The sequence below is a fragment of the Butyrivibrio sp. VCD2006 genome (genome assembly GCF_000423925.1).
Lineage (GTDB): Bacteria > Bacillota > Clostridia > Lachnospirales > Lachnospiraceae > Butyrivibrio.
In genome coordinates this window covers 1-57,671 of the sequence record NZ_KE384109.1, presented here as the reverse complement: position 1 = coordinate 57,671, position 57,671 = coordinate 1, and the positions used below count along the sequence as shown (strand labels likewise).

The 57,671-nt window shown below is 42.2% G+C and carries 41 protein-coding genes (1 of these 41 running past the window's edge); 12 read left to right on the top strand and 29 right to left on the bottom strand.

What is annotated here, in order from left to right; translation table 11 throughout:
- A protein-coding gene (rsmH, locus tag G586_RS0120195; protein WP_026529150.1) for a 16S rRNA (cytosine(1402)-N(4))-methyltransferase RsmH crosses the window boundary here: on the top strand, positions 1-337 show its 3' end. 707 nt of this gene lie to the left of the window's left edge; the window shows 337 of its 1,044 coding nt (coding positions 708-1,044); its start codon lies beyond the left edge, outside the window; its stop codon occupies positions 335-337.
- Positions 338-376: 39 nt separating this feature from the next.
- On the opposite strand, the gene G586_RS25875 is transcribed toward rsmH, so the two are convergent.
- On the bottom strand, positions 377-832 hold the full coding sequence (locus tag G586_RS25875; RefSeq protein ID WP_081674500.1) for a DUF2752 domain-containing protein: 456 nt from the start codon (positions 830-832) through the stop codon (positions 377-379).
- 12 nt (positions 833-844) lie between these two features.
- The gene (locus G586_RS27160) at positions 845-1,255 is read right to left on the bottom strand and encodes a hypothetical protein (RefSeq protein WP_242832073.1); all 411 of its coding nucleotides are present in this window, start codon (positions 1,253-1,255) and stop codon (positions 845-847) included.
- 485 nt (positions 1,256-1,740) lie between these two features.
- Between G586_RS27160 and G586_RS0120180 the strand changes: the two genes are divergently transcribed.
- Together G586_RS0120180 and G586_RS0120175 are read left to right on the top strand one after the other, a co-directional pair.
- Positions 1,741-2,952 (top strand): GGDEF domain-containing protein, encoded by a 1,212-nt coding sequence (locus tag G586_RS0120180; protein WP_026529148.1) that lies wholly within the window; start codon positions 1,741-1,743, stop codon positions 2,950-2,952.
- Positions 2,953-3,094: 142 nt separating this feature from the next.
- Positions 3,095-3,466, top strand: a complete 372-nt coding sequence (locus tag G586_RS0120175) for a hypothetical protein (protein ID WP_155834309.1) — start codon at positions 3,095-3,097, stop codon at positions 3,464-3,466.
- A gap of 270 nt (positions 3,467-3,736) precedes the next feature.
- On the opposite strand, the gene tnpA is transcribed toward G586_RS0120175, so the two are convergent.
- The 7 genes from tnpA to G586_RS0120135 all read right to left on the bottom strand — a co-directional run bounded on the left by tnpA (position 3,737) and on the right by G586_RS0120135 (position 14,189).
- Positions 3,737-4,192 carry an IS200/IS605 family transposase gene (gene tnpA / locus G586_RS0120170; RefSeq protein WP_026529146.1) on the bottom strand — a complete coding sequence of 152 codons (456 nt, stop codon included), beginning with the start codon at positions 4,190-4,192 and terminating at the stop codon, positions 3,737-3,739.
- A gap of 199 nt (positions 4,193-4,391) precedes the next feature.
- Entirely contained in the window at positions 4,392-4,733 is a 342-nt protein-coding gene (locus tag G586_RS0120165) for a DUF1622 domain-containing protein (RefSeq protein ID WP_026529145.1), read from the bottom strand.
- 195 nt (positions 4,734-4,928) lie between these two features.
- Positions 4,929-5,558, bottom strand: a complete 630-nt coding sequence (locus tag G586_RS24235) for a YunG family protein (RefSeq protein ID WP_242832072.1) — start codon at positions 5,556-5,558, stop codon at positions 4,929-4,931.
- A gap of 864 nt (positions 5,559-6,422) precedes the next feature.
- On the bottom strand, positions 6,423-8,468 hold the full coding sequence (locus G586_RS25440; protein ID WP_051204977.1) for a leucine-rich repeat protein: 2,046 nt from the start codon (positions 8,466-8,468) through the stop codon (positions 6,423-6,425).
- Between the two features lie 67 nt (positions 8,469-8,535).
- Entirely contained in the window at positions 8,536-10,566 is a 2,031-nt protein-coding gene (locus G586_RS27310; RefSeq protein WP_051204976.1) for a leucine-rich repeat protein, read from the bottom strand.
- Between the two features lie 61 nt (positions 10,567-10,627).
- A complete protein-coding gene (locus G586_RS27150) occupies positions 10,628-12,646 on the bottom strand; it encodes a leucine-rich repeat protein (RefSeq protein WP_026529144.1) in 2,019 nt (672 codons plus the stop codon).
- A 133-nt stretch (positions 12,647-12,779) separates the two neighbouring features.
- Positions 12,780-14,189 carry a GGDEF domain-containing protein gene (locus G586_RS0120135; RefSeq protein ID WP_026529143.1) on the bottom strand — a complete coding sequence of 470 codons (1,410 nt, stop codon included), beginning with the start codon at positions 14,187-14,189 and terminating at the stop codon, positions 12,780-12,782.
- A 234-nt stretch (positions 14,190-14,423) separates the two neighbouring features.
- Here G586_RS0120135 and G586_RS0120130 point away from each other — a divergent pair, with 234 nt between their 5' ends.
- Entirely contained in the window at positions 14,424-15,917 is a 1,494-nt protein-coding gene (locus tag G586_RS0120130; protein ID WP_026529142.1) for an ArnT family glycosyltransferase, read from the top strand.
- Between the two features lie 45 nt (positions 15,918-15,962).
- On the opposite strand, the gene G586_RS0120125 is transcribed toward G586_RS0120130, so the two are convergent.
- Positions 15,963-17,084 (bottom strand): DUF362 domain-containing protein, encoded by a 1,122-nt coding sequence (locus G586_RS0120125; RefSeq protein WP_026529141.1) that lies wholly within the window; start codon positions 17,082-17,084, stop codon positions 15,963-15,965.
- 307 nt (positions 17,085-17,391) lie between these two features.
- Here G586_RS0120125 and G586_RS25425 point away from each other — a divergent pair, with 307 nt between their 5' ends.
- The gene (locus G586_RS25425; protein ID WP_051204974.1) at positions 17,392-18,435 is read left to right on the top strand and encodes an Ltp family lipoprotein; all 1,044 of its coding nucleotides are present in this window, start codon (positions 17,392-17,394) and stop codon (positions 18,433-18,435) included.
- An 85-nt stretch (positions 18,436-18,520) separates the two neighbouring features.
- Here G586_RS25425 and G586_RS0120115 read toward each other — a convergent pair whose 3' ends face one another.
- Together G586_RS0120115 and G586_RS0120110 are read right to left on the bottom strand one after the other, a co-directional pair.
- A complete protein-coding gene (locus G586_RS0120115; RefSeq protein WP_196811661.1) occupies positions 18,521-19,555 on the bottom strand; it encodes a response regulator in 1,035 nt (344 codons plus the stop codon).
- Positions 19,556-19,635: 80 nt separating this feature from the next.
- Complete coding sequence (locus G586_RS0120110; RefSeq protein ID WP_026529139.1) at positions 19,636-20,637, bottom strand: hypothetical protein; 1,002 nt, start codon at positions 20,635-20,637, stop codon at positions 19,636-19,638.
- A 765-nt stretch (positions 20,638-21,402) separates the two neighbouring features.
- Here G586_RS0120110 and G586_RS0120105 point away from each other — a divergent pair.
- Complete coding sequence (locus G586_RS0120105) at positions 21,403-23,547, top strand: CocE/NonD family hydrolase (RefSeq protein WP_026529138.1); 2,145 nt, start codon at positions 21,403-21,405, stop codon at positions 23,545-23,547.
- Between the two features lie 107 nt (positions 23,548-23,654).
- On the opposite strand, the gene G586_RS0120100 is transcribed toward G586_RS0120105, so the two are convergent.
- Together G586_RS0120100 and G586_RS25420 are read right to left on the bottom strand one after the other, a co-directional pair.
- A complete protein-coding gene (locus tag G586_RS0120100; RefSeq protein WP_026529137.1) occupies positions 23,655-24,809 on the bottom strand; it encodes a glycosyl hydrolase family 8 in 1,155 nt (384 codons plus the stop codon).
- A 265-nt stretch (positions 24,810-25,074) separates the two neighbouring features.
- Positions 25,075-27,996, bottom strand: a complete 2,922-nt coding sequence (locus G586_RS25420; RefSeq protein WP_051204973.1) for an Ig-like domain-containing protein — start codon at positions 27,994-27,996, stop codon at positions 25,075-25,077.
- A 238-nt stretch (positions 27,997-28,234) separates the two neighbouring features.
- Between G586_RS25420 and G586_RS0120090 the strand changes: the two genes are divergently transcribed.
- Positions 28,235-28,747: a hypothetical protein gene (locus G586_RS0120090; protein ID WP_026529136.1), complete on the top strand. Its 513-nt coding sequence runs from the start codon at positions 28,235-28,237 to the stop codon at positions 28,745-28,747.
- A gap of 91 nt (positions 28,748-28,838) precedes the next feature.
- Here G586_RS0120090 and G586_RS24195 read toward each other — a convergent pair whose 3' ends face one another.
- From G586_RS24195 to G586_RS0120055, 7 genes are all read right to left on the bottom strand, one after another.
- The gene (locus G586_RS24195; RefSeq protein ID WP_051204972.1) at positions 28,839-29,348 is read right to left on the bottom strand and encodes an AAA family ATPase; all 510 of its coding nucleotides are present in this window, start codon (positions 29,346-29,348) and stop codon (positions 28,839-28,841) included.
- 409 nt (positions 29,349-29,757) lie between these two features.
- Complete coding sequence (locus G586_RS0120080; protein ID WP_026529135.1) at positions 29,758-34,287, bottom strand: leucine-rich repeat protein; 4,530 nt, start codon at positions 34,285-34,287, stop codon at positions 29,758-29,760.
- Between the two features lie 314 nt (positions 34,288-34,601).
- Positions 34,602-35,846, bottom strand: coding sequence for a leucine-rich repeat protein (locus tag G586_RS0120075; RefSeq protein WP_026529134.1), 1,245 nt, complete (start codon positions 35,844-35,846; stop codon positions 34,602-34,604).
- 289 nt (positions 35,847-36,135) lie between these two features.
- Positions 36,136-37,149, bottom strand: a complete 1,014-nt coding sequence (locus tag G586_RS0120070; protein ID WP_026529133.1) for a PD-(D/E)XK nuclease family transposase — start codon at positions 37,147-37,149, stop codon at positions 36,136-36,138.
- Between the two features lie 301 nt (positions 37,150-37,450).
- Positions 37,451-37,774, bottom strand: coding sequence for a hypothetical protein (locus G586_RS0120065; protein ID WP_026529132.1), 324 nt, complete (start codon positions 37,772-37,774; stop codon positions 37,451-37,453).
- Positions 37,775-37,832: 58 nt separating this feature from the next.
- Positions 37,833-38,042, bottom strand: coding sequence for a hypothetical protein (locus G586_RS0120060; RefSeq protein WP_026529131.1), 210 nt, complete (start codon positions 38,040-38,042; stop codon positions 37,833-37,835).
- A complete protein-coding gene (locus G586_RS0120055) occupies positions 38,023-38,241 on the bottom strand; it encodes a helix-turn-helix domain-containing protein (RefSeq protein ID WP_026529130.1) in 219 nt (72 codons plus the stop codon). Before G586_RS0120055 ends, G586_RS0120060 begins: the two co-directional genes overlap by 20 nt.
- Before the next feature lie 216 nt (positions 38,242-38,457).
- Here G586_RS0120055 and G586_RS0120050 point away from each other — a divergent pair, with 216 nt between their 5' ends.
- Positions 38,458-39,963, top strand: coding sequence for a hypothetical protein (locus G586_RS0120050; protein WP_026529129.1), 1,506 nt, complete (start codon positions 38,458-38,460; stop codon positions 39,961-39,963).
- Positions 39,964-39,979: 16 nt separating this feature from the next.
- Here G586_RS0120050 and G586_RS24190 read toward each other — a convergent pair whose 3' ends face one another.
- Positions 39,980-40,735 carry a hypothetical protein gene (locus G586_RS24190; RefSeq protein ID WP_051204971.1) on the bottom strand — a complete coding sequence of 252 codons (756 nt, stop codon included), beginning with the start codon at positions 40,733-40,735 and terminating at the stop codon, positions 39,980-39,982.
- Entirely contained in the window at positions 40,725-41,303 is a 579-nt protein-coding gene (locus tag G586_RS0120040; protein WP_026529128.1) for a helix-turn-helix domain-containing protein, read from the bottom strand. The genes G586_RS24190 and G586_RS0120040 overlap by 11 nt, the downstream gene beginning before the upstream one ends.
- A gap of 188 nt (positions 41,304-41,491) precedes the next feature.
- On the opposite strand from G586_RS0120040, the gene G586_RS0120030 reads away from it, so the two are divergent.
- Positions 41,492-42,061 (top strand): TetR/AcrR family transcriptional regulator, encoded by a 570-nt coding sequence (locus G586_RS0120030; protein ID WP_026529127.1) that lies wholly within the window; start codon positions 41,492-41,494, stop codon positions 42,059-42,061.
- 91 nt (positions 42,062-42,152) lie between these two features.
- On the opposite strand, the gene G586_RS0120025 is transcribed toward G586_RS0120030, so the two are convergent.
- Positions 42,153-43,649: a condensation domain-containing protein gene (locus tag G586_RS0120025; RefSeq protein WP_255346269.1), complete on the bottom strand. Its 1,497-nt coding sequence runs from the start codon at positions 43,647-43,649 to the stop codon at positions 42,153-42,155.
- A gap of 1,413 nt (positions 43,650-45,062) precedes the next feature.
- Entirely contained in the window at positions 45,063-45,341 is a 279-nt protein-coding gene (locus G586_RS0120015; protein WP_026529125.1) for a hypothetical protein, read from the bottom strand.
- Between the two features lie 109 nt (positions 45,342-45,450).
- Between G586_RS0120015 and G586_RS0120010 the strand changes: the two genes are divergently transcribed.
- Entirely contained in the window at positions 45,451-46,770 is a 1,320-nt protein-coding gene (locus tag G586_RS0120010) for an MFS transporter (RefSeq protein ID WP_026529124.1), read from the top strand.
- 236 nt (positions 46,771-47,006) lie between these two features.
- Positions 47,007-50,945 carry a glycoside hydrolase family 2 TIM barrel-domain containing protein gene (locus G586_RS24185; RefSeq protein WP_051204970.1) on the top strand — a complete coding sequence of 1,313 codons (3,939 nt, stop codon included), beginning with the start codon at positions 47,007-47,009 and terminating at the stop codon, positions 50,943-50,945.
- 200 nt (positions 50,946-51,145) lie between these two features.
- Here G586_RS24185 and G586_RS0120000 read toward each other — a convergent pair whose 3' ends face one another.
- From G586_RS0120000 to G586_RS25415, 4 genes are all read right to left on the bottom strand, one after another.
- Positions 51,146-51,970: a hypothetical protein gene (locus G586_RS0120000; RefSeq protein WP_026529123.1), complete on the bottom strand. Its 825-nt coding sequence runs from the start codon at positions 51,968-51,970 to the stop codon at positions 51,146-51,148.
- Positions 51,964-52,662, bottom strand: a complete 699-nt coding sequence (locus G586_RS0119995; RefSeq protein WP_026529122.1) for an ABC transporter ATP-binding protein — start codon at positions 52,660-52,662, stop codon at positions 51,964-51,966. Before G586_RS0119995 ends, G586_RS0120000 begins: the two co-directional genes overlap by 7 nt.
- A gap of 4 nt (positions 52,663-52,666) precedes the next feature.
- Positions 52,667-53,029, bottom strand: a complete 363-nt coding sequence (locus tag G586_RS0119990; protein ID WP_026529121.1) for a GntR family transcriptional regulator — start codon at positions 53,027-53,029, stop codon at positions 52,667-52,669.
- Between the two features lie 198 nt (positions 53,030-53,227).
- Entirely contained in the window at positions 53,228-57,160 is a 3,933-nt protein-coding gene (locus G586_RS25415; protein ID WP_081674497.1) for an Ig-like domain-containing protein, read from the bottom strand.
- Between the two features lie 288 nt (positions 57,161-57,448).
- On the opposite strand from G586_RS25415, the gene G586_RS24175 reads away from it, so the two are divergent.
- A partial coding sequence (locus tag G586_RS24175; RefSeq protein WP_196811660.1) for a transposase zinc-binding domain-containing protein occupies positions 57,449-57,671 on the top strand: 223 nt, incomplete at its 3' end.

Below are 57,671 nucleotides of genomic sequence, written 5' to 3'. Positions count from 1 at the left end.
TGCCCTTTGGAAGCTTCCAAAGGATGAGAAAGCTGACGCTGTGAAAAAGAGCTGCGCCCGCGTTTTTCAGGCGCTCCGCATAGATGTTAACAGTGAATTTGAGGTATTGTATACCTTCCTTGAAAAGCTGCCGAATATCCTAAATCCAGGCGGCCGTGTCGCTATCCTGACCTTCCACTCTGGCGAGGACAGACTTGTGAAAAAGTCCTTCAAGGAATTTAAAAAAGCAGGAATTTACAGTGAGATCGCATCGGATGTAACACGCCCTTCCGCTGAGGAATGCCGCGTCAATCCCAGAAGCAAATCGACTAAGCTTCGCTGGGCGATCAGGGCATGAACTACCCTCACCGACTCTGCGTCGGAAGGGAGGTTCTCGCTAATTATTCATAATACCAAAAAGCCTGCTATAGCTCGGATTTATGTGAGCCAGAAGATTTTTTTCAGTATAGACCATGGGCTCTGCGCCCGGGAATTTGTATATGATTCTGTAGATATAATAGGCGATGGTTACGAGTGCCAGAATTGCGAGCACGATTTTGTAGCCCTTCATACTACGCCCCCGGACGTACCGGTTAAATGCGGCCATCACAAGAAATGCTCCCCACAAAATAAAGGTAGCATTGTACTCAAATGCGCGCATTGGGTGCAGGGTCACAAACGAAAAGAAAACCCGGGTCAAGCCACATCCGGGGCAGGGAAGCCCCGTAATAAGCTCGACCGGGCAGAAGCTGTGAAATAAAAGACTCATCCCGCACCATGCAGATAATATTATGATTATCGCAATTCTGTTTTCCTTTATATCCTTAAACAGGCGGCTTAATGCATCTCTCATTTTTCCAAAATATTACGTATTCAAAGTACTTGCAATTTCAATAAGTGCGGCTCCGACCAGTGAATATATGATAATACTCAAAACAATACCGATAACCATCCATATAAGCTGTGCCTTAGCCCAGTTGGATTTTGACTTCTGAGTATTGTTACCGAAAGCCCATACAAAAAGCATGATCAGGCCAACACATGGAATGCACAAAAGTAACATTGTCAGGAACCATTCTCCTACTGATGTTACCGTTTCACCGCCATTCTGCATCTGAATGTAAGTGTTTGCTGTTGGCGGGACCTGCTGTTGCATGTATGGCTGCTGTTGCATGTATGGCTGCTGTTGCATATTAGGCTGCTGATCCGGTTGCTGAGTCGGTGGTTGCTGCTGATCCGGATTCTGATCCTGATTCATGTTGTTAAATTCGTCCATTGTTTTTCCCCTCCTTAACATAAGAAACTCATAGTTTATAGTATGATATAGGTGTCAAAAGTCAAAAATGCGTACATGCTTGCATGTTAAGCATTTTGACTTTATGACCCGAACAAATATGAGGAATTAGCAATTTACGCAGTAAATTAGCGGTTTCCGAATATTTGTAGAATTGCAAGAGTTTCGAAGAAACGGAGCAATTCGTATATCATATGGTGTCAAAATTTACTTTTGACACCTACATCATAGTATAATTATACATGAAGAACTACATCCGATATATTAAAAAACAATAAAATAATATTGCAAAAACATTTATCATAAAAAAGCTGCCATCTTACACATTATTATTAAAAAAATCTAAACTGCACGAATTCACGTAAATCTTGGCTCTCTTAGTTGTATAATTACATCAGATGCCAAATATCTTAAGAACCTAGAATATTTAACATTCTCAAGATATCCGGCGCCATGAGGATACTATTATGCAGACAATACCGCTTGAATATCAGCTAAAACCCTTTATTTTGCTGATTCTCATAGTTAATTTCATTTCATTGAATATTGTCTATGCCAAGATCAATGAAAATATCGCGAATAAACGAGAGGTTATATCCTTCAAAGGTATGCTCATTTCTTTTATGGTTTATACCCTTGTTGACCTTAGGCTACTTATAGGTGATGCATTCTACACGGCATTTCACCCACTATTTGTGCGCTTTGTAGTGTCAGTGGGCTTTTCCACCATGTCCTTTGCATGCTTTTTCTGGTTCCTGCATGTATATGCGTCACTGCACACGCCTGCCACGGCCTGGAAAATGAAATCCATCACAGTGTGGAGTGTGCTGATTCATCTACCTCTCGCCATCATTCTTATACTTCTGTTTACCCCGCTTTATGTCAATGTATATGAAATCACTGACTCTGCTCCGCTTTTCAAACCTCTACTGCTTTTTATCCTGCTTCTTGATTATGTATATCTCATTGCCGCAACTGCAATTTCCATACATAAGAGAAGAAGGGCTAAGACAAAAACCGAAAAAAAGAAATACAGCAGTCAGATCATTTTCATTTTGTTCTTCACAATAAGCGGGTATCTCATAGGATTTTTGTTAAATCTACCTGCGATAGAGCTGTGCGTCATCCCCGTAGTTCTGAAGCTTTTCGTTGAGCTTCAGGATTCCCAGATATACACGGATGCTCTGACACAACTGTACAACCGCAGTCGAATGGAGGAGTTTATCAGTGAAGAAATCGCTACCTGCAGCGAGGAAAATCCACTGACTGTAATAATGCTGGACATGGATTATTTCAAGAGTATCAACGATATTCTGGGGCATTCTGAAGGTGATAAGGCTCTTATTACTTTTTCAAAGACACTTAAAAAGGCGCTTATTCCAAAGAATGCGGTTGCTGCCAGATGGGGCGGCGATGAATTTGTTGTTGCGGGAAAAGATGCGACCATCGCTGAGGAACTCAGGCCTCTTCTGACTTCAGCCCTAGAGGAATTCAACACCCTGCCCTATATGCCACAATTTAGCGTAGGTGTATACAAATGCACTTCGTCCGATATAACCATGAAAAAAGCTATAGCGGAGGCTGATGCCAATTTGTATAAGGATAAGGAAGAACGCCATAAGACTCCTTCAAATTTTGTCGAGGAGCTGCAGAAATTGAAAAATCAAAGAGCTATCTAAGTGAAATACAGTAAAATCACGGGATTTTCTTATGAAGTTTTATTTAATAAACATTTTATTTCATATGCATTGAATTAACATGATTTTGAGACTACCATAACAAAAAGTGGACCTGAAAAGGGTTAAGGGTGAACTGAATATCATGAAGAAAAAACCGTTATATAATATATCTTATCCGGAAATCAAATATATCGAAGAACATACTTTTACCATGATGTATGATGACGCCATCTACTGGCTATACTCAGAGCGCATGAATATGTTCCTCCCCTTCCTCCAGCGAAAGAAAGACGAGTTCTGTTCTCTCGAGGATTTACTTGAGTACTGCAAAAATCAGAGGATTGAAGTTTATCCAATGAAGCTCAGAAAACGCAAGATTCTCACCTGGATTGTTTCCTATATTGAGCTTCTCCACATAAAGAAACTCGGACTACTCATCAAAAGTTCTGTGGTAGCCCGACTTATAGTTGAATATTCGAAGTATTGTATTGTTAATTATCCGATACATTTGTAGATATAAAAAAGAATGTCGCTTGCGACATTCTCGCGCGAGGCGCGGATGCTTTAGCATCATATTCATTGCGCGCCGATGCGCATCCTTAGCGGAGCGTTTTATTGAATAGAAATTTCCTATTCAATCATAACCACCCGTCCAACGGGTGGTTTGCTCGCCCCTATAAGGGGCAGTTACCGGCCAGCGCCTAAAGACGCTGGCTTTCACTTTGTTCAAGCCTTTAACGCCTTTGACTCGTCGCAGCCCTTGAAAGGGCGCTTGTAATACCGGCTACCCCTTGAAGGGGTCCTCATACTCTTTCACACTCAGTTTATCCATTGCTATATCATGTTTTTCTTGTTCCTGAATGTACTTCTTTATTGTCGCCTCATTAAGTCCCACTGTACTTACATAGTATCCCTCTGCCCAGAAATGTCTGTTTCCAAACTTATATTTCAAATTTGCGTGCTGATCAAATATCATCAGCGCACTCTTTCCTTTTAGATATCCCATAAACTGTGATACGCTAAGCTTTGGTGGAATACTAACCAGCATATGTACGTGATCTGGCATTAAGTGTCCTTCTATAATCTCTACTCCCTTATAAGCACAAAGCTGTTTCAAGATATCTCTTATACTTGCCTTGTATTGATTATAGATTATTTTTCTCCTATACTTTGGTGTGAACACTATGTGGTACTTACACATCCATTTAGTGTGTGCTAAACTATTTGCCTTATTGGCCATTAAAATCACCTTTCCTTTCGTTATAATTTAGGCTTGAACATCCAAAATTATAACGGAAAGGTGATTTTTTTGTATAACAAACACCGCGCACCCGCATAGCGGGTGGTTTATATTTCGCACGCTTCGCGAGCTCAACTGGGTCACGACCCATAATAAAATAAACACCGGCGCTTGCGCCGGTGTTTCGATTTTTTTACATCTACTCTTTAGGATCAAGCGCTTTTTCTTCGTTCTTGATCTCCCAGTGAATAAGGAACGTCAATACCGCTCTGAGTGTTATGATCGCGCCAAGAATACCAAGTTCTGCCCATTCGCGCACAACAACGGTTCTAAGCACCTCGCCGCCTAGCTTGAATTCAAGCGCGAGCGCTATACCCTGTGCAAGCTCAAGCCTGATGGCGTCATTTTTCTTAATCCAGAAAATGAAGCTCTTAATAGCAGTATATACAAGAATGCAGATTCCAAAAAACTCCAATAGTATTGTGGAAAATTCCACGATATATCTGAGCAGATTTTCAGCGGAAAGGTACAGTTCTTCCATAGCGCTTCACCTCTATAAACCAAAGTTCATATCTGACTTAGTCCTATCGGATACGGGATCCGTAACCGTCTAAAGGACAGACGCTAACGGTCCCCAGCTCCTTTTTATCAATTTTACACCATTTCGACAAAAAAGTGCTTCTTTTTTTGAATTCAATTGCTTTGGTTCTTTAAGTATTAGCTGTTTTGAGCAGGGTTATTTTAAAGAATTAAGTATCTCCTGCGCCTTTGCGTCGCCGTGCTTAGCTGCATAGCTCGCCCATTTTTTTGCTTTGGCATGATTGGTGTCGCCGAATTTGCCTGTATAGTAGGCGTCTGCGAGCTCGCCTGCGGCCTTGATATTGCCCTTGGCAGCGCGGTCGATAAGCCTAAGAAGTCTTAATTTATTGAGCCTCTTTTCCAGCTCTTTCTTAAGAAAAAGGTATCTCTGATGCTTCTCTTCTTTCTCAAAGTGAACTTCCCGAAGCTGCTCAGGGTTGTTTTCCACATCATAAACAAGCTTCTCATCGCCAAACTGCTCACTTGTAAGGTCAAAAGCTGTGCCGTCCACTATGTTGTAGCAATGATAGTTTCCGTCATCAAGCTCTACTCCGCGCACCACACCTCCGAATATGTCCTGCGCAAGAAACGCAGTAATGGAGCACTGTCCGCGTGTTATGTTTTCCTTACTCCACTCATCTCTCATCCTTGGCGCGCAGGTTTCGCGGCTCCACACCTCTGAGAGCAGGTCGTACAGGTCTCTGGGGTCGCGTATAACCTCAAAGCCTTCAGAAATCGGCGCCATTGTTGCATTTTCAGATCCGAAAAATTTGTATTCTCTTTCCATATTCTATTCCTTTAAACTAATGTTTTATTTTCAATCTATCGTTTCTTTTAAGCTAATGATTTTTTACAATCTATCAGTTCCTTTAAACTGATGTTTTTTCTACAATCTATCTTTTTGTCAAAGTTTTTGCTATGTTTTACTGTGAGATCATTTTTCACTCATTGGTACTATTTTAAGGTATATTATGGATGGAATCCATGCTGTTTTTACTCGTCTTTTTACTAGAGCTCGATTTTTCTTCCATTGGTACTATGAAAATGGTGTTTTATGGGTACCAATGAATGCATTTCATTCATATAATAAAATTCATGCGTTCTTTTCTGGTCAAACGTACTAAAAATGGATACCAATGGAGCGATTTCTCTCCTACAGTAAATTGAACCGTTTTCCGAGATTATTTACCAAGCCTGCTATGGATCACATGCCTGTTTTGGGTTACTTGCTTGTTATGAATTTATACATTTTAAATATATAAGCTAAATCTTCATTTTGGTAGGTAATTTCTTCATTTACAAACCCAGTTGAAATCCATTTTTTAAAATTCCGGCCATATTTTAGGAATTGGTAGGTACTTTTCTCTAAATGATACATACCAAATACCTCAAAACCTCTAATCATTTAAATATGTTCTAAAATAAAGCCCATTATTCTTTTCAAATACCTACCAAAACACCAAAAGCCTACATATATTTATAAGTCTGAAATTAAAAGAAAGTGCTTAAGCTTTTTGTAAGTTATTCCGCAAAAAATGGTGCTGAGTACTGCTCAGCACCATTGGCTCTTGTCAGGAAATATGAATTTCTCCCCTGTAAAAATTGATGGCAATACTATTACCAATTGGCAAAAATCATATTATCAATTGTCTTACTTAGATCCTATCGCTGAAAAAATCTTTCTTTTTGCTTTTCCCTTAAGACCTTTTACGGAAATCTTCGCGTCATCGCTGATTTTCTTAAAAGCACCCTTGCCTACCTTAAGAGATTTGCCTGCTTTTATGGTAACCTTCTTAAGCTTCTTACAATTGTAAAAGGCTTTCTTGCCAATCGATTTTACATTTTTGCCTATCTTAACAGCGGTCAGGTTCTTGTTGTTCTTGGCAGCGCCTGCAGCGATTTTCGTTACAGGATAATTAATACCATTATGTGAAACTGTATTGATGGAAACCTTCTTCACGTTTCCGATCTTGGTAGCTGTAGCATTGCCGTCGACACCAATACTGTAAGTAACACCATTTGCAGTGACTGTTGCAGGAAGGGCTGCTTCTGCGCTATTTCCTACAGTTGGAGCCGTTGTCTGATCAGAAGGGCTGTCCTGTCCTGATGAGCCGCCCTGGCCTGATGCACTGCCACCTCCCTGTTCGGGATTGGTGTTAGCACCTGGTGTGTCTCCCTGCTCAGAAGAACCACCCTGGCCAGGATTATCAGGTTGAGTAGGATCTGTCGGATTGCCTGGCTGAGACGGATCTGTAGGGTTGCTAGGCTGAGACGGATCTGTAGGGTCACCGGGCTGAGTAGGATCCGTAGGCTCGCTAGGAACGTCGGGGTCTGTAGGATGAGCAGGATCTGTAGGATCCTCAGGATTTTCGGGACGTGTCGGACCCGGATCCTCAGGAGGAATTATCGCACCAGTTGCTGCATCGATCTTCACAGGCAAAGAATGTGCATATTGGCTAAAGTCATTGGACATCGCGTAAACTTTGAAATATGTAATAGATTCTCTGTACTCAATATAGGTATAATCATAACTTCCATGGCTTGAACCATAATCATACTCTACCAAATGAGTGCATCCATCGCGGTCCCAGCTTATTTTGTAATAGTCAGTGCCCTCGCGTTCAACTCTTTCAACTTTAACGTTCTCCGGCTGGTCCATTCTTTCGGTTATGTTGGCCTGAACTTTTGCAATTTTAATCTTGCTATTCGCCTCATAATCAGCAATGTTTAGTGAAAAATCGAATGGCTCAGCTGACCACATAACATACAAGGTCATAAGACCGGTATTTCTGTAGGCATCATCGATGGCTGTGCTAGTGATCGAAGAACCATGTTCCTTATCATAATATTCGACTCGATTAAGATAAAAAGGGATGTCTCTGCCCTCGGAATTTCTTCTGGTGGCCATAGCAGTACTGTAACCGGGAAGAAGTGTTTTAAATGAGATTCCACCGCTGGTGAATTTTACATTCTCAAATGGATAGTTAGGGTCAATTACCTTCTTTTCTTCAGGTATCTCAAATTGAATTGGTTCTGAATTAGCTACGGTAGCATAATTGTTCGACTCGGTTCGAACCTCATATGTTCTTCCTCTGGCATTGGATGCCTTTATGTAGCACTGAAGAGTATCAGATCCATAAATTCCGATCCCACCCTTTGATGATAGAACAAGATGCGTATATCCATCATATTTCCAGGTGAATTTTATATACTGTTCACCGTCTCTGGTTACCTCCTTCATGGTTACATCCTGAGGCTTTGGCATTCGATTTGTGAGTACGTGCGAATGGCTTGCAATTGCAAGGTTAGGATCATTCTCATACTCCTGTATAGTCTTATATGACTTATTCAGCTTCTCAGCAGATCCAATTACATAAAGTGTGTATGTGCCGAGCTGATTGAAGCATACCTGAAAATTGGAACCGGCCATGCTAACAGGTCTTCCGGCATATCCCTGAAAGTTCTTATCGGTGCAAACAATTTTCTCTACTCCGGTATCCGCATCCTTACAGGTGACTATAGCAGTATAATATCCATCTGATACCGGTGTATATTCCATAGCATTCTGTGTAATAGCCACATTCTTAGCCGGCTGAATAGCAGCCGCTTTTGAACTTATTGATGAACCTCCGAATAAAGCTATCATGCATACGAAAGATGCGATGATACAAAATAATTTCCCAAAAACTTTTTTCATTCTTAATTACCTAAATTTCCTTAAAAACTCTTTTACAAGTTAGATACCTCGTCAAAAACCGGAACAATTAGCGCGAAATCACAGCATCCTTATGAATCTTATCAAATGCTTTCTTTCCGATCTTAAGTGATTTATTCTCCTTAATCGTGACCTTCTTAAGCTTCTTACAGTTGTAGAAGGCTTTCTTACCAATGTTTGTTACATTTTTTCCTATCTTGACTGAGGTCAGCTTCTTGTTGTTCTTAGCAGCGCCTGCAGCGATTTTCGTAACAGGATATTTCGTGCCGCCTACTGAAACTTCATTGATAGAAGCCTTCTTCACGTTTCCGATCTTGGTGGCTGTTGCCTTACCATTAGCAGCAATCTTGTAGGTAACACCCTTTACAGTAATGGTAGCAGGCAGTGCTGCATTCCCTACAGCAGGAGCTTTTGACTGATCTGAACTGCCCTGTCCTGATGAACTACCGCTGCCCTGGCCGGAATCAGTGTTTGCACCGGGTGTATTGCCCTGTTCAGATGAACCACCACCCTGTCCGGGGTCACCGGGTTGAGACGGATCTGTAGGATCGCCGGGCTGACTAGGATCCGTAGGATTGCTGGGCTCCGTAGGATTGCTGGGCTCCGTAGGGTTGCTAGGCTGAGTAGGATCCGTAGGATTACTGGGCTCCGTAGGCTCACTTGGCTGCTCAGGTTCTGTGGGATTAGTGGGCCTTGATGGATCTGTCGGCGGATCAGGATAATAACCATATCCATAATGATACGGGAACGAATGATGAGGAGCATTCTCTCCGACCTGGCGGGCAGGATCATAAATTATTTCACCCGTATGGGGCTTAATGATAACAGGATATGAAGTTGCATAATTTTGTATATTCGGAGTAATGGTATAAAGATCTATATGCTTAAGATCGGGATAATCTTTCTTCAATATATATTTTTCTGATGAATTATATGAAGCTCCGCCTCCGTAATCTATGATATGTCTTTGGTGGTCATCGTCCCAGGTAATTCTGTACCATTTTTCACCGTCAATGGTTTCCTCCTGAATCTTTACATTCTCAAGCTGATCAAACCTATCTCTGACTTCGATTGATGTTTCCGCAATTTTAATCTTGCTGTTCTGCTTAATCTCCTCTATGGGACCGGCATCAAAGTCTTCGGCTGACCACATAACATATAAAGTATATTTACCGGTATTTTTGAACATTTCATCCAATACGGTACTGGTTGTGCTGCAGGAATAGGGCTTATCATGATACTCAGGCACTGATAAATAATGGCGCGCCTTTACTCCGTTTTCACCCTCCCAATAAAGTACAGCAGCCATATAACCAGGTAGCAAAACACCATAACCGGCACCATGCCCTTCAATTCTGGGAGTTGAAAAAGGATGCTCAGGATCTATCGGATCCTCCGGCAGATCAAAGCCAACAGGCTCAGAACATGCATATTTCCTAAGATCACTGGACTTTGTTATTACATCAAGATGCTTCTTATAAGCTGTTGCACTCAAATAGACCGTATCTCCTGCACTTCCCCGCTCCTCGGATTTATCCGGGCTTTTAAATATGTGTGCATATCCATCCTTTTTCAAGGTGACCTTATATTTCTTGACGTTATCCTGCATAACCTCTTTCATATTAACATTCTGAGGCTTTGGCATTTTCTTTGTGAGCTTTACGGATTTACCCTGGGTTTTCACAAAGCTGCTGTCATTATTATATTCCTCGAATGTGGTGTACTGCTTCATTGTCCATTTCGGCTCAGAAAAAACATACAAGTTATAGATACCGAGGTCCCTAAACGCTAATGCAAGCGATGAGCCATTAGTAAAATAATCATCACCTGCACGATAAGGATTATTTGTATCCCTGAAAACAGTTTTTTCGCTTCCATCATCTTCCACATGTGTGATTATAAGATTGTAATTTCCATCCGACTGAGCTGTAAAGACGACCTTATCCTCTTTAATCATAAGGTCCTTGACCGGTTTCATGGCCTCTTCTGCATTTGCATTAATGGATAAGCATCCAAGCATGAAAATCATACATACTAAAGATGTAATGATATAACGTGCTTTCCCAACTACTTTTTTCATTTCAATCACCTAAAAATTCCTTAAATTCTTTGTTCCCAAATGATATATTTCGTCGCAGCTGTTATTTAATAACCGCAACCAGGGTTTTCTTTACTTTTCCCTTTACTCCCTTGACGGAAACAACGGCATTCTTACTTATTTTCTTAAATGCGTTCTTCCCTATCTTAAGAGATTTATTGGCATTAACAGAAACCTTCCTAAGATTTTTGCTGCCACAGAAGGCCTTTTTACCTATCTTTGTAACATTTGATCCGATTTTCACTGATGTAAGCTTCTTGTTATTCTTAGAAGCAGCTGCAGCGATGGTTGTTACCGGATAACTTGCGCCATTATATGAAACTGCATTGATTGAAGCCTTCTTCACATTACCTATCTTAGTAACTGTGGCCTTGCCATCAGCACCAATCTTGTAAGTAATACCATTAACTGCGATCGTAGCAGGCAGCGCTACAGCATTATTTCCTACTGTAGGTGCTTTTGCCTGGTCGGAATTACCACTCTGACCTGATGCACTACCACTTCCCTGCTCAGATGAACCGCCCTGGCCGGGATTTGTATTCTCACCTGGTGTATTACCGCCACCCTGTCCGGGATCACCGGGCTGCGCAGGATCAGTAGGATCACCAGGCTGAGAAGGATCTGTAGGATTATCCGGCTCAGATGGCTGAGTAGGATCTGTAGGATTACCGGGCTGAGAAGGATCCGTCGGCGGATCAGGGTTATTATCAGTTCCATAAGTATACGGAAATAAATGATGAGGTGCATTCTCTCCGACCTGACGGGCAGGGTCATATAATATCAAACCCTTTTGCGGATTGATGATAACAGGATGCGATGTTGCATACTGGGTTATATCCTCGGTTGCGGTGTAAATATCTATGTTGTCCATATCAGGATAGTCATCAGTTAGTATGAAATTATCCTTAACATCAGTTGAAATTCCTGATCCGTAATCTACGATATGCCTATGGTGGTCAGCGTCCCAGGAAATCCTGTACCATTTATGACCATCAATGGTCTCCTCCTGAATCTTTACATTCTCAATCTGATCCATCCTGTCTGTGACTTCGAGTGATGTTTCAGCAATCTTAATCTTATTGTTCTGCTTTAGCTCCTCTACAGGACCATTCTCATATTTTTCAGCCGACCACAGAACATAAAGAGTAAACTTACCTGTATTTTTAAACATCTCCCAAACTATTCGGTCGGATCTGGTTTTGGAATATGGACCTTCATGATATGTAGGCTTTGAAAACCAGTTGCTCGCCTTTACTCCATTTTCGCCTTCCCAATAAAGTACAGCGGAGCTATAACCGGAAAGCAGCGTCTCATACCTGACATGAATTCCGCTAATCTCGGGTTCCTTAAACGGATATTCAGGGTCTATCGGTTCATCAGGCAGTTCAACAGTTACAGGATCAGAACATGCATATTTCCTTAAATCATCAGACTTGGTTATTACATCAACAGATTTCTTAAAAAAAGTCGGTTCCAAATAGATATAATTCAGTGCCTTGCCACAGAAAGTGTGGTCAGTCCGACCATCAAATACATGCGCATATCCATCCATTTTCCAGGTGATCTTAAACTTCCTTCTGTTATCCTGCATTACTTCCGTCATTTCAACATCCTGAGGCTTTGGCATTTTCTTTGTGATCTTTACGGATTTACCCTTGGTTTTCACAAAGCTGCTGTCATTATTGTATTCCTCGAATGTGGTGTACGATTTCATTGTCCATTTTGGCTCAGAAAATACATACAGGTTATATGTACCGAGTTCACTAAAAGCGCAAGCCAGCTTCGCACCATTAGTAAAATAACTCCCGCCGGCAGGATAGTTATTATTTGTATCCATATAAACAGCTTTTTCGCTTCCATCTGTTTCCACATGTGTGACTATCAGATTGTAACTACCAGCCGACTGCGTGTTAAAAACAATCTCATCCTCTTTAACAACGAGATTCTTGACCGGTTTCATTTTTTCAGCTGCTTGCGTAATTATGGATGAGCATCCAAAAAAGACCACCATGCACACCACCGCTGTGATGAGCAGGCGAAGATTTCCCATAACTTTCTTCATATCAATTTCCCCTTAAAAAATAGTCCCCTCGAAAATAAAGCTCTTTTTATAGCCCCAAACAATAGAATTTTATAATATCAGCGCAATTAAATCAACAAATAAAAACTCGCGAAAAGCCATATAACTAAGCAGTTTATTCGCGAGCCATTTTTGATTCTACCTTGTTCTTGTACATTAGTTCGTCCGCCCGTTTAAAGACGTCATTCATGTCCTTATCGATGTTTTTATCGTAGATAGCCATTCCCATAGCAATTGAATATCGTCTCCATGGGCTTCGCTGTTCATCTGAGGAAGTATCATCAAACACATCCTGCAGTTTTCTTATAAGCTCTTCTCTGTTATCATAATCAGAGTTCTCAAGAAGGACTACGAACTCGTCTCCACCAATCCTGAATATCGGAGAGTGCTCGTAAACAACGCATATCTTATGACATGCCCCGAAAATATAATCATTTCCGTGCTCATGGCCATAGGTATCGTTTATCTTCTTTAAGTTGTTAAGGTCAGCCATTACTATTCCGAATCTTGCTTCACCCTTTGAAATCTCATCATTTACGCGCTTTTCGACATTATCGTACCAGGCCTTGTTTTTAACATGGGTGAGCGCATCCTGGTAAGCCACAATATCCATATAGCTCATCTGGTTTTTCATATCTTCAACCTGACTCTCGGCCTCGAGAATGTTTATCGCATATGTCTTAATATCGCTTGCCATCTGGGTTATGGCATTAGAAAGCACTTCAACTTCATTTTGAGAGTGTATGCCGGGATCTTCGTAGACAAGAAAATTGGGATCAACCTGCTCATGGCTGCTCCTTGCAAACACGTCTACGCTCTTTTCCAGCCTGAAAATAGGCTCAGTCACATATCGGTTCATCCATAAAATGAATAATATGGTAAAAATAACACCCAGTATCACAATGAGAAGCACTACTGAGATTGTGTATGTCATTATCGCAAACTCAACATCTCTCACCTCAATATCAACACAAAGCAGGGCAAAATGCTCGCCCTTACTATTTATAAGCGGCATAGCCGCAGTGTAATCATATCCCCAGGTAGAAAAGTTCTTGTAATAGGATATCGTATCAGAATCAAGCGCATCCTGATAAGCCAGAAGGTCCTTTTCTCCGTACACGTCATACAGTACGTAGCCAAGGAAATATCCATCCGGATCAGTTGCTCTACCTTCGGCAGTATCAGCTGATATTACATTCATCATTCCATGATGCTCGCCTTCAAGAACAGGTTTCACGATATATAAGTAGTGTATGTCAAAGTCTTCCATAATGGAGTCCATAAAGGTCACAAGCTTAGTATACTTTTCAGACTCAACTCCTGTTTCAATGCACTCTGAAAGATCGTCCAAATCAATATGGCTCATGACATTATTAATAATGTCCACCATTCGCCTGTTGTATGCACGATAAAGCGACGTGTTGAACGCCCTATATGTAATTATGCTGAAAACAAAACACAGCAATGTAAGAAACGCAAGAATGAACAGAAAAATGCTGCGTTTTAATGGTCTTTTTATTTTCATGCACACTATCCCAAATTAAGTCAATGTTTCATATATATTCTATCTTTTTTATCAACAAAAATGTTCGAAAAACCAATATATTAATAAAGAAATAATAAGTTATTTAGATGGTTTTTACATATATCACTGATGTTGCAAGATAGTGACCGATGAATTAAAATGATATTTAGAAAATCTATTAAACGTTTTTCCGTATTTCTATTGGATTTTTTGTTTCTTTGGGGGAGAGACAAGATGGTCAAAAAGTTTGAAACGGGATTTTTACTATCTATTCTTACAGGTGCTACTGTTCTGATTTTCTATATGCTTTTTCACAATCTCGGCGCAGGATATTTGATTTCAACCGATGAAGCCTACCACGCCACAAATGCATATGAGATGTACAAGCAAAGTAACTGGATAGTCAACACGTATAAGTACGCTGCAGACTATTTTAATTCCAAACCTCCGCTCTGCCTTGATCTGATGGTTGCCTCCTTTAAAGTGCTGGGAGCAAGTTGCTTCGCAGCCCGCTTCCCATCTGCAGTTGGAGGATTATTGACACTACTTACAATCATCAGCTTTTTAATAAAAAGAGATAATCTGTTCTCAGCTGCAATTTTTCCTTTCATTTTTGCAGCCTGCACTCCCTTCTTCACCTTCCATATGTACAGAGCCGCTGAAATGGACTCTTTCTTCAACTTCTTCTTTGTAATCGCCATAATCTCACTTTACGAAATAAAGCACAATCCGCATTTTATGTATCTATACGGCTTTTCACTGGGCATGGCCTTTATGTGCAAAGGGCCACACGCGGCACTTATTTTCTTCATCGGCCTTCTCTATATCCCGAAAATCCATGCAGCCTTCAGATCTGTAAAAAGAGTGATATTATCTGCACTCCTCGCCGCTGCTCTGCCGGTAGCCTGGATGATCAAGAGATCAATGTTCGACGGAATGGAATTCATCGATACACTTATGGTTGGCGAAACTGTGGACAGAGTCGCAGCCTCCGAGCAAACCTTTATGAAGCCGGTCTCTGATTTCATGACATCAAACGTAATGCAGCTATTCATTGTTACTTTTGTCGTAGCTGCAATCGCCCTGGTAATTGTCAGGATTCACTCCGGATCAAAATCAATAACGGTCGTTACTGATTTTCTCTCTGAAAACTATCTATTCCTTGTCTGGACTGCATTGCCGATACTTTTCTTTGCAGTTTTAAGAAGCTATCTGGATTGGTATACCTACACCTCACAGCTTGCACTTTGCATCCTTGTAGCCCGGCTTGTCGGAGCCGTTGCCAAGCATTACGAGCTGCGAAATCCCATTGCAGCACTGATTCCTATAGGCTTTATCGCTGCCGCTTCATTATTCTTTATCATTCCATGTATCAAATACGATATAAATCTTGCCGGAAACGGCGGACATCCGGTGGATGAATTCACGCAGGATATGCTTGATTTCGCCGCAACCTACGGCGATGAATTTGCAGGAAGAAATGTATATCTGCTCTCTGATTTCAGGCAATACAAAGGGCAGGGCCACTGGGAATGTGAATATGTGGCACCTGCCGAAATGTACTGTGATTTTATTGCAGTTGACGGAACCATCGACAATTTCCTAAGTGACGAAGGCTCACTCATCATAGTTGATAAGGATTTATGGGACACCTACGCCAAACAGCTGACCGGTCACGTAATACTGCAGGATGATTCATATCTGATTTTCAGTTCTGATATGTACTAATACAGCCACTTTGATACGTGCTGCACCAAAACTAAAAGTACCATATCAAAGCTTTATCAGCTCATAATCTCTTGTTCCAAGTCCTATCTTCTCTCCGTGTTCAAGAGTTTCTTTCCAGCGAACATTAGGATTACTGTCAAGGAAATGGTCATTGTTGCGATGCCAGTCCATCTTAGCCAGGTTGTCACCAAGCTGGCTGTTTCTTATAGGCTCTGCTGCGAGGGCCATATCAGCGCAGGCCTGGTCAATAGCAACAGGATCAAATGAAGCGAACATTCCGAGGTTTGGAAGAATCGGAGCGTCGTTCTCGCCGTGGCAGTCGCAGTTTGGAGATACGTCCATTATGAGACTTATGTGGAAGGACGGCTTATCATTCAGGATAGCTGCCGTGTACTCCGCCATCTTGCAGCACAATTTCTCTGTTGCAGTGCCATCATTAGCAGATATCGCATCAAAATTGCAAGCGCCTATGCATCTTCCGCAGCCTTTACAGATATCCTGATTTATCACAGCTTTTCCCGATTCATAAGAAATAGCATCTGATCCGCATTCCTTCGCACAAAGCTTACAGTTTCTGCAACGATTAGGATTTACTGTGGGCTTGCCGTCATTGTGCTGCTGCATTTTTCCTGCGCGGCTTCCTCCGCCCATGCCGACGTTCTTTATAGCACCGCCAAAGCCTGTCATCTCATGGCCTTTAAAATGAGACAGAGAGATGATGATATCCGCATCGTAAAGTGCACGACCGATAGCAGCCTCCTTACAGAATTCTCCGTTGGGAACCGGAACAACTGCTTCGTCTGTACCCTTGAGGCCATCTGCGATTATTACATAACACCCGGTTGTAACGCTGTTAAATCCGTTGACCTCAGCGTTGTAGAGGTGATCCACCGCATTCTTGCGGCTTCCGGGATAAAGTGTGTTACAGTCTGTCAAAAACGGCTTGCCACCGAGTTCTTTTATAAGGTCAGCCACCGCTTTAACATAATTAGGTCTTAAATATGAAAAGTTGCCAAGCTCTCCGAAATGCATCTTGATCGCAACAAATTTTCCATCAAAATTAATGGTATCGATACCAGCAGCGCGGCACAGCTTCTGAAGCTTCACGCCCTGACTGGTTCCAATGTGTGTCCTGAAATCAGTAAAATAAACCTTAGATTTTGCCATAGAAATCTCCCTTCCCTTGGTACAGCTGTAGTAGCTGAAAATGTCTGCCGATTACTATATTTGATTCGCTGCAGAGTTTGCCAAATACCCTTTGAACTTAATTTTATCATATGTAATTTGTTCATTCATGCTAAAAAAACGCCTCAAAATGGGAAATATTTATAAAGTCAAACTAAGAGCTAATTTGCCATATTATGCCCATTACAAAGCCTTTACTGTATGTAAAAGCAATTGAATATGTACCTATAGGATGATAAAATACCGCTGAGGGTGCTGAAAATCAGCAAAAAACAGAGGAGAGTTTTGTATGGATAACAAATCAGTGGGGACTAATCAAGCTTATGGCGGTGCTTATCAGACCGCACCAAATGCACAGGCATCACAATATCAGGCAGCACATGCGCAGTATCAGCGAGCTCAGACAGCGCAGTTTCAGGGTGCTCAGGCCCAGGCTCAATATCAGGGTGCTCAGGCACAGTACCAGGGTGCTCAGATGCAATATCAGAGAGCTCAGACAACACAGGCTCAGACAGCGCAGTTCCAGAACGCACCTACTTACAAGAGTAATGGAAATGTGGCCTATAAAGAGGACTCTGCCGTCAATGATTTAAAATTAGACAAGACAATACATGGCTTCATACCGGGAGAAAACAACGAGCTTTATCCCTACGAAGCAGAAATAATAATAGAGAAAGATGATAAAAAGAAGCCGGTTTTCATGGCTGCAATAGGAGCAAGCATTGCAACTGTAGCGCTTATCGGTATCTGCCTCGGAATCGTCGGTCTTGGATCCCGCAATCATACACAGGTTGATCCGGTTGCTCCCGTTGTAGTGACCACTCAGGTGACTGCCAAGGATGTAAAGGATATGACCCCCGGCGAGAAACAGGCAATTCGTGAAGCACAGGATCAGCTAAGCTCCACTCCTTATTCAAGAGCCGCTCTTATCGATCAGCTGACAAGAGATTATATCGGCTATACTGAAACAGAAGCAACCGTAGCTGTAGACTATCTCGAGGCTCAGGGACTTGTTGACTGGAACGAGGAATGTCTCAGATGGGCAAGATTCATACGCGACGGCTCCTACTATTCCAGACAGGGAATGTATGACATGCTTACATATGTATCCTGCGGTTACACTCCCGAGCAGGCAGAATATGCTATCAGCTATCTTGAGACAAACAAAGAGATTGACTGGTACGAAGAAGCCAAGAATCAGGCGAAATATCTGACAGACATCATTGACTACGACACAAAGGAAGATCTTATCCGCTCACTTGTTGAGTATGATAACTTCACTGAGGAACAGGCACAGTACGCAGTTAAAAATATGCATTTTCCTACAAACTAAACAGCAAATTAAGCGGGGACTATCATAATGCGATAGTCCCCGTTTTTTATGGTAATACTCTATTTTCCTAAAAAGAATCCTTTTCTTATAAAAGCTCTTCCAAGGTTTCAAAGAGTACCTCGGGCTCAACAGGCTTTGACAAATGTGCATTCATGCCTGCCTGAAGACTCCTTTGTACATCTTCATCAAATGCATTCGCGGTAAGGGCGATAATCGGGATTTCCTTCGCATCAGGCCTATCCAGGCCGCGAATAGCCGCCGTAGCTTCCATTCCGTTCATCTCCGGCATGCGCATATCCATCAAAATTGCGTCATAGTACCCGGGCTCCAGAGCCTCATCAAGGATATCGTCCCAGTTGTACGCTGTCAGAATTATTATCGCCGTCTCATCCCCTATTTCAGATCGGATGGCTTTTGTAGTCTCAACTCCATCCATTTCAGGCATCTTCCAGTCGATTACGATGAGGTTATAGGGCTCTCGTCTTGCCTGACGTAGCTTTACTTTTTCAACGGCCTCCTGGCCGGACAAAGCTGTTTCCGTTGCAATACCGGCATTTCCAAGAATGAGCTTTGCATGATCACAGGCAACGGAATCATCATCAACTATCAGAACACTCATATCCTGAGGCCTGATCTCGATATCTTCAACGGATTCATCATTCCTGTCGGAATCATTCAAAGTAATGGTCACCGTGAAAGTGGTACCAACGCCTTTTTCACTCTGAACATCTATATTACCGTTCATCATATCCACGATATTCTTGGTAATCGCCATGCCAAGCCCGGAGCTTCCGTACTTGTTTGCCGCCTGGGAGTTTTCCTGGGAAAAGGTATCAAAGATTCTTGGCAGGAACTCTTTGCTCATACCTACACCGGTGTCCCTTATCACAAATCTCAAGGTAGACTTACCATCATATCCACCTACTCTCTCAACTAAAAAATCCACGCTTTTCCCTGTAGGTGTAAACTTCACCGCATTGCCGAGAATATTGATAAGCACCTGTCTGAGCTTGATGCTATCGCCAATATAATAATCCTTCAGTTCCCCATTGATGTGACAGTTGTAATCCACGCCCTTTTCAGAGCACTGTCCGCCGATGATTATATTTATCTGTTCCATCAGCTTGGAGAAGGAAAATTCCTCATTACGGATTATCATTCGCCCTGACTCAATCCTGGACATATCGAGGATATCGTTAATCAGGGACAGCAGATGCTGAGCTGAGCTCGCGATTTTTTCATCTCACGAATCATCACTGCAAAAACTGCGACCAGGATAAGGACAGCAAAAAAAGACATCAGGAGACTTCTTCTGATGATGCGCCATGTTATTGATCCAATCTGATTACTGATAACACTTTCTCTTATCAGATATGTCAGAACCCAGTCTGTATTATCAACCGGAATATAATAGAGAGTCTCTTCGATATTGTTGTACTCAAAAGAAATCTCACCCCGCCTGCCATTTTCAAAATCATCAACAAGAGCTTCGTAGTTGTAGTTTTCATCATATTTGGCATTGGACAGGGCTTCGAGAAGATTGTTCTCACTGGCAAGACCGCCAAGAACTATATTGGTCAGAGCTGTTCCGTCCTTTGTGTAGATATTGCAAAAAGTAGTGCTATTTGAATCCTTCGACTCAAAAGATATGCTCTCAAGCATGGTCTTCATGTCCATTTCCATGAAGCACACCAGTAGATGCGTGCCCTCGTAAGGCAAACGATCAACCGGAACGGCAATTACTATTTTTTTACCTTCTCTACCAAGGTTTCGTATAGATATTTCAGGACCTGAGATGGTCATGTAATCAAATGCATAGCTTTCGATGTCGGTTCTTGTTCCACGCGATGTATGGATAATCCCGGTTTCATCAACAAAAGCAAACTTTTCAAGGCCATAAAGCTGCTTCATTCTGGTCTGATAGCTCTGAAGGCTCTCCTGACTGGCAAGATTTTCCTTGGAAATAAGGCCAATCGCAACATCTAAGTCCTTTATATAATCTGAAAGCGTCGAAGCCACTACCTGTTCCCTTCGGGCGGTCATTTCCTCCATGAAAAGAAGGCTGACCTTCCTGACTGCATAAAGGGAATCCGTGCTGGCTTTTCTACCGGCCCAGAGAGTACCAAATACCATTATAATTGCAAAAAGAGTCCCACCAGTAATCGTAAATTTGATCGTGTCTTTGACATTACGCTTACCCATACTGTCCCTCCGCACTATTACTTTGGCATAGATTTTTCTTCAAAAAACGCCTATGCATCCAAAATAATAAATGACATTTTTATCATACAGCTAAGGTATTTAATGGATATAAAGCGTAGGTTAAAATTTTCTAAAACGTCAATATTTTAATGGCTTTTCATATATTTACGAGAGACTTCCGGTTTTTATACAATTCTTTATTCATTGTTTACACATTTTTAATGAGGGTGTTTGTTACAATTAGTTTACGGGATTATGCACTGCTTACCGCTTTTTGATAAATAGCCAATGACTCATTTAAAGAATAGGAAGGCCTGTCTGTCAACCACCCATCACCTAAAGGTAATGGGCTTGCATCTACCCTGTAGTTTGTTGCAATAACTCCTACATTTTAGCGGTGTGACTTCCGTGGTGATGCATCATAGGGTGGTTGACAACACCCTTTACAGACAAGATATGCTCATCTGTAACTGTATCAGGTACTCTGTATGTAAACCTCACGGATTACATATTCCCATGCCATACAGTATACGCAAACGCTTGAGTATATTTTACGCCGTTGCAAGTCTTATAACGGCAACCTCATATATACTTGCCAATGTACGAAAGAGTGCCTTTGGCGAACAGCGCGCCTAACGGTTTTCTCTTGGAACTTGCTGTTATGTATATTATAGCACATATGTTCTTGGACAACAATTTACAAGGCTCCTCCCACCACGCAAGCGTAGTGGGTTTCCGCCTACGACAAACGAAAGGATTTTATTTATGAAGAATAAGATTTCAGTGATATGTGTGATTTTTTCCTTGCTAATGATGTTAGTCGCTCCAGGTAACAGCAGAATTATTGGTCTTGCAGAAGAAGATTCCACTGAATATGATGGTAATCTTCGCATAGAGGACGGAATGCTAAGGCCCATGCTAGACTATTCCGATTTGCGTGATCCTGAATATACCAATGAGGACAACGATATTCAGCGTTTCTGCGTATATGTGGAGACCGATCATGACACGGATAATGATGGAATGGCCGATCTGGTTAAGGTTTTTGTCCAGGTTCCCACCGGCGCAGTAGATGGAAAATTCAAGGCAGGGGTCATCTACGATCCCACTCCCTATGGTGCAGGCATCGTGAATCAGTTTTACACTAGCCCCGATGACGCACTGCTTGAAAAGCCTTTCGATTATAAAACGCTGTATAATAGCGGGAAAAAGAGGAAAGCCTCCGGAGAAATGAGTACAAAAGAGGCGGCCGAAGCTGCACGCCCCGATAAGGATTGGAATTATGCTGTCCCTGATTCAGGTGGAGAGGGCTTTACTTATGGTAAATACTATGACTACTATCTTGTCCGCGGCTTCGCTGTTGTTGAATGCTCCGGTATCGGTACTTATGGCTCAGAGGGGTTTGAGCTGTGCGGAAGAGATCTCGAAAGAGATTCTCATAAATGCGTTGTCGAGTGGCTTACAGGCGACAGAATCGCCTATACTGACACAACAAGTAATATTCAGATCAAAGCTGATTGGTCCAATGGAAAGGTTGCCATGACAGGCTGCTCATATGGAGCAACACTTCCCTACGAAGTCGCAACTACCGGAGTAAAGGGGCTTGAAACCATAATCCCCTATGCAGGAATTGCTTCATGGTATGACTATACCAATTCCCAGGGCATATCCATTACTTCTGATCCGGAATATACCAACACCCTGGCAGCCTTTACCTGTGGCGGCGTTTTCCTGGATGATGACTGGACAGTACTTAATGATGAATATCGCTCATGGCTGTGGCAGATTTCCGAGGATGAAACTGAGGCCAACGGCAATTATGCTCCTATATGGGAAGAATGCGACTATTCCGACGATTATCAAAAGATTAACTGCTCTGCACTCATTATTCAGGGTCTGAACGATTTCAACGTTACCTCCAAACAGGCTAATCTTATGTATAACGCCTTTAAAAAGGCAAATAAGCCGGTTAAGCTCTTTTTACATCAGGATGGTCACAATTATCTCCATACTCTTGTGATCGATGATGAGCCCTGGCTTGAAATTCAGAATAAATGGCTCTCTCACTACCTCTATGATGTGGACAATGGCATAGAGGATATGTCTGAGATTACAGTTCAGAACAATATTACAGGTAAATTTGCCCGATATGATTCCTTTGGTGAATATCAGGAAGGTAAGGTATCTGCCGTAAAGACCGGTGATGTCACCGAGGTTTCAAGCGTCGGCCTTGCGGAGTACTCAGAGGAGGCATCCAAGAATAATACTCTTATCATAGATATGCAAGATGATTTCTACCTGGGCCTTGACGATAGAAATGCAGCCGTATATGACATTGAGCTTCCTGATGAAGCCACTATTTCCGGTGTTCCCGAGGTCCATGTCAGACTTTCCACAAATTCAGTAGATCTGGAAAGTATGATGATAACCGCCATTCTCATCGATACCACGGATGACGGCGAACCTTTTCATGCATATATAACCAAGAGTAAACTAAGTGACACCCTTCCTGTAAAAACCGTCAAGGAGCTGGATCAGGGCGGCGGCCTAGATCCTGCCCTGCTTAAGGACTATGTTCAAAGCTCTACACATGCCAAATGCTTTTCCTTCGGATGGACCGATCTCACCAATCCCGGCTGCGGATCTGACCAATCCGAGTATACGAAAACAGAGAAGCTTGAATCCGGAAAATATTACGATTACACCTTCTACATGCTTCCGACAGTATATACCGTGGCAAAGGGGCATCAATTAAAGCTCATTCTGACAACCTGGGATCCCTACAGAGTTATTTTAGATGATACCTGGGGACTTGATGCTTCTCTCCTTGAGGAGCAAAAAGAGCACACTTATTCCTATGTAATTGATAATTCATCGGTGGATGTGAGATTGCCGCTGGTGAAGGAGTGATGGTTTAAATTGTAATAGCCGCAGATTTTGCTCTTGTAAAGGTGGGAGCTTTAATCTGCGGCTATTTTTTGTTGTTTATGTTTTGGTTTTGAATTGGTTTTTTGGTCTTAGTAGATTCTGTAATTGCCGGAAAGAGCAAGGATTGCGAACAGATACAGGCAATTGTCGTAGTATCTTCTCACGCCTTTTCTCAAGGGCTGGTTCCAGAACCACTCTACCCACTTTGCTGCTACGGCGAAGTCGCTATCAGGGTCCTCGCTATAAGGAATCGCAAGGGCACTCTGGGCGATTGTAGCTAAAAGTCCTACGGGATGAAGAACAGTTCTCTCGAGAGGTGTTCCGTCTACTTTATATGCGCATCTTGCAGCCTCAAGGTCTGTTCCGAAGAACTTCATGACGCGAAGCGGAACTGCGAGCTGTCCTGCATCGGTTCCGAACCACTCAGCATCAAGGCCGATGTTGGCTGCTGTTCTGTAGGCGTCGCTGAAGAAGTCACCAAACTGTCCCCAAGGAAGCACTTTATCCATAGGTGATCCGTCAAAATTGGCATACTCAGGATTAAGTCCTGTAACGGGATGACAGGTTTTCACAAGAAATTCTCTGCTGACCCTTGCGGCCTCTGCGAAGAACTCTCTGTCCTCCTCATCAGCCCACTCAGCAAAAAGCTCATAGAAATGCGGAAGGTGATATGAAGGATCAGTATGCGGACTTCCGGGAACAAAGAGAATCTGGTGATTATCCCTATTCCACATGGGAGCGCCGGCTCTGCCATTTTCACCCTTATGAATGCAGGCTCTTAAGATGCTCTTAGCCTCCTCACTGTAATTGAAGATCCCCTCTCCGTCACCCCATCTGTGGGATGCAAAGAAAAGCGCCATCGCATAGAATTCCTCTCCGTCAGGAGCGGGGCCGTATGCGTTCTTGGTTCCGTCGGTCTGGCAGGACCAGGCAAAATAGCCTTCATTATCGCCCTCGTCCATGTACATGTAGGTCTTGGACCACTTCCAGATTCTGTCGAATTCCTCCTTCATATCGAGCTGCACACACATCATCATTCCATAGGACATGCCCTCTGTTCTGGCATCATTGTTGCCGGTGTCGGTGAGATATCCCATGCCATCGCCTGCTGTGTGATAGATTCGCTCCTCTTCATCATAAAAGAAGGTATCCACTACCTCTCTTATCTTAGCGTTTATTTCTTCGTCTGTTTTACCGATCTCCTTGAAAAGATTGCGGTATTCTCCGGTTTTATATGCGTTCATACTGTCTCCTTTTTACTTTAAACCCCAAAATGATTCCTTGCGTTTACTGTTGTAAAGTTGCCTGGCTCCTCTATCGCTTGCCGAAGCGAGAGCCGACTATGACTATTTTGGCATGAAAAGGAGATGTATTCTCCCTATTAATTGCTTTTTAGTATGTAATTCGTGGCATTCTGGGATTGACGTCCCCGGAGCTCATAATAGAGTATGTGGAATATTTCCTAAAACAAGAACACCTCAGGACCTGTCTGATCCTGAGGTGTAAGTATTACGCTTTTCTTTTAACGAATTTGAATTTGGCATTCTTGGCGCCAGCCTTCTTTAGCTTATTTACGAGTTTTGTGTATTTTTTGGGGCCGGATATGTATATCGTAAATTCAGCATCTTCATGAATGTTGGAAAAGGCTTTCTTGCCTATAGTTTTAAGATTTTCCCCGTATATTATTACTTTTTTCAGATTTCTACAATCACAGAAAGCTCTTGCTTCAATCACCGTTATTGTATTTGGAATAACTATCTTCTTATACTTACTCGAAATGAAAGCTTTACTCCCGATTTTGCTAACTGTATAGGTTTCGCCATTTACAGTTATGCTTGAAGGTATCTTATATGTCTTATTGTCTTTGTTTTTGATATGTTTGAATAACTTTACTTTACTTTCATTTGTGATCAAATAGCTTGCTTTATATTTTTCTCCAAATTCTATTTTCGTCCCAGTGGCTAAGGCTACCGTAATTTCGCAGCTTGCTGTTATAGCGTTATTATCATTGGAAATAGCTGTTATGATAGCTTGTCCGGGGCTCTTTGCAGTTACTTTTCCATCCACTACAGTTGCTACCGATTCGTTGGATGAAGTCCAGGTTACGGTTTTATTATCAGCATTTTCAGGAGCTACTGTTGCCCAAAGAGTTATGGAGCTTCCCGTTGTCATAGATTCTTTTGTTAAATCAAGTGTAATTCCTGTTACTGGTGTTGTTTGCGGAATAACAGGTATGGCAGAAACTGTAACGGTACAGGTTGCCTTTACATTGTTATTATCATTTGATACTGCTGTTATCACTGCAGTTCCGGGATTCTTTGCAGTTACCGTTCCATTTGCAACTGTTGCTACCGTCTCATTTGATGAACTCCAGGTTACTGTCTTATCATCGGCATTTTCGGGAACTATTGCTGCAATTAATGCGCAGGTATCGCCTACACTTAAAGATGACGATGTTTTATCCAGTGTGAGACTTGCTACAGGTACCTCTGTGTAGATAGTGCAGGTAGCCTTTGCATCGCTGTTATCATTTGATACTGCTGTTATTATTGCGGTTCCGGAACTAATTGCTGTTACTATTCCATCTACCACCACTGCTACCGCTTCATTTGATGAACTCCAGGTTACTGTCTTATCATCGGCGTTTTCGGGAGCTATGGTTGCTGTTAATGTGCAGGGCTCGCCTACCTTTACTGTTGCTTCTGTTTTATCTAGTGTTAGATCTGTTACATGTGTTATTTGAGGAACCGTAACTGTGCAGGTAGCGGTTTTCTCCTCATCATAATCAGACGTTGCTGTTATGATCGCTTGACCGGAGCTAATCGCAGTTACCGTGCCCTCTTCATCTACTGTTGCTACTGCTTCATTTGATGAGCTCCAGTTAACCTCCTTATTGTCGGCATCTGAAGGGCTAACTGTCGCTGTCAGGGTAACGTTTTCACCTATTTTAAGTGTGGCCTCTGTTTGATCAAGTATCAGACCAGTTACGGGAATTACAACCAATACTTCTATTGTGTCAGTTTTACTCATATCAGAGCCGGCTACAGCAGTTATCGTAACTGTTCCAGAACTGATTCCTTTAATAACAGCTCCTTCGTCATTTGGACCACCGTCAACGTCAGCAATATTTGTATTCTCAGAGATCCACTTGACATATTTATTTGTTGCATCCTCAGGTGAAACTTCTGCAGTTACCGTAAGTGTTTCACCAACTTCTATCTGAGCGTTTTCAATTGGCTGGTCATCCTTGTAGATTTCTATTGATTCAGCCTTCTTACCACCAAATAATTCAGAATAATCTTCCTTTAGATTGCTGTATTTATATTTAGATCCTGTTGCTTTGGGCTCATCCATTCGAGTGCCGATATACGGATCTACTCTTAAGTGACTGTCGCTCCCCAAATTCTCGATAGCATCTGTAGTCATATTAAAATATGCATGTCGCTCATCTACATCTTCTGTATCATTACCATCATCCCATGTGGAATCCACCTCATACCAATCGTCATCAATTTTTACCCTGTTCCAGGCATGTCCATTGTTAGTAGCTACCTCTGCGCTTGCACCTACCCCACCGGTGACTACAAAGGAATCTATGTTAACTTTATTAAGCAGATAGGAAAACGCCTGTGAATAGCCATCACAAACTGCACTACCCTCTACCAGTGCGCCATAGCCTGTATAGCAAATATGCCATGGTGTTGATTTTCCCCTGTAATATGAGACATTATCAATTAGCGCATCATGGATATAAACTTCCTTTTCCAGCTCCGTTGTACCATTCGGGATGCTACTTAGCAGTCTATTTGCAGCATTCATAAATTTATTATTCATAGCAGAATAATCATAGGGATACTGTGCAACTGCAGCTGCTGAAACATAATACTTATCCTCAGTTGTATCATAATAAGGTTGGAATCCCGAATATTGGCACATTACAAATTCAACCTTATCAATATTGTCATATATCGTAGCCTCTAAAACATGCTGGAAAAATACAGAATCATCATCACCAAAACTCTTATATTCATCATAGGCACTTTTGCTTATATTCACTGTAAAAGCATTATTCTCAAATGCGTCATCAAAACTTGTGCCATACGGAGCATGATTAGAAATAGCACCAACAAGCATCGGATAGAACTCTTTTTCCGAATCCGTTAAAAGCTCCCCATACTCACCAATTTTGCTTATTTTTCGGCTTCTGGCCTGCTTTTTAAGCGCTTTAGCCTCGTCTCCTTCAAGCTCAATAAGATCAAGCATTTTCGGCGCTTTAACAATTCTGTGATCACCGCCTCTGTGCCGAGCGGCTGCATGCGCTATTATTGGGCCTGAATAGGGGCCGAAAGAAATCCCCGTCACAAAAAGTGAGAGAATCATTAGCATTGATGCACATCTTTTCATTACACTTTTAACTCTGATTTTTTTCATAGATGTTTCTCCCCTCACATGAATTTGAATTTAGAAAATTCAGAATTTTTCTAGGAATTAAATCCTACGGGACGAGGTTTGTGGACCATTTTCATTTTGCCCCTATACCCCATCCCCGTAGCTCATTATACGCTATTTCATTTGTAATAATTATTAAAAAGCAATAAAATTTTGAAGGTAGCTCACTTATTTCGGAACCTGCAGGAACCTTAAAGATTATTCACTTTTCGTCTCAAAAGTGCGAAAATATAAAGAGATATACGATCTGGATATCGATGGGTTTAACGAATCCGAGGAAGATGATTTTGTTAAATATGCCATCAAAAAAGCGGTCACAAAGGCCATCGACGAATGTATAGATGAAGACATTCTTAAGGAGTTCTTTTTGAAATATCGAGAGGAGGTCATTGAGATGGGTGTATTGGAATACAGTGCCGAGAGACACATTAAGGTAATAGAGAATGAATTTTACTCCATGGGCGCTGAGGATAAAGAGAAGGAGCTTAAGCCTATAATTAAAACTCTTTCTGATGAGAATGTTACTCTCAAATCGGAGAAGTCTGCTCTCACTGATAAAAATGTCACCCTTAAATCTGAGAAGTCTGCTCTCACTGATGAAAATGTCACCCTTAAATCCGAGAAGTCTGCTCTCACTGATGAAAATGTCACCCTTAAATCCGAGAAGTCTGCTCTCACTGATGAAATTTCAAGACTTACAAAGTTACTTGAGGAGAATGGCATTAATCAGTAATGCATTATTCATCAATAGAAACAGCCAGGCAGTGCTGAGTGAAGTCTCACCAAACACTACCTGGCCTTTTTATATTCTGAAATTCTGTAATTCATCTTCTTGAAGCAACAAAGCCTGCGATCTGCTTTGAAGTTTCAGTTACGTCCATATTTGTGTTATCAATGAACATCGGAAATTTGCCCTTGTTCTTTCTGAACCACTGGTTGAAGCCAACATGAGGCGCGATCTTCTCATCTGAGGTAAAGCCTCTCTCGGCAGGTCTCGCCTTGAGCCTTCTGATGATTTCTTCGTCTGAAGGACAAAGCACGATGAAATCTGTAGATTCAACGCATTCCGGTATCTTGTGACTTGCTATATAATCCTGCGGATTTATGCAGGATACAAATACAAGATCTTTTCCCTCTGCCATCTCAACTGCCTTAGCAAGGGTATCATCTTTATATTGTGATTCATGGTCTGTTCCGGCGTAGTCCCACCAGTTAAGGCCGACTTCATCACTATCTACGCAGGCAAAAATGCTTCTATCCAGAGATGCCTCAAGAGCATCCTTCATTGTCGATTTTCCTGAGCCACAGGCTCCTGTGATTATATAAAGTTTCATGGTTAGTTGTTCCTTTCCCGTTTTGATTTAAGTAGTTACTTTGCAAGCGCTTTGACGATTTTTATATTAGCAAGCGGGAAAAGTTTTTTATATGGAAAAAATCATTATAACAGTTTTTGCCTCTTACGATTGGATTAGCGTAAGTTAGTAATTAAAGCAATAAAAGCGTCCCCCATTAGTCATATCTTCAGATAGGAAATGACATTATATGGTGGACGCATATTTTTTCTAATAACAATATGTTGATGTTTTATTAATTGTACCCTTTTTCTATCGAAGTTCGGATTCGTAAAAAATAAAACAGTGCCCCGGGCACTGGATACTATCGTGGGATAATATCAACGTGCCCGGGGCAATTGCCGAAAATCACACTATTTTCTAAGTACTATTATCGACAGACAATTCTGTCTTACTTAATCTTAATGTCTGAAGCAACCTTAGCTTTCTTGAGAAGCTTCTGGTAATCCTTCTTCTTGCTCTTAGGAACCTTGATGGTTGCCCCCTTCTTGATTCCCTTGAATGCATTCTTTCCAATGGATGTAATGCTTGTAGACTTGATTGTAACCTTGCTAAGCTTGCTGCATCCCTTGAACGCATTCTTGCCAATTGATGTTACTTCTGCAGGTATTGTAACTTTCTTAAGTTCCTTACATCCTGCAAAGGCATTTGCACCAATTTCCGTTACGCTTGAAGGAATTGTTACGGATGTCAGCTTCTTGCAATTCTTGAAGGCTCCGCTCTTGATGGCTGTTACCTTGTACTCCTTGCCCTCAATTGTAACTGTGCTGTCAATCTTTGCCTTCTTAGCCTTCTTATCCTTTGCTGCATTGAAGGTTACTTCGAAGTTACCGCTTACAACGTAGCTGCCGTTTGTTGTATCAGTAGTTGTTCCAACGGGTGCTGATATATCAGCAGCAGGTGCAGGATCCGGAGTAGGAGTAGGTGTAGGTGTCGGATCCGGAGTAGGCGCAGGTGTCGGATTATCAGGATTTGCAGGATCATTATTATTCTGGTTTCCACCACCGTTGTCGATTGCTGTACCGCTTGCAAGTTCAACGAATACAAATGTACTAAAGTGACTTACTGTGAAGTACATCGCACCATTCTTGAATACAGGTCTCAAAATCTCATATTTATTCTTCTCCTTATTAAAGTGAAGAATATAAAGTTTTGATGTATTCATATTCTTAGGAATAGGAAGCTTCAGTGTTACAGGAGAAATGAGCTCCTCGACAGTCTCAGGATTCTCTCCATTCTTACCTGTAACTGTAAGGTTCATATTAACCTGTTGTGCGTTCTCATATTGCGTTTCATCAACTGGTGCCTTCTGATCATCAGGCACAGCTTCAACATTAAGGCTGACATTTGTATTGGGATTAGCATTAAGTGCTGCTCCTGAAATCTCTACATCATTTGCTGAAGCTACTCCCAATGCACTAGCAAGCACCTGTTTACTCTCATTATCAGGTTCCACAACATCAACGTTAGCTTTTACTTTATACGCATCCTCAAGATCATTCAGTTTTTGAGAAACGGATTCGTTGTCTGCCAAATCAGCAATCCTGTCGACTCCGCCCATTCCTTGTAACTGATTCTTAAGTTCTTTCTGAGCGGTATTTGCATCAGCTGCATTTGTTATTTTGTCTGTAATATCATCTAGTTTGTCTCCAGCTGCTCCAGCTGTTAACGTCCTGATAGTGACTTTACATGAAGCCTTAAATCCACCATCTGCAGTAGTAACTGTTATTGTTGCAGTATTAGGATTCTTCGGATCTTCACTCGCCTTAACCGCAGTAACCAAGCCATCCTCAGTGACTTTGGCAATTCCAGGCGCATCACTCTCGTACGTAACTTTGGTGTTAGTTGCATTCGAAGGATAGATAATTGCCTTAAGTTGGTATGTATCTGCAACATCTCCTGAAACTCCGAGATTCAGATTCTCTTTTTCCAGTTTAATGCCTGTTACTTTAACAGTATTATCCTTCCAGCCAGCATAAAGAATAAGGCCGTTCTCAGCAGGAACATAATCTTTAATTTTACCAGGTGCTGCTACCAATGTAGTTGCCGATGCATCCTTATACCATCCTGTGAACACCAATCCTTCCTTGCCTTCACCAGTCTGATATGCATAAACATCTGTGCCTATTGAATCTCCCTGAATAATACGGAAATCCATATCATCTTCGGGTTCACCAGGATTGTCATTAAAATCTACCAATCCGCCATTACCATTAAATGTAACATCGATATACACGGCTTGATTCCAAATTGCTTCAAATGTAATACTTTCATTTACATCTATCCCATTTTTATTTGAGGAATCCCATGTAATAGTTTCTGATTTCCATCCACCAAATACTTCATTTTCATCCGTTGAATTAGCTACATACTGCGGCAAGTCAAGATATCCACCCTTAGGAAGAACTAATTCAACTTTTCTTTGTGGTGTATCAGAAGGATCCTCGGGTAAAATTGTTCCTTTTTCACCTGCATCAAGTATTACAGTAACTTTATCCGACGTCCACTTAGCTTTAACAGTAATATTATCATTTACTATCGTAGATGTAGTAAAGCGTTTGTCATCAGCAGTAAACCATCCAACGAAGTTTTCTTCACCAGTGGGTTGTGGAGTAGGTAAATACCAAACTTTTCCTCCCTTCACAACTTCTTCAGTTTTCTCATTGTCATAAAGCGTTCCAGATTCTCCTGGATCATAAGTTACTATGCATGGCGTTCCCCAAATAGCATATAAGGTTTCATCGCCCTCAGGAACATGCTTTGTAAGATCAAGTGTCTGTCCATTCTGTGTTGTTGAGAAGCCTTCTAGTATAAATCCGTCTTTATATCCATGTGCAAAATAATCTTTCGAATCATCGCTAATTACCGAAGATCCCTTTTTGATTGTTAATGTAGGTGTTTCTCCCTGCTGATGTGAATGACCCGATCCCTCAAGGAATACTTCTCCACCATTACCATCAAGTGTTATTACATAACCTGGCTCCCAAACTGCATAGAAATCCATCGGTTTAGACACAGTAAATATTGTACCTTGTGGAATAGTTTTTGAACTTCCTTCTGTCTCTGACCATCCAACAAATGCAAAGGCGCCTGCCATAGTTGGAATTTCACTTTGTGAGATAGATAATCTATCCCCTTCCTTAACATATGTCGAATAAATACTCTTATCTTTTGATGAAATATATTCAAATTCTCCGCCATTTGCGTGATATCTAACCGGAACCTTATCATACCAAACAGCATAAAGATTTATCTTATCGTCTTTAGGGATAAATGTTTTAAAATCCACCCTTTTAGTAAGATCCCCATATTCTGTTGACCATCCAGCGAACTCTTTTGTATCATCATTAACATAGTTTGCTAAATTCGGATAATCATCTCCGATTGGTCGTTTCTTTGAATAAGCAACTGAAATATCTGTATCTGGTCCCTTACCACGAAAACTAAAAACTGTTCCATACTGATTGCTCTCGTCATCCTCATTTGCACCTGCATGGAAAGTCACAATAGATCCTTTCTCAGGAATAGCATAGAGTGTAACATCCGCATCAGGAGTATAAGGTGGCTTAAAACGTTGGTTCTCATCTCCATCCTTATCGAAGCACCAATAATCCAAAACTTTATTACTTGGACCTGTACTATCATCCGGCCACAATACAATACGATCCATAAAATCAGTTTCAAGTTTATCTCCCTGATCTATTGTAAAACTGGAATAACCACTATACAGATATCCTCCATGATCCGAATCAGGATCAAGCGTTATCTCGTATGTGTCAGTATACTGAGCATAAACTGTAATATCATCTGTAGGCACATAGTCGTAATCAACAACTACCCCCTTACCATCTTCACTTTCATTAAAGCTGGAGCATCTTTTTCCATTCGATTTAAACGAATCATATGGTATATAGATTGAGTGCAACGAATATCCATCTATTACATGTTTTTCAACAGTATCATCTGTACGTCCTCTATTACCATCAAATGTTACCGTAAAATATTTGCTCCATTTTGCATAGAAAGTGTCCGTACCATCTTTCTTTGGTGAATAGGTGTAAAAACTAGTATCATTATCACCACTTTCATCACTCGTCCAATTCTTAAACTCTTTATCTGCCGTATTTGGCGTAACATACGAATTATCATATATAGGCATATAACACATATATGGAGCTTCAGAAGGAACATATTCTTTTGGATATGTAATAGTTAGAGTGCTTTTATCATAAGATCTTAGACTGCCTAAACGATAATAATCTCCCCAATCAATATAGCTTTCATAGTATTGATTAATTGTTCCACCATTAGCATTAAAAGTTACAGGATAGCCATCAGTATAAACAGCATAAACTGTAATATTCTGATATACCGAAGGACTAAACCCTAATTCGGTAACTACTTCTCCATCAGGTTCAAGTGACCAGCCAATGAAAGCCTTATCATTGCTCGCAGGGTAACAATATGGACTTATATCCAAAATAGTATTTTCTTCACTCAACCAATTTGAAACATATTTTTCGCCAGCCTCTTGTCCGTAAAAATGCCCCTCTCCGGGATCATAGGTAATTGCATGTGTCCAGTGAGCATACAGAGTTATATCCGCTTCAAATTCATATCCCCATATTGATTCATCGCCATTTTCATCAAGCGACCAGTAATCAAACGTCATATCTCCTACAGCATCGCCACTTTGGGGTAATCCAACTACATCATTAAGAATTGCTTTTGATGCCCCCTTATCAACGTCTGCGGACTTGGGATACTTATCATTAGCTTGATTTTCTTTGCAATACTCCTGATTAAGCCCATAGTCAAAGGTGATTGTAACCTTATCCTCAGCATGTGCTTTTATGCCAAAAGGCATAAAGATAAAACTCAGCATGAGTAACAGTAGTGTCTTCTTTAGAATCCCTCTCATAAGCTGCCCTCCAGTCTGACTAACTACCCCACATTAGTTCTTTTCTGTGATCTGACAAGCACTCCCATGATAAAATCCTATGCCAAATCACTGACAATCTCCCCATCTCCCAACTTGCAAGGCTAGGAAAACCCAATTGAGCAAATCATTTTCCAACACTTACATACATTAATTTTAATTCATTTGATTTGCCACAAACACACCTTTCACACCTTTGACATATGCCAATATTTGTCATAGAATGTGCCAACTTTTCAAGACAAAATAAGCCCCAGGCTTTTTACACCTGAGGCTCTAAAAGTGTCTTTATTATGCTACTTTATCTTTACTCCTGCCGGCAATTTTGCTTTCTTCAGAAGTTTTGTATATGCTTCCTTCTTACTCTTAGGAACCTTAATTGTTGCGCCTTTCTTGATTCCCTTAAATGCATTTTTACCTATTTTCTTAATCTTAGTAGATTTAATCGTTATCTTGTTAAGCTTGCTACAACCCTTAAACGCGTTTCCACCTATGGATGTTATATTTTTTCCTATTGTTACATTTGTTACTGTCTTATTTCCCTTTAAAGCACCTGCTGCAACTGCTGTTACCTTTGCTGTCGATCCATCAGGAAGAGTTACCGTCTCGGGAATGTTAATCTTCTTAGCGTCCTTTTTCTCCGACTTTTCATATTCAACTGTTGTCTCTCCGTCTTTGACCGAAATTACTTTATACTCGGCATTTTTCTCAGAATCCTCAATCTTGACACCTGCAGCAATCGTCTTCTTGATTTCAAAATTCAAGCTTACAGAACCAACATACCTTCCTTTTCCGACTACTTTTACTGTTGCCGTGCCAACAGCAACATTGTTAGAATATTCAAGCGTATAGTCCACATCTTTTGTTAATCCGTTTATTGTTACATCTGGTGTTATAGGCTGACCTGTATGTTCAAAACTGTTAACCGCCAAAGTAGGATTAAGCGTATTTATATCGATTTCCTTTTGAAATTCTACAAATAACTCATTCATAAAATTGCTTGTATATATATTAGCAGAGTCATTGTAGCCAACGTGATTATAAAACTTTATAGGTATCGTAATTGTTGTCGCTGTACTAGCTGTAACTGGGATTTTTTCATTAATAGTTAATCCTTCACCAGCGTCCATTACGTACATATAAATTCGCTTAGCTGTAGATGCCGCATAACCTTCCGGAACCGGAACTGTCAGTTTACCATCAAAATAGTCTTCATCTACAGTCGTCGTAAGCATTCCTAGAATATGGGTATTATACATGTAAATAACATCATATCCATTGTCAATAAATTCATAATAATTTGACCAAGCTCCGTCTCTTTCTCCTTTTTCCATCACAACATATGCATTATCTTCATCGTAGCTTGAATACTGATATGTATCCATCGTAAGTGTTGCCTTCTGAGCTATTATTTCGCCTTCAACATTTACATCAATATTACTGAACACATTCTCAGCTCTTACCTGAATTCCAGGCATTAACGTTAAAACCATCGCAAGCGACAATATCGCCGCACACACCTTCTTTAAAATTCTCATCATAGCTATCTTCCCTCCATCGACTTTTTGCCCCACATTGGTTTCTATTTTTCAATCTCCATCCCTTATAGTATCCGTTTAATCATTATTTATTCGCTCGCGTACATTAATTCTAATTCATTTGATTTGTCACAAACACACCTTTACTCCCTTTGACATATGCCAATATTTGTCACAGAATGTGCCAGCTTTTTGAGACAAATTAAGCCCCAGGCTTTTACACCTGGGGCTCTAAAAATGGCTCTAGTAAAACGTTTTATCAGAATGTTATTGCGGTCACAATGATCGATTGTTATTGCTTCGTACTTTTATATTCTTTTAGAAGTTCGTTATAAAACTCCTCATCATTCGTCGCTCTCTCTACATCGCTCCCTCTACCGGAACTAAAGAGCCAACGGTAGACATCCTGAAGCTCAGCATGTTCCTCAGCCTTGCCTTCAACCTTGCCTTCAGCCTTAGTCATCTGCATATCTAGGATAGCCATCTTTTCTTCCAATAACATAGCCTGAACCTCCTTATCTGCGGAGAACTCTGAAACCTCTTTTCTTATATCGTCAAAGAACGGTTTACCTTCCGTATCGTTTTTAATCTTGTCATTATTTATATCGGCAATCATTGCGAGTAGCTCCAGCAGCTCAACATCCTCATCTTCATTGTACGTGCCTGTAAGATATTCTTCAAGGGCTTTATCAAGCTGTACAAATGCCATCTGCCTTAGCATTGGGAATACCATCCCACTATCTGCAGTTGCTTTTGTGATCCTGTGGATGTATCTGTCTGACTTAAATTCCTTGAATATTTCAGGACTTTTTACCATGAGCACTACTATAATGACTCCCTTGACCTTCTCATAGTTCATTTCATCCTTTTTCTGTCCTTCATCAACAGAGTACTGTATCATGAGCATTTCTGATGAGTAGATATCCGCACGGTTATATATATAATTCTGTGCTGCCGCCTGTATTTCCAGGTCCGCTCTCCTGTGATCCTTAAGCCATGCAGGGATGTCACTAATAACTTTCTTGGAATATTTACTGCTCAAAATGCTTTCATTTGAGGCAGAATGATATACTTCAATGCTTTTATCGTTCATAACATGCTGCAATAAAAAGTCCAGACGCTCCGGATGCTTGTCTGGAGAAAAGGCTTTCTTTGCTATCGCATCCGAATATAGTTCTGCCAGCTTCTCACCATCAACAACAGCAAACAGGTCCTTTTTTGCTTCATCGGATATATGACTCTGGGTGATCCGCTCCCTTATATCAATTTCCTCATTTGGATTCCCTTTCCCATAAATTTCAGACATTTTTCATACCTCCAAAAACATAGTTCTCTAAGAGCTAAAATCCGCTCTATTACTGCAATTATATCACTTTTCAGGAACAGTTGTTCGAACAAAATCTTAAGAAATTTTTAATCTTATAAACAAGATAAGCAGGTTAGAAATAATCACTGAAACTGTCCCCTCTGGCATATGCCAATACTTGTCATGAAATGTACCAGCTTTTCTAAACAGCATAAAACCCCAGGCTTTTACACCTGGGGCTCTAAATTAATCTACTAATATGCTTTATTCAGAAGGTTATTATGGTCACAATGATTGATTGTTATTGCTTCGTACTTTTATATTCCTTTAGGAGTTCGTTGTAAAACTCCTCATCATTAGTCGCTCTCTCTACATCGCTTCCTCTACCGGAACCAAAGAGCCAACGGTAGACTTCCTGAAGCTCGGCATATTCCTCAGCCTTGCCTTCAGCCTTACCTTCAGCCTTTGTCATCTGCATATCGAAAATAGCCATCTTTTCTTCTAATAACATAGTCTGAACCTTCTTATCTGCGGAGAACTCTGTAACCTCTTTCCTTATATCGTCAAAGAACGGTTTACCTTCCGTATCATTTTTAATCTTGTCATTATTTATATCGGCAATCATTGCGAGTAGCTTCTGGGATTCACAATACACCATTGAAGCATCTATATTACGATTGAACTTACAGTAGCTTTTTTCGTGCCAAAAGAATTCTTTCAGCAATGTCTGCCGCGTTGTCAAAACCTGCCTCGTACAATTCTTTAGCAGGTTCATTTATTGCGTTTTCAAATTGATCAAGAACCTTGTGATAGTTGCTCATAGCTATCTTTTCACCGATTCCAACTTTTGCAGCCAGTGATTTGAAGCTTTCCTCATCTATTCCCCCTTGCATTAACAGCAATATCAAGCCCCAGCATATTTGCAAGATAAATAGCTTTTCCGAGTTCAGCTGTACTCTTACCATTTTCCAGATCTGAAATAAAACTAATACTGAAACCTGTAAACTCAGATATATAGCGCTGAGTATACCCCATTTCTTTCCTACGTTTTTTCAATGCTTTACCAAAATCAGCTGCATTGTTTACTACCATATCCGCCTCCAAAATAAGCCGTTCGGCGTAGTCAAGCTGCAAACAACTCCTTTGACATGTGCCAACTTTTGTCACACAATGTGCCAACTTTTCTCACAAAGTGTTATACTATTATTAATCAATTTCCGATTCATTTTTTCTTAAATAGCAAGATTTTCATATTTGTTTTTGTTAGTAATGCGCTTTTCATTTGGCCTTTACAGGGGGGATTTGCAGATGAATACAGCGGAGAAGCTGAATATCATTATGAATATCACGAACACCACCAATGCGGATCTTGGTCAGGCGCTTCATTTTGACACATCCTATGTCAGCAGAATTCGTTCGGGAAAAAGGGCGATTCCAAAGAAGATCCCTTTTATTGACCTTGCTGCCGACTATCTTGCAGATCAGATAACGGAAGATTTCCAGAAAACTGCTCTGTCACAGCTTATCCTTAAGGGTGAGCCCATTCCTTCTGATAAAAATGGTCTCAAATTACTGATCACCGATTACCTCAATAATAAAGCTGATGTGGATATCGCCGAGGAGCCGGTTGCAAAGCTGCTAAATGGCATGTCTGCTATGATGGGGCACAGGCAGGGTGCCGGTTCAAAGGGCATCAACGTGATGCCTGTCAGCATTCAGGCTGCTGCGGCTGAGCCTGATGTAGCTGATGACTCGTCATCCGTAGAAAAAATGTCCATTTTTTATGGAAACGAAGGAAAACGCACGGCGATAAGGCGATTTCTTCAGGATCTGTGCGGCGAGAATAGGCCATTTCAGCTGTTATTGTCGTCGGATGAAGATATGACCTGGATGATCGAGGATCCTGCCTACGCTGCTGAATGGTTAAAGCTTTTGTCTGCACTTTTGCAGAATGGCTCCAGAATCAGGATAATCCATCATGTAAATCGAAGTCTTGCAGAGATGCTAAATGCCATCGTTCAGTGGTCACCGCTTTACATGTCTGGAGCGATTGAGCCCTACTACTACCCCTTTATCAGGGATGGCGTGTACCGGCGCTCAATTTTTATTGCAGAGGGTCACTCTGCCGTTTTTTCCACATCTGTCGGAGAAAACACTGCAAATATGAGCAATTTTCTCACCTATGACAAGACTCTGGTTGACTCCTTGTCGCAGGAGTTTTCCAACTACTTTTCACTGTGTAAGCCGCTTATGCAGATATATACCAAGAGCTACAACAATGATTTCCTTGCAGGAGTTATCTCAAAGCAAAGCCACGGCAAGTACATCATGGCATCGCCTGCACCAACGGTCTGGTCGCTTTTCCCTGAGGTTGCTGCAACCATGCTTAAACGCTATGGCAACGAGAGCTTTATAAAAACACATAATAAAATCCATGAGATTTTCATAGAGACGCTGGAAAACGGCGGAGAAGTCACAGAGCTGATAACAAAGCCAAAGGATAATGGGAGCCCTGGCAACGCTATCCCTGTTCCGCATTGCGATCTTTTCGGATGCCCTATGCTCAGTTATACGCAGGAAGAGTATAAAATGCAGCTTGAAAAAATGGAGGAACTTTCCCGTAAATACAGCAATTATCGCGTTCTTACAACCGATATGATACCGCATGATATTTTAATATATGCACATTCAGAGCGCGACGCTATCCTTTCGGGCACCATGCCGCCCACCACAGCTTTTGTAATAAGGCAGCCGCAGCTATCCAATGCGTTTTACGAGTATCTGTCCAGGATTGAGGCTGAGATTAAGGTGTGATAACCAGATTCGCAGTTTATTTATTCTTGATGAGTTTATATAACCTGCTATATACATTGTCAATTGCCAGGTCTTGTTTTTCCAAATATTTTCCGACCTTAGCATAATCAATTTTCAGAGTAGCATATTTTTGTAAATATCTAAGATTCAAGTCAAAGCTTCCGCTAAAGGATTTGGCAAATGCAATCTTTTTATTCTGCTCCATGGTTTGCCCTAAATCATATCTTTTGTTTCCAACGAAGAGACTTTTTCCATTATCAAAAATAGGTGCTTCTCTAAATGTAGTTCCGTCATAAATAAGCCCGAAATTGTTAAAATGTCTATCCTCATTTAGAATAAGTGCATCCAAAACAAATGTATTAGCAAGATATTCTCTAAGATCCAGCCCAGTATTCGTTTTCATGAAATCAAGGACATACTCTATTGCATCATCGTAATCCATTCTGGAGGTCATTGTTATTAAATCATTGCCGGTAAGATTAGAATAGATCCTATAGAAAGTTATAAAGCTTTCATTTGCATCATTTAAGAAACTCTGGCTACAGCATCCCGGCTCACCATTTATGATAATCTGAGAATACAGCACATACTTATCAGTCGGAAAACCACTTAGTTCCAATACTTTAGATACCAGCTCCTCTGCAGCTCCTTCTCCACCATATCGATCCACCTTATACCATTTACCATTGTCAAAGTATTTTATCTGTGTCCCATCACTGGTTCCCTGATCCATAATCAGATAGCTATTGTCCAAATTTTTCTCAGGAAGCATGTTTTGCCCTCGTCAATTCTTTATATGTCAGGGTTTCCCCCTCGAATTTAAACCATGTTTTGTCCTGTACCATTTTCCCATGGGTCTTTTTGCATATCTCGAAAGGATTATATTCCTCAAGCCCCAATATCTGCAGCATGCGCTGACTGTCAGGTCTGTGCTCATCCCAGCATCTGTCACGGATTATTCTGCCAAAAACAAATCTGCTTATCTTGTCAGCATAGAAAATCTGTTTTACCGGATTAAGGTCATAACGGTCTATTGTAACTTCAAGCTCGCCAATATGGACCGATCCTATGACCTCATCTTCCCACATTAGCATGAAATCAGGCATAACCTTAGCCTTATCCATCTCTCTTATTACAAATTGGTAGTATAAATCACCCATGGACATGTCAAGACATCGAGCAATCTTGTATAGGCTCTCACTTTTGGCATCTTCAATTTTCTTTTTTCCTGTAAAAAGGTTGTAAACTGTAGAATATGCCACTCCGGAGCGCTCACTCAGGGTATGGAGATTCAGGCCTTTTCTATTTAGTTTTTCCTTCAAAATTATGTCAGTATTCATATATAAATTTTATCGTAGCTGCGATAAAATTTCAAATTATATTCTGCAGGAACTTTCGTACATTTTTATATTTCCACACTCCTTTGCATTCCCGAATCACAAATTCAATATGCCACAGTAAAAATTCACCATAATCTGCTATAATAAATATCGCAATTACATTCAAAAATACACGAACGGAGATATGCATGAACGAACTCGATGAGCGCTACAGCACCGCGGAAGATGCCATAATTGATTCATTTTTCCTGCTGATAAAAGAGAAGGACCTGAGTAAAATAACAGTGTCAGACGTAATACAGAGAGCCGGTGTGGTCCGGAGCACCTTTTATAATCACTATGAAAACATCCCGGCGCTTGTAGATGCCGCTGAAGATAAGACTCTTGACGATATTTTCGGGATGATGGAGAGCTTCCATCCAAAGAATGACCATGATATGTGCAAGTCATATTTCCTTGCGATCTGCAATTACACTGAGAAAAATCCGTTTCTTGCCAATCTCCTGGAGAGCGCCAGAGGTGATAACTTTTTCGAGAAGGCTATGCGAATGTTCCATCGTTATGTAACAAGTGTTACCGATGAAACCCAGTCTACAAGCGCGTCCAAGGAGGAGTTTTCATATCTGATTGCCGGTGCGATCGGAAGTATCATCGGTGTCCTGCATAAATGGACAGCGGAGGACTTCGCATCCCCCGCTGAGAATATTGCTAATATTATGACTAAGATGTTTCTTGGTGGCGTGATGCCGTATCTGTAAGGTGTCAGGCTGATTATACCTGTAGTGAGCTCGGTGGATTAGCTATCTTTTGCTCGCCACGATGCTCTGGGAATTCAGTGTTTTAGCTCGATTACACTGCCTCCATAATCTCGCCGACAGACATATCCGGATGTTCAACTCCCCGGAACAATATGCGCATCAGATAGTAGTTTAAGAGCTCCACGTCTTTTTCCGTGAGGTCGGCTGTCTGGTAGTGATAGGAAAAGTTCAGACCTCCATCCTGCGTGTGTGAGACTGTGAGGTACATTTTCTTTGTCGCTGCGCCGTTTGCAAACCACTTGGTATGTATGGGAATGTCCTTTAAAAGCGGGTTTTCAAGCTTCACGGGCATGGGCTGATAGGTTAGGTAGCAGCTTTCATAAGTTGTGTGCGCCGGCGTTTTGTAGCGCTTCCTGATTTCTTCGCGGATAAGCTCAGGGTCATAGGTGCTGTGCATGTAGACCTTGTTCTGCATGGTCTGGACCTCATAAGCCGCATCCAGAAACCGGGTATTTCCTGAGATTACTGTTCTGCAGGGGAACATGATAGTTCTGCTTCCGCCGGACATCCAGTCGTTTCTTGAAGTTCTTCTTGCAATGAAGTTCTCTATGGTTATATCTTCCTGGCCGCCGTTTTGCTTGGACAAATAAGTTCTAAGGCCTAGTAGTAAAAGGTTTGTTATTGTCAGATTATTGTGCAGGCAGAAGTCAAAAAGCTCATTTGTGGGCGCTGCATCAAGCTTGTAGTCCTTCACCGCAACAAATAGCTGCTCTCTTTCAATATCAGCCGCCCTTAAACCAGGATTTTTGTGTTTCTTTCTCGCTTTTTCAAGAACTGCAGATCCCTGAATGTCCGAATACAGCGGCTCTCCCCAGTTGTCCAGCATTTCTTCCCAAAATTCTTTCGCTCTTTTTACGCGTTTCTCATTTGATGCTTTTTTCAGATCCTGCTTAAGAATTTCCTCGTAGTCAACCAGGTCTGCCGGGAAATCCGTTCCGAATTTGTAGTGCGTGTAGAGCGCCATTGTGTCATTTATCATCACGAAAACTCCGCAGGAATCTATCAATCTGTGATCCATATGAATAAAGAAGCCATTAAATCCTTCAGGGAGCTTCATCATGAAAACTTCACACATCGGGATATCATCGCCATCGAAGGTTTTGTAGGCCCATCCCTGCATCGTGCGGTCAGCTTCTTCCATTGTCATGCCTGAGAGGTCTTTTAAAGGGATATCTCTCTCATCCTTATTTACAAGATACTGCTGTATTCTGCCTTTTTTATCTGCCTTAGTAAACCTGATTCTCATGCAGCCGTATCTTTCCATCTCGAGCTTTAGGCACTTCTCCAGAAGTTCAAAGTCAATGTCGGTCTTGATAGATGCGATCACGCTAAGTCCAGACACCTGCTGAGTTCCGTATTCTTTGATCCATCTGTAATGCATGTTCTGCGCCGCGGTAAGCGGATATGTTTTTGATGTACCGGGTGTTTCAAATGCGGCACCTGCTTTACACTTGTTGGGTGTTTTGCTCCTGCGCGGGCTTATTTTTGATGCATCTATGTTAGTCATAGTCTCGTATGTTTTTGTCATCTTCGTCCCCCTCCTCTGCTTTTCTTATGGGAAAGGTATCACAATAGGACGCCGTATTCCATATGCCTCGGGACTTAATGGACACTTCGGATGAAATTGACCGATATGTTGGAAGAGGTGGGGGGCTTGTTGGGGAGTGCGGCTTGTGATGAACTGGTTACTTGGAAGAGCCTATTTGGTTGGAGATTTGTTGATATTGGGGATTCTATCTTGTGAAGAATAGGTTTCGTGGAGGTGCCTATTTGGTTGGGAATTTGTTGATATTGGGGATTCTATCTTGTGAAAAATAGGTTTCGTGGAGGTGCCTATTTGGTTGGGAATTTGTTGCATCATCGATGGCTTATCTTGTGATGAATTGGTTTCTTATAGCCTGCCTGTTTTGTAATAAGTTTTGTTTCTTGGGGCTGTAGATCTTACTTCTTGTGACTGTAGATCTTGTTTCTTGTGACTGTATATATTGCTGAAAAGCGATTTTTGCAACAAATCCTTTGATATATGCTTGTCTTGTTGTCGTTTCGAATATTTTTGACTTGCTTAAAATTTCTAATGGCAATAAATCAAGTTGTATTTACTTGCTTTGTTGCCATCACAACCTTTGGTTTTTAGCAAGTGTCAACAAATGATTAAATATAGTCTATTCTTGTTGCTGCAAGGTATTCTGGGTGACAACAATAAACATCTACTTATGTCTATTTGTTGCCTGTGCAAATTTTGGACACTTATTAAACAAGAATTTTGACAACAAAATTACCAATGTCCTTCTGATTTATTGCCAGTCATACATTTCTCCCATGTTTCTCCGATGGATTATCTATGATTTTTAGATTTTTTCAAATTTCATAGATGGAAAACCCTCAAGCCATCTATGAAATCAGCCTTTTCCCTTTTTTCATAGATGCAAGTACGTTGGCAATCTATGATTTTCGCACTTTTCCATATTTCATAGATAGAAAAACCCTCTAGGATCTATGAAATCAACCTTTTTTCTGTTTTCATAGATGCAAGCACATAGACAATCTATGATTTTCAGATTTTTCAATATATCATAGATGAAAAGCCCTCATGCCATCTATGAAATCAGCCTTTTTCCTTTTTTCATAGATGTAAGTACATTGGTAATCTATGATTTTCGAGTTTTTCCATTTTTCATAGATGGAAAAACCTCATTCCATCTATGAAATCACCACTTTTTCTCTTTTCATAGATGTATGAACATAGGCAATCTATGATTTTCCAATTTTTCCATTTTTCATAGATGGATAACCCTAATACCATCTATGAAATCAGCCTTTTTCCTTTTTTCATAGATGTAAGTACTTAAAATGAACTCCATCCCAACAAGCTCTACTCCATCACCTTAATACCCTTCATCAAAACAAAGTCCTTATCAACAAGCCCCCTCCTCCCCACTCCTCAATAACCTTCATCAAGACAATCCCATCTCAACAAATCCCTTCCCAACAAATACCTTCCCAGCAAATCCCTTCCCAACAAATACCTTCCCAACAATCCCTTCCCAACAAATACCTTCCCAGCAAATCCCTTCCCAACAAATACCTTCCCAACAAATCCCTTCCCAACAGATCCCCTTCCCAGCAAATCCCTTCCCAGCAAATCCCTTCCCAACAGATCCTCATCCCAGCAAATCCTATCCAGCAGCCCCCTTCTCAACTTATCCCAATTCGCCCTCATACTTCGCCTAAAAGTTAATTCATATAACAACAATTATAATTTCATTTCACAAACCCCAATGAGGTGCTATTATATAAGATGAGGTAAAAGTTATTGGGGGAAATTGTCAATGAAGCTCAATTACAAGAGAACTATCTTAATAGGTTTCGCATTCATGTCTATACTGGCTTTTTGGCAGTTTTACGACAACGAAATCCCTAAAATTCTGACATATCACTTCGGCCTTGGAGAGACCTTCACAGGTACTATCATGGCTTTTGACAATATTCTTGCACTTTTCCTGTTGCCTATGTTCGGAACACTTTCCGACAAAGCCAATACCAGGATTGGTAAGCGCATGCCCTTCATTCTGGTGGGCACAACTCTGGCTGTTATCTTTTTCAATTCCATGATTTATGTTGCACATATCAGCTACAACCTGCAGCTCTTCATATTTTTCCTGCTTATGCTGCTTGTTTCTATGGGCATTTACAGGTCTCCTGCGATTTCACTGATGCCTGAGCTGACCCCTGCGGTTCACAGAAGTCAGGCCAATGCCATCATCAATCTAATGGGAACTCTGGGTGCAGTCTACACACTTATCATGATCAAAGTGCTGCTCAAGTCTGCTGAAAATGAAGCAGAAACCAACTATATCCCACTGATGATCGCTATCGCTTCTTTCATGGTAGTAACCGTCGTTATACTCTTTTTGACTATCAATGAAAAGAAACTCATGACTGAGGTCCGTGAAGGTGTTGAGAACTTTGACGGCGATGACGCCAGAGAGCTTGAGGGTGACACCAAGGAAGAAAAGTATCAGAATGCAGGAAAATTGTCCCGAGACGTTTTCCAAAGCCTTACCCTATTGCTCATCTCGGTATTTTTATGGTTTACGGCTTATAATGCGGTAACAACTGCTTTTTCAAGATATGTCACGGAAGTTTGGGGGCTCAGGAACGGAGCATACGCAGACTGCCTCATGGTTGCGCTGATTTCCGCAGTTATCGCTTACATTCCAATGGGATTTCTTGCCACGAAAATCGGCAGAAAAAAGACCATCCTGATCGGTATCGCACTCATGAGTATCTGCTATCTTTCAGCAGCTCTCATGACACACTACAGCACAATTCTCAACGTATTTTTTGCGCTTATCGGCATTGGCTGGGCAGGCATCAATGTCAACTCCTACCCCATGGTTGTCGGCATGGGCAAAAGCAGCGTTATCGGCAAATACACCGGCCTTTATTACACGTTCTCCATGGCAGCTCAGGTGTTTACCCCCATTTTCTCGGGTTTTTTGCTTGAACACGTGTCCTACAAGACTTTGTTTCCTTACGCTTTCATCTTCTCCTGTCTGTCATTTGTCACCATGTGTTTTGTAAAACACGGCGATGTCAAGCCTGATCCGGGCAGGAACATCTGGGATGACCTTGACATGGATAACTAAACATTATAGAAAATTCACTCTTTAATGAATGGCTAAACATTATAGAAATTTGCTCATAAATGAATGGCTGAACATTATAGAAATTTGCTCTTAAATGAATGGCTGAACAATAGAAATTCATTCTTTACTAGATGCCTAAGCATAAAAAACACACTTGAACGTATGGCTAGTTTATATCAACTGCCCATCACCCTTGGCAGTGGGTTTCCGCCTACGAAACCAAAAGGATTTTTATTATGAAAAAACTTTACAATGAAAACTGGAAATTCCTGAAATTGCCGGCTGGTACTACCTTTGAAGAAGCAAAGAAGCGCCTCGGCAATTTTGAATCTGTTTCTATTCCGCACGACTTTTTAATCGAAGACGCTCACAATCTCTACGCTGACGCTACCGGTTGGTATCTGAACCACTTTGAGGCAGTAGAGGGAAGGCGTCTGTTTTTCGTTTTTGACGGAATCTATATGGATAGCATTGTCTATATCAATGGGAAAATTGCAGGCGAATGGAAAAGCGGCTACACGCAGTTTGTCCTTGAAGTTACTGACTTTGTGAAGCCCGGAACCAATGAGATCATGGTTGCTGCAAGATGCAGATTCCCCAGCGCGAGGTGGTACACCGGCGGCGGAATCTACCGTAATGTATGGCTTTGCGACTACGGCTGCACCTACATCCCGGAGAATGGGATCTATGTCCATTCGAAGAAAGTGGATGAGGGATACCTGCTGGAGGTGGAGACCGAGGTTATATGCGGGAAAATCGCAGACTCATGTATGAGCAATCTGCCCCAAAAAGATTCAACTATTGCAGATGAATGTGTTCCCGAAAATGATCACAGAAGTCAAGCTAAGGAAGTTAGCGAGAAGCACGCTTTCACATTGCGCTATGCAATTACTGACGCAAATGGTGATGAAATCAAGCTTATTCCCTATGACAAGGCTGATGAAGGGCAGAGTTCCTGCTCTGAATGGGAACATTTCTCAAACTACGAATCAGCTCGTTCTCTTGACTGCAAATCAAAAGCATCTACTGATATTCAGGATAATTCATGCATTACCTCGTCATCCTATACGCAAGAAGAAGCGAAACATGTAGTCTCTGCCAGCTTCCTTGTAAAGAATCCGACGGAGTGGGATGTGTCCTCTCCTACCCTATATAATCTGCAGGTTATGCTGTGCGGATCAGCTGCAGATGCGCGTTCCGGGGAAAGACTACCCAGCGCAGAGATTGTTTCCCGTGTTGTCAATACATCATCACATCATGATGTATCCCGCGAGGAAGATAATGCATCTGAAGTTACCAAGACAGAAAAATCAGCATCACACAAACTTCAGAAAGAGACTTCATCCTCCGGTACTCTCAAGATAAAAAGCACATCTTCAAGCGTTCTTCAGGAAGAAACCCTGAAAATTGGCTTCCGCGATCTGCGCTTTGATGCGAATAAGGGCTTTTTCATAAATGGCAGGCATACCAAAATAAATGGTGTCTGCATTCATCATGATTTGGGAGCGCTGGGCGTTGCATTTAGCCGATGCGCTATGAAGAGGCGCCTTGTTCAGCTTAAGAAAATGGGTGTAAACGCCATCCGTCTTTCTCACAATGTCTACGATCCCGCTGTTTTAGAACTCGCTGATAAGATGGGCTTTCTTGTGGATTCTGAAGCTTTGGATATGTGGGAGCGTCCCAAGACAGAATTTGATTTTTCACACTTTTTCACAGATTGGTATGAAAAAGAAGTTGCAAGCTGGGTTCGACGTGACAGAAACCACCCCAGTGTCTTTATGTGGAGTATTGGCAATGAGATCTACGATACTCACGCGGACGAGCGTGGGCTTGAGCTCACGAAAATCCTTCGCGATGAGGTTAAAAAGCACGACCCAAAGGGCAATGGGCTTGTAACCTCGGCTTCCAATTTTATGCCCTGGGAAAATGCGCAGAAGTGCGCGGATGAGCTGGAGCTTGTGGGCTACAATTACGCTGAGCGCTGCTATAAAGAACACCACGAATCACATCCCGACTGGATTATTTATGGAAGCGAAACCTACTCCATCGTTCAGAGCCGCGGAATCTACCACTTCCCGCTTTCTGAAACAGTGCTCTCCGACTCCGACCTTCAGTGCTCATCTCTTGGAAACAGCCAGACAAGCTGGGGCGCCGAGAGTATTGAAGCCTGCATCTGCGATGACAGAGACATGGAGTTTTCTCTGGGACAATTCATCTGGACTGGCTACGACTACATCGGCGAGCCAACGCCTTACCAGACCAAGAATTCATACTTTGGCCTTATCGACACGGCCGGCTTTTTCAAGGACGCCTACTATGTTTTCAAATCCGCGTGGGTCAGCTGCGAGGACGATCCTTTTGTGCACATCTTCCCTTATTGGGACTTCAATGAGGGGCAGACAGTGGATGTGCGCGTATCCAGTAATCTTCCGGTTGTCGAACTGTTCCTTAACGGCAGAAGCCTTGGCAAGCAGGAACTCACCCACGCCCCCGGAAGCGGACACCACATAATCGCAGATTACAGCGCAGTTTATGAAAAAGGCGAGCTTCACGCTGTGGGATATGATAAAAATGGAACCGTTATTGCAGAAGATTTTAAACGTTCTTTCGGTGATGTCTGCGGATTGAAGGTCGATTTGTTTGATGGAAACGACATGTTAATCGAGGGCTCGGATTCCAAAAAAAATGATCCGGTTGATGATAACAGCGACATGATTGAAAGCTCCTATTCTGAGAAAATCGGTTCCTTTGATAACAACCTTATCTTTGCCGAAATCAGCGCGATCGATGCGGATGGTAATCCCGTCGAAAACGCCAACAATTACGTAAAGGTATCCGTAACAGACGGAACGCTCGTAGGCTTTGATAACGGCGATAGTACGGACTATGACAGTTATAAAGCGGATACAAGAAGGCTCTTTTCGGGAAAAGCTCTCGCTATCGTAAAGCGCGCTTCAGCAGACGTTATGCCCACAATTACCGCTACTCTTGTACCGGGACGCGAAATAAGGGCAATTCGCCTGCATGCAGATAAGGAAAATACTGGAACTTCTAAACACAGCGATGCCGCTGACAGTCATGATATTTCTGATAGCAACGGCACCACCATTATAAATGAGAATATAACCGCAGCCACCCCCGCTACTACCACCTTAACCCCGGACAGGAAGACTATCACCGTATCAGCTGAGGTTTTTCCTGCAGGTGCTGACACAAGCGACCTGAGATTCCGCGTCCTTAACAGAAAGGGCGTCGACACGAACATTGCAAAGGTGACACAGGACGGCAATTTGGCGCACATAGAGGCTCTTGGTGATGGTGAATTCCGCCTCAGAGCCGAGGCTAATAACGGTGCCGCGGAGGTTAAGGTCATTTCCGAGCTTGGCTTCACCATAGATGGCCTGGGTGCTGCTTTTCTTGATCCTTTCGGCTACACATCGGCTAGCCTGTACTCGTCCACTAAGGGCGAGATTGCCGCGGGAAACGAGCAGGGAATCGCTACTGCCCGCGAGGCGGAGGCTGTAATCACCTATGACGGCATTGATTTTGGCAGAGACGGCTCGGATGAAATCACAGTTGATATCTTTGCATTAACAGATGAATCCTGTATTTTCGAGATTTGGAAGGGAATTCCCGGCGAAGAAGGCTCCGTTCTGTTATCAGAGAGGCCTTACCATAAAAAGATGATCTGGAGCGTGTATCAGCCCGATACATGGAAGCTGTCCGAGAGACTCACAGGGCTTTGCACCATAAGCTTCAGAGTTTACGACAAGATGCATATTAAGGGATTTTTATTTAAAAAGCAGGAAAGAGCCTGGTTCGAGATTCCGGCTGTAAGCGCAGATTCAATTTACGGAGATGCTTTCACAAAGGAGGCTGATGCGGTTTGCGGAATCGGTAACAACGTCACTCTATCCTTTGGCGAGGTGGTCTTTGGCTCCTCTCCCACTGCTGTGGTTATAGATGGACGCGCGAACAAGGCAGCAAATACACTGCATATGATTTTCAAGGATCCCGCAACAGGTGCGGAGGAGAAGGAAATTCTGGAATTTTCGGAAAGCACAGACTACACCACAAAGGAATTCCCTATCTCCCAAAGAACCGGAGCATGGGATGTTTCCTTCGTATTCCTGCCGGGAAGCAACTTTGATTTCAGGAGCTTTAAATTCATCTGATATGGGTTTCGAAAGTCACAAATGCGTACTTAAAATCAAATAAACTCATATAAAAATGAGCTAAAAGTCTTTGCATAACCTTTATTTCTTAAGTTTTGCAAAGACTTTTTTCATTTCCAAATATCTTTCCCATTTTGGTAAGCGGATAATTTCAACATTTTCTTTTCATATAAGTTAAATTAGCCTGTGCATTGTTAATCTTAATCCAGATTCAGTTTTCTATCAGTTATCAAAACACAGCCTACATACATTCCCACGGACACCAATATGCTGATTACCAGGCTTACGATGGTGCTGTGTGAAAAATATCTGCCGGGATCGTCTGCTACTTCATTAAAGAGCATTCCAAATGATCCGGTGATAAGGTTTACAAAAAAGGTGATGATTCCCAGTGCAAAGCGGCAACCAAAGAAGGAAACTACAGAGCCGAGAACCTTGTGCTTTTGCCAGAGCTGACCAATGCTGATAGCAAAGAAGAACATCATCAGATTCAGTACTATCTGCATAAATACGCTGAGGAAATAACGGATGATTCCGAAAAATCCGTAGAATCCAAGCGCCTGCTCAAAGACATCGCAGAATTCGTAGAAATCCTGCAAACCATATGCGTGATGAAGAGATCCATATAAGAAGAAGCTTCCGATCAAAAATGAAACACTTGCTGAAAGGCAAATAGTCATTATTATCTGCCAGAACAGTGCAACGATCATTTTTGCTGAAAGAATCTCAATTGTGCTTGCAGGAAGAGTAAAAGTAAGGTATCCCTCTGCGGTATAAAGGCTTCGATAATAGTGAACCACGTTAAGTATTGTGGTTAGAACTGCCGCTGATACCATTACAAATACATATCCTGCCAGACATAGAATAAGCAAAATCCCCAGTGCCGGAGGGATATCGTCTATACCTCCTGCTACGTTATAACCTACTATGCCGGCAATGACGCCAATCACCAGTGTTATTAAATCTATTGCCAAAAAATATCTCCAGGTAGCCCTGAATTCATGCTTCATAATTTTTCCTAACATCTGTATACCTCCCTGAACAAAGCATCTACTGATTTGCCTTCTCTGCTTCGGATCTCATCCACTGATGCATGAAGTGCAATATTTCCATACTGTAAGAAAATCACGTCGTCAAGCACACTCTCTACATCCGAAATCAGATGAGTGGAAATCAAAATCGTAGCACTCGGATCATAGTTGGATATTATAGTGTTCAGGATGAAGTCTCTTGCAGCAGGATCCACACCTGCGATGGGCTCATCCAGAATATAAAGCTTAGCGCGGCGGCTCATTACCAGTATAAGCTGAACCTTTTCCTTATTACCCTTTGAAAGTGTCTTCAATTTCGCATTAGGATCGATTCTAAGGATATTCAGCATGTTATAAGCACGCATAAGATCAAAATCTTTGTAAAAATCCACAAACAGCGCGAAAATATCACGTATTGTCATGTTGCCGTTAAGATAAGTCTGGTCAGGAAGATAGGAAATGACGCTTTTGGTCTCAACTCCTATGTTATGTCCGTCCACCTGTACAAATCCGGCTGTGGGACGCAAAAGTCCGCACAGAATCTTAATAAGTGTAGTTTTTCCGCTGCCGTTTGGCCCCAGTAATCCTACAATGTGTCCGCTTTCCAGCTCCAGGTTTATATTATTCAGAGCGGTCAGGGAATCGTAGTTTTTCGTTAACCCCTTAATATCAACTAGTTTATTCATACCATTACTCCTTCATGTTTTCTTTCACAAGCACCTGAATCTCATCATTGCTGAGTCCAAGTCTCTTCATGGCTTCCAGGAATACCTCAATCTGAGCTGTCGCCAACTGTCTCTTCAAATCATTGATCATGCCTATATCCTCCGTAATAAAACGACCGCTGGTGCGCTCTGAATGCATGTATCCATCCCGCTCAAGTTCGCTTAGTGCACGCTGCATCGTGTTGGGATTAACTGCCGCCTCTGCAGCGAGATCACGAACACTGGGCAACCTCTGTCCCGGTTGAAAAACACCTGAAACAATATCATATTGAAGATGCTCAACAATCTGTATGAAAATTGGGCGATCTGAGTCAAGATTCCATGGCATAGCATCTGCTCCTTTCATGTATTATTGTATTAGCTATATAGTACAATAATACAACCCGATATCTATGTCAAGCATATAAAAACGAATTTTGAAAAATTTTTTCATTGATATAAAATGATGTCAGGGAGCCGCTTATTTGCAGCTCCCTGACATCATTTTATTTAAACAATTTTCATTTATAAGTAAAAATTCGTAGCCTTAATCGGTTACAGTTACCGCAACTTTCTTTGCAAGACCGTTCTGTGCGTATACGTATACTTCACAGGTTCCGGCGCTCACGCCCTTGATGTTGCCGTCCTGATCAACGGTGGCGATGCCGGGGATCGTGGATCTGTAACGGAATGCCTTTGCATGGTCCTCAGAAGTCCTCTTCTTGCTCTTGTCCTCAAGCTTGATGGTTGCTTTAATCTTCTTGCTTCCACCCTTTGCAATGGATACGCTTGTATCTGAAAGCTTGATGGATTTTGCATTGGTGTACTTCTTGTGGTCCTTACCTGCAAAATGAGCGCTTATACTCTTTCCTATCTTGTTACCGTTACTGTCGTATGCAGCAAGGTACACCTTTAGGTTCTTCTTAAGGTTAAGCTTCTTACCCTTGAGCTTCTTTATCGTTACTGAATTACCGGAGGTAGATTTTACTGCCTTTGACGGATATTCATTACCGCAATAGGTCAGGAAAACATCGACCTTCTTAACTCCTTCAACCTTATCCCAGCTTATCACGAGCTTTCCGTTCGCCTGTTTTATCTTGATGGATGTGTTGAAGCCTTCGGCCTTAAGTACTTCGTCTGCATAAACAATGGCATAGGTTGAAAACTCTGTCAGTGTTACAGGAATCTTAAATGTAGTAGATTTTCCAAGTACCTTAGGAATATTGTTATGAATGCTCATCAGATAGAACATTCTCTTAACTCCTGCGGGTGCCCTGAGCTTCTCAGGTACGGTAATCTCAGCTTTAATGCTGTTGCCTGAAAGATCAGTAACTTTTCTTGGTGATCTGTTTCCTACCTTTAGGATCATGGAAAGATCAAGGTACATTCCGACCTGAGCATTAGGTGCGGCTGCCACTGCTGCGCCCTCCATAATCTGTTTGTCAGATGCACTTACTGACTGGTCAATGTTTGTTACCTCAAGTGACATTACAGCATTTTCACCATTGTTTATGGCTGCTTGTTCTTCTTCTGTTGCAACATTGCCTACAAGCTCCTTGGTGAGACCATCTACAGTCATCGCAGGAGTATCTTCCTTCTCCTCAACCTTTACATCAATCTTGGTTTCAGTTACGGCATAGGTGTAGGTATAGGTTACATCTTCTGTAATTGCAGTTTCTGCGCTTGGTACAACGTCCCAGCTTCCTTCTTTGTAACCATCGGCTGGCTTTGAACCTACTGTCGGGATTTTATCTGCAGAAAGCTTAAGTGCTTCGCTTGCAACTCCTGAAAGTTGTACAGTTCTATCTGCTGCTGTTCCGTCATTCCAGGAACCGTTTACTACCTTAAATGTTACTGTATGGCTGACTGTATCGACGGTTTCTTCTTTTGCATAAGTGTAGGTATAGGTTACATCTTCTGTGATTGCAGTTTCTGCGCTTGGTACAACGTCCCAGCTTCCTTCTTTGTAACCAGCGGCAGGCTTTGAACCTACTGTCGGGATTTTATCTGCAGAAAGCTTAAGTGCTTCGCTTGCAACTCCTGAAAGCTGTACAGTTCTATCTGCTGCTGTTCCGTCATTCCATGAGCCATTTACTACCTTAAAGGTTACTGTATAACTGATTTCATCATCAGCCAATATTTTCCAGTCTGCTGTTGCTGAATTGGTGTAATTTCCTTTTCCGTTAACTTTTACTGTGTACTCTCCGGCATCAGTTGCCTTGGTTGTCCCTTCGACTTCGTAATCAGTACCTGCGACAAGAGCAGTATCTCCAATCTTTACACCGGTTACTGAAACTGTTTGCTCAGAGCCTGTGTATTCCAGTGTCTCCTTATCAAGTGTTACTGTTGCATCTGCTATCGATTTTTTCTCGATGGTCACAGTAACAACAACAGGAACCGAATCAGAATGATTGGAATCACCTTTAGCCATGTACCATACATAATAGGTTCCCGCGTCGGTTTTTGCGGGGATGGATGTGGTATAAAGGTTATCGGCAGGGGCTGTAGTTGAGTTCTCGCCGAGAGCGTAGTACATCGTGTCGCCCATCGGTTCGCCGGTAACAGTCACAAGCGACTTCTCCGTGCCATCGTAGGTGCGGTTGTTCGCGGTGACGGTTGCCGCTACTGCGTTTGCCTTGTTGATGGTTACGGTCACTTCCTTGGTGGCCTGTGCGTAAGTATCGGTCTCGGAGGCGGTGACGGTGATGACCGCACTGCCCGCTTTCACGATGGTCAACGCGCCTGTGGTTTCATTCACGGTCACAGCGTCGCCGCTCTTGACCGCATAGCTCAATGTTCCATCGCCTGAGGTGCTGGCCTCGATGCTCTTGCCAGTGTCACCGTAGGCAGCGGTCACGTTTTCAGCAGTAATCGTCTGTGTCTGCTTGGCGCTGACCGTCACTTTCGCGCTGCCGGTATAGGTGGTATAGTTGTCCGCCGTCACCTGATAGTAGACGGCCTTTTCCCCAACTTCGGTCTGGGTCGGGCTGGCATCGAGGGTGTAGCTGCCTGCCTCTGTACCGTACTTGATCGTATAGCCCGTCGCAGGGTCGGTCACATTCACGGTGATGCCGTGGGGCTGTCCGTCAACAGTCACATTGACGTCCTCTGCGCTGACGGTCATGGCCTTGGTGTTCACCGTCACGTTCACATCCTTGGTGGCCTGTGTGTAAGTATCGGTCTCCGCTGCGGTGACAGTGATGACCGCGCTACCTGCCTTTACGATGGTGAGGTTGCCGGAGGCATCCACAGTCACGGCATCGCCACTCTTGACTGCGTAGCTCAGCCCGCCGTCGCCAGTGGTGCTGGCCTCGATCTTTTTGCCCGTGTCGCCGTAGGTGGCGGTAACGTCGGATGCTGTGATGGTCTGCGTGTCTTTACTTGCATATACTGTATAACTCACGTTGGCGGTGGCTGTGCCGACTGTCACGCTGGCGGTGTATTCTCCCGCCTCGGTGGGCGTACCGGTGAACTCCGCACCGTCCTTGGTATATGTAATGGCGTAGGTGCCGGGGAAGGCCGTGGTGTTGTAGCCCGTGCTTAATGTTGCAGGGAACGTCTTCGTGCCGTCCGTCGTCAAGTCGCCAGTGGGTGCGCTGATGGTGAGGGTCAGCCCCTCTGTGATGTCGCAGATGCCCGTTCCGCCGCAGGTCGCCGTGATGGTCGCACCGCTGGCGGAGTAGGTGAAGCTGTGGTTATGTGCTGCGGTATATGCATTTGAACTTGACGTCTGAGCTCCGCCAAATACAGTGCCGGCATTTTCCGAAGTCAGGGCCACGCTGGATGCCTCTGCGTTATAGGTATAGTCTCTGCCTTGTTCCAACCTTTCGCCATTCATCTGCCAGAACATATCCTCATTACCATGTTGAACCATTTCATCATATTCCCTCTGCATGAAGGACTCAGTAAACACATAGCCGGCAGGTATATAAACAGTAGAGTTTGCGGGGTAAGCAAACGAGTTGTTACTGTTGTTCCACTGACCCAGATAAGACATGGTGCCGTTATATACAATTAATTCATTTGTGTTAACTGTAATGTTTAGTTGGCGATCATATGCAAAAAACGATTCTGAACCGGCTATAGTAACCTTCGGCGCATTGATTGTAATGGAAACGGGGTCTCCTCCAGAAGAAGAATACCAAATTGCACTACCTGCGATCGTGAGATCAGCAGTGCTGTTTATAATAATCTCTGTAGCATTGTTGGCCCAATAAATTGAATCTTGGGCCAGCCCGCTAACCTGACAGTTTTCATCAAAAACGATGCTTTTGATGTTGCCATTATCATTAATAAAATATTCAGGCAGCGCACCACTACCGGTGACTGTCATCTTGCCATCGTCATCAAGTGTCCAATTGAAACCGCCGTTGCTGCCGGAAGAAGCCGCATACGCTGTCAAACTCATCCCCTGCATCAGCCCCAGCATCAGCGCGAGGCTTAGCAAGATTCCTAATAACCTTTTCGTCTTCAATTTCATAAGCTTTCTCCTTTATATCTTATTTGCTGCTGTTCAGGCCGCAACATTACCTTTATGCACACAAGAAAGAATGCCGCTTGCGGCATTCTCGCGCCGAGCGCGGTTGCATTTATGCAACATATTCCTATCGCGTGAGTGCGCATCCTCGCGGAGCGTTTTTTATCTTATAGGAATTCCGGAGGAATTTCCTATAAGATAAAAAAGTGCCTGCGGCACCTCAACTCCCCTGCCCCTCACTCATGAGGGGTTGGGGTTGTTTTTTGCCTTAAATTCTTCATAATGATATCTATGAAACGTAATACACTACAGGAATTGTTCCGAGATCACTATGAAGAAATTCAATATACGCTCCATCCCAGAAAGACTGAGATGGAAAACATTGATAAAATGATCAATTGTGGCGATCCGTCTTATGGCGGTGCCATGTATGGTTGTGCTGAATGTGGTACTCTCAAGTTCATTCCCTTCCGTTGTCATTCGAGGTTCTGTCCTACTTGTGGCGCTTTATATT

Excerpts from the sequence above, each read along its gene's own strand:
- G586_RS0120135 (WP_026529143.1), bottom strand. The coding sequence starts at position 14,189 with ATGAAAATAAAAAGACCATTAAAACGCAGCATTTTTCTGTTCATTCTT.
- G586_RS0119990 (WP_026529121.1), bottom strand. The coding sequence starts at position 53,029 with ATGCCATGGAATCTTGACTCAGATCGCCCAATTTTCATACAGATTGTT.
- G586_RS0120070 (WP_026529133.1), bottom strand. The coding sequence starts at position 37,149 with ATGTCTGAAATTTATGGGAAAGGGAATCCAAATGAGGAAATTGATATA.
- tnpA (WP_026529146.1), bottom strand. The coding sequence starts at position 4,192 with ATGGCCAATAAGGCAAATAGTTTAGCACACACTAAATGGATGTGTAAG.
- G586_RS24190 (WP_051204971.1), bottom strand. The coding sequence starts at position 40,735 with ATGCTTCCTGAGAAAAATTTGGACAATAGCTATCTGATTATGGATCAG.
- G586_RS0120025 (WP_255346269.1), bottom strand. The coding sequence starts at position 43,649 with ATGACAAAAACATACGAGACTATGACTAACATAGATGCATCAAAAATA.
- G586_RS0120105 (WP_026529138.1), top strand. The coding sequence starts at position 21,403 with ATGAAGAATAAGATTTCAGTGATATGTGTGATTTTTTCCTTGCTAATG.
- G586_RS0120060 (WP_026529131.1), bottom strand. The coding sequence starts at position 38,042 with ATGCAAGGGGGAATAGATGAGGAAAGCTTCAAATCACTGGCTGCAAAA.
- G586_RS0120115 (WP_196811661.1), bottom strand. The coding sequence starts at position 19,555 with ATGGAACAGATAAATATAATCATCGGCGGACAGTGCTCTGAAAAGGGC.
- G586_RS27310 (WP_051204976.1), bottom strand. The coding sequence starts at position 10,566 with ATGAAAAAAGTAGTTGGGAAAGCACGTTATATCATTACATCTTTAGTA.
- G586_RS0120065 (WP_026529132.1), bottom strand. The coding sequence starts at position 37,774 with ATGATTGCCGATATAAATAATGACAAGATTAAAAATGATACGGAAGGT.
- G586_RS24235 (WP_242832072.1), bottom strand. The coding sequence starts at position 5,558 with ATGGAAAGAGAATACAAATTTTTCGGATCTGAAAATGCAACAATGGCG.
- G586_RS25425 (WP_051204974.1), top strand. The coding sequence starts at position 17,392 with ATGGATAACAAATCAGTGGGGACTAATCAAGCTTATGGCGGTGCTTAT.
- G586_RS0120010 (WP_026529124.1), top strand. The coding sequence starts at position 45,451 with ATGAAGCTCAATTACAAGAGAACTATCTTAATAGGTTTCGCATTCATG.
- G586_RS0120080 (WP_026529135.1), bottom strand. The coding sequence starts at position 34,287 with ATGAGAGGGATTCTAAAGAAGACACTACTGTTACTCATGCTGAGTTTT.
- G586_RS0120175 (WP_155834309.1), top strand. The coding sequence starts at position 3,095 with ATGAAGAAAAAACCGTTATATAATATATCTTATCCGGAAATCAAATAT.
- G586_RS0120100 (WP_026529137.1), bottom strand. The coding sequence starts at position 24,809 with ATGAACGCATATAAAACCGGAGAATACCGCAATCTTTTCAAGGAGATC.
- G586_RS0120110 (WP_026529139.1), bottom strand. The coding sequence starts at position 20,637 with ATGGGTAAGCGTAATGTCAAAGACACGATCAAATTTACGATTACTGGT.
- G586_RS27160 (WP_242832073.1), bottom strand. The coding sequence starts at position 1,255 with ATGGACGAATTTAACAACATGAATCAGGATCAGAATCCGGATCAGCAG.
- G586_RS25875 (WP_081674500.1), bottom strand. The coding sequence starts at position 832 with ATGAGAGATGCATTAAGCCGCCTGTTTAAGGATATAAAGGAAAACAGA.
- G586_RS25440 (WP_051204977.1), bottom strand. The coding sequence starts at position 8,468 with ATGAAAAAAGTTTTTGGGAAATTATTTTGTATCATCGCATCTTTCGTA.
- G586_RS0119995 (WP_026529122.1), bottom strand. The coding sequence starts at position 52,662 with ATGAATAAACTAGTTGATATTAAGGGGTTAACGAAAAACTACGATTCC.
- G586_RS0120015 (WP_026529125.1), bottom strand. The coding sequence starts at position 45,341 with ATGAGGGCGAATTGGGATAAGTTGAGAAGGGGGCTGCTGGATAGGATT.
- G586_RS25420 (WP_051204973.1), bottom strand. The coding sequence starts at position 27,996 with ATGAAAAAAATCAGAGTTAAAAGTGTAATGAAAAGATGTGCATCAATG.
- G586_RS0120075 (WP_026529134.1), bottom strand. The coding sequence starts at position 35,846 with ATGATGAGAATTTTAAAGAAGGTGTGTGCGGCGATATTGTCGCTTGCG.
- G586_RS25415 (WP_081674497.1), bottom strand. The coding sequence starts at position 57,160 with ATGAAATTGAAGACGAAAAGGTTATTAGGAATCTTGCTAAGCCTCGCG.
- G586_RS0120000 (WP_026529123.1), bottom strand. The coding sequence starts at position 51,970 with ATGTTAGGAAAAATTATGAAGCATGAATTCAGGGCTACCTGGAGATAT.
- G586_RS27150 (WP_026529144.1), bottom strand. The coding sequence starts at position 12,646 with ATGAAGAAAGTTATGGGAAATCTTCGCCTGCTCATCACAGCGGTGGTG.
- G586_RS24195 (WP_051204972.1), bottom strand. The coding sequence starts at position 29,348 with ATGAAACTTTATATAATCACAGGAGCCTGTGGCTCAGGAAAATCGACA.
- G586_RS0120040 (WP_026529128.1), bottom strand. The coding sequence starts at position 41,303 with ATGAATACTGACATAATTTTGAAGGAAAAACTAAATAGAAAAGGCCTG.
- G586_RS24185 (WP_051204970.1), top strand. The coding sequence starts at position 47,007 with ATGAAAAAACTTTACAATGAAAACTGGAAATTCCTGAAATTGCCGGCT.
- G586_RS0120125 (WP_026529141.1), bottom strand. The coding sequence starts at position 17,084 with ATGGCAAAATCTAAGGTTTATTTTACTGATTTCAGGACACACATTGGA.
- G586_RS0120050 (WP_026529129.1), top strand. The coding sequence starts at position 38,458 with ATGAATACAGCGGAGAAGCTGAATATCATTATGAATATCACGAACACC.
- G586_RS0120130 (WP_026529142.1), top strand. The coding sequence starts at position 14,424 with ATGGTCAAAAAGTTTGAAACGGGATTTTTACTATCTATTCTTACAGGT.
- G586_RS0120165 (WP_026529145.1), bottom strand. The coding sequence starts at position 4,733 with ATGGAAGAACTGTACCTTTCCGCTGAAAATCTGCTCAGATATATCGTG.
- G586_RS0120055 (WP_026529130.1), bottom strand. The coding sequence starts at position 38,241 with ATGGTAGTAAACAATGCAGCTGATTTTGGTAAAGCATTGAAAAAACGT.
- G586_RS0120180 (WP_026529148.1), top strand. The coding sequence starts at position 1,741 with ATGCAGACAATACCGCTTGAATATCAGCTAAAACCCTTTATTTTGCTG.
- G586_RS0120030 (WP_026529127.1), top strand. The coding sequence starts at position 41,492 with ATGAACGAACTCGATGAGCGCTACAGCACCGCGGAAGATGCCATAATT.